Annotated in this window: 46 protein-coding genes and 3 pseudogenes (1 of these 49 running past the window's edge); 23 read left to right on the top strand and 26 right to left on the bottom strand. The window is 73.6% G+C overall.

The features are described from left to right. The 5 genes and pseudogenes from ABTY15_RS17960 to ABTY15_RS17940 form a co-directional block, all read left to right on the top strand. Positions 1-703, top strand: a pseudogene (locus ABTY15_RS17960) (ABC transporter ATP-binding protein) (its annotated part extends 11 nt beyond the left edge of the window); the annotation flags it as partial. Between the two features lie 185 nt (positions 704-888). Beyond that, complete coding sequence (locus tag ABTY15_RS17955) at positions 889-3,201, top strand: ABC transporter permease (protein ID WP_350589845.1); 2,313 nt, start codon at positions 889-891, stop codon at positions 3,199-3,201. Between the two features lie 170 nt (positions 3,202-3,371). Then, a complete protein-coding gene (locus ABTY15_RS17950) occupies positions 3,372-4,688 on the top strand; it encodes a hypothetical protein (RefSeq protein ID WP_350589836.1) in 1,317 nt (438 codons plus the stop codon). A gap of 43 nt (positions 4,689-4,731) precedes the next feature. Then, a complete protein-coding gene (gene hemC, locus ABTY15_RS17945) occupies positions 4,732-5,667 on the top strand; it encodes a hydroxymethylbilane synthase (protein ID WP_350589829.1) in 936 nt (311 codons plus the stop codon). Between the two features lie 312 nt (positions 5,668-5,979). Beyond that, positions 5,980-6,507 carry a hypothetical protein gene (locus ABTY15_RS17940; protein ID WP_350589817.1) on the top strand — a complete coding sequence of 176 codons (528 nt, stop codon included), beginning with the start codon at positions 5,980-5,982 and terminating at the stop codon, positions 6,505-6,507. Between the two features lie 171 nt (positions 6,508-6,678). Here ABTY15_RS17940 and ABTY15_RS17935 read toward each other — a convergent pair whose 3' ends face one another. After that, positions 6,679-7,182 carry a winged helix-turn-helix domain-containing protein gene (locus ABTY15_RS17935; RefSeq protein WP_502893527.1) on the bottom strand — a complete coding sequence of 168 codons (504 nt, stop codon included), beginning with the start codon at positions 7,180-7,182 and terminating at the stop codon, positions 6,679-6,681. Between the two features lie 138 nt (positions 7,183-7,320). Between ABTY15_RS17935 and def the strand changes: the two genes are divergently transcribed. Then, entirely contained in the window at positions 7,321-7,986 is a 666-nt protein-coding gene (gene def, locus ABTY15_RS17930; RefSeq protein WP_350589787.1) for a peptide deformylase, read from the top strand. 342 nt (positions 7,987-8,328) lie between these two features. After that, positions 8,329-8,856 carry a hypothetical protein gene (locus tag ABTY15_RS17920; RefSeq protein WP_350589783.1) on the top strand — a complete coding sequence of 176 codons (528 nt, stop codon included), beginning with the start codon at positions 8,329-8,331 and terminating at the stop codon, positions 8,854-8,856. A gap of 360 nt (positions 8,857-9,216) precedes the next feature. Here ABTY15_RS17920 and ABTY15_RS17910 read toward each other — a convergent pair whose 3' ends face one another. Together ABTY15_RS17910 and ABTY15_RS17905 are read right to left on the bottom strand one after the other, a co-directional pair. Beyond that, complete coding sequence (locus ABTY15_RS17910) at positions 9,217-9,660, bottom strand: DUF6086 family protein (protein ID WP_350589776.1); 444 nt, start codon at positions 9,658-9,660, stop codon at positions 9,217-9,219. A gap of 115 nt (positions 9,661-9,775) precedes the next feature. Beyond that, a pseudogene (locus ABTY15_RS17905) lies at positions 9,776-9,927 on the bottom strand (IS5/IS1182 family transposase); the annotation flags it as partial. A gap of 78 nt (positions 9,928-10,005) precedes the next feature. Between ABTY15_RS17905 and ABTY15_RS17900 the strand changes: the two are divergent. After that, entirely contained in the window at positions 10,006-10,341 is a 336-nt protein-coding gene (locus tag ABTY15_RS17900; protein WP_350590160.1) for a hypothetical protein, read from the top strand. Positions 10,342-10,388: 47 nt separating this feature from the next. On the opposite strand, the gene ABTY15_RS17895 is transcribed toward ABTY15_RS17900, so the two are convergent. Next, positions 10,389-11,060 (bottom strand): hypothetical protein, encoded by a 672-nt coding sequence (locus tag ABTY15_RS17895; RefSeq protein WP_350589764.1) that lies wholly within the window; start codon positions 11,058-11,060, stop codon positions 10,389-10,391. Positions 11,061-11,142: 82 nt separating this feature from the next. Then, positions 11,143-11,745 (bottom strand): TetR/AcrR family transcriptional regulator, encoded by a 603-nt coding sequence (locus ABTY15_RS17890; protein ID WP_350589757.1) that lies wholly within the window; start codon positions 11,743-11,745, stop codon positions 11,143-11,145. 129 nt (positions 11,746-11,874) lie between these two features. On the opposite strand from ABTY15_RS17890, the gene ABTY15_RS17885 reads away from it, so the two are divergent. Continuing rightward, on the top strand, positions 11,875-12,654 hold the full coding sequence (locus ABTY15_RS17885; protein WP_350589751.1) for an SDR family oxidoreductase: 780 nt from the start codon (positions 11,875-11,877) through the stop codon (positions 12,652-12,654). Between the two features lie 324 nt (positions 12,655-12,978). On the opposite strand, the gene ABTY15_RS17880 is transcribed toward ABTY15_RS17885, so the two are convergent. Further along, a complete protein-coding gene (locus tag ABTY15_RS17880; protein WP_350589749.1) occupies positions 12,979-13,611 on the bottom strand; it encodes a GNAT family N-acetyltransferase in 633 nt (210 codons plus the stop codon). 110 nt (positions 13,612-13,721) lie between these two features. Between ABTY15_RS17880 and ABTY15_RS17875 the strand changes: the two genes are divergently transcribed. Next, on the top strand, positions 13,722-15,338 hold the full coding sequence (locus ABTY15_RS17875) for a hypothetical protein (protein WP_350589743.1): 1,617 nt from the start codon (positions 13,722-13,724) through the stop codon (positions 15,336-15,338). On the opposite strand, the gene ABTY15_RS17870 is transcribed toward ABTY15_RS17875, so the two are convergent. Both ABTY15_RS17870 and ABTY15_RS17865 read right to left on the bottom strand, forming a co-directional pair. Beyond that, positions 15,317-16,813, bottom strand: coding sequence for an SDR family oxidoreductase (locus tag ABTY15_RS17870; RefSeq protein ID WP_350589736.1), 1,497 nt, complete (start codon positions 16,811-16,813; stop codon positions 15,317-15,319). The genes ABTY15_RS17875 and ABTY15_RS17870 overlap by 22 nt on opposite strands. Positions 16,814-16,948: 135 nt before the next feature. Next, positions 16,949-18,472 carry a carbohydrate binding domain-containing protein gene (locus tag ABTY15_RS17865; protein ID WP_350589727.1) on the bottom strand — a complete coding sequence of 508 codons (1,524 nt, stop codon included), beginning with the start codon at positions 18,470-18,472 and terminating at the stop codon, positions 16,949-16,951. Between the two features lie 275 nt (positions 18,473-18,747). Here ABTY15_RS17865 and ABTY15_RS17860 point away from each other — a divergent pair, with 275 nt between their 5' ends. From ABTY15_RS17860 to ABTY15_RS17850, 3 genes and pseudogenes are all read left to right on the top strand, one after another. Then, positions 18,748-19,386 (top strand): GDSL-type esterase/lipase family protein, encoded by a 639-nt coding sequence (locus ABTY15_RS17860; protein WP_350589716.1) that lies wholly within the window; start codon positions 18,748-18,750, stop codon positions 19,384-19,386. 127 nt (positions 19,387-19,513) lie between these two features. Beyond that, complete coding sequence (locus ABTY15_RS17855; RefSeq protein WP_350589708.1) at positions 19,514-20,470, top strand: aldo/keto reductase; 957 nt, start codon at positions 19,514-19,516, stop codon at positions 20,468-20,470. Positions 20,471-20,643: 173 nt separating this feature from the next. Continuing rightward, a pseudogene (locus ABTY15_RS17850) lies at positions 20,644-21,167 on the top strand (RNA-guided endonuclease InsQ/TnpB family protein); the annotation flags it as partial. 97 nt (positions 21,168-21,264) lie between these two features. On the opposite strand, the gene ABTY15_RS17845 reads toward ABTY15_RS17850, so the two are convergent. The 4 genes from ABTY15_RS17845 to ABTY15_RS17830 form a co-directional block, all read right to left on the bottom strand. Further along, on the bottom strand, positions 21,265-21,939 hold the full coding sequence (locus ABTY15_RS17845) for a GNAT family N-acetyltransferase (RefSeq protein WP_350589698.1): 675 nt from the start codon (positions 21,937-21,939) through the stop codon (positions 21,265-21,267). Between the two features lie 65 nt (positions 21,940-22,004). After that, positions 22,005-22,688, bottom strand: coding sequence for a nitroreductase family protein (locus ABTY15_RS17840; RefSeq protein WP_350589690.1), 684 nt, complete (start codon positions 22,686-22,688; stop codon positions 22,005-22,007). A 127-nt stretch (positions 22,689-22,815) separates the two neighbouring features. After that, positions 22,816-24,453 (bottom strand): ABC-F family ATP-binding cassette domain-containing protein, encoded by a 1,638-nt coding sequence (locus ABTY15_RS17835; protein ID WP_350589685.1) that lies wholly within the window; start codon positions 24,451-24,453, stop codon positions 22,816-22,818. Between the two features lie 203 nt (positions 24,454-24,656). Next, complete coding sequence (locus ABTY15_RS17830; RefSeq protein WP_350589680.1) at positions 24,657-25,895, bottom strand: trypsin-like serine peptidase; 1,239 nt, start codon at positions 25,893-25,895, stop codon at positions 24,657-24,659. A 520-nt stretch (positions 25,896-26,415) separates the two neighbouring features. On the opposite strand from ABTY15_RS17830, the gene ABTY15_RS17825 reads away from it, so the two are divergent. Next, a complete protein-coding gene (locus ABTY15_RS17825) occupies positions 26,416-28,023 on the top strand; it encodes an ABC-F family ATP-binding cassette domain-containing protein (RefSeq protein WP_350589674.1) in 1,608 nt (535 codons plus the stop codon). 3 nt (positions 28,024-28,026) lie between these two features. Here ABTY15_RS17825 and ABTY15_RS17820 read toward each other — a convergent pair whose 3' ends face one another. The 5 genes from ABTY15_RS17820 to ABTY15_RS17800 all read right to left on the bottom strand — a co-directional run bounded on the left by ABTY15_RS17820 (position 28,027) and on the right by ABTY15_RS17800 (position 33,541). After that, a complete protein-coding gene (locus tag ABTY15_RS17820; RefSeq protein ID WP_350589670.1) occupies positions 28,027-29,508 on the bottom strand; it encodes a S41 family peptidase in 1,482 nt (493 codons plus the stop codon). Positions 29,509-29,791: 283 nt separating this feature from the next. Further along, positions 29,792-30,445, bottom strand: a complete 654-nt coding sequence (locus ABTY15_RS17815) for a Pr6Pr family membrane protein (RefSeq protein ID WP_350589665.1) — start codon at positions 30,443-30,445, stop codon at positions 29,792-29,794. A gap of 131 nt (positions 30,446-30,576) precedes the next feature. Beyond that, positions 30,577-31,245 carry a response regulator gene (locus ABTY15_RS17810; RefSeq protein WP_350589661.1) on the bottom strand — a complete coding sequence of 223 codons (669 nt, stop codon included), beginning with the start codon at positions 31,243-31,245 and terminating at the stop codon, positions 30,577-30,579. After that, positions 31,242-32,510, bottom strand: a complete 1,269-nt coding sequence (locus tag ABTY15_RS17805; protein WP_350589658.1) for a sensor histidine kinase — start codon at positions 32,508-32,510, stop codon at positions 31,242-31,244. Before ABTY15_RS17805 ends, ABTY15_RS17810 begins: the two co-directional genes overlap by 4 nt. Then, a complete protein-coding gene (locus ABTY15_RS17800) occupies positions 32,507-33,541 on the bottom strand; it encodes a hypothetical protein (protein WP_350589653.1) in 1,035 nt (344 codons plus the stop codon). The genes ABTY15_RS17805 and ABTY15_RS17800 overlap by 4 nt, the downstream gene beginning before the upstream one ends. 324 nt (positions 33,542-33,865) lie before the next feature. Here ABTY15_RS17800 and ABTY15_RS17795 point away from each other — a divergent pair, with 324 nt between their 5' ends. From ABTY15_RS17795 to ABTY15_RS17780, 4 genes are all read left to right on the top strand, one after another. Further along, positions 33,866-35,083 carry a CaiB/BaiF CoA transferase family protein gene (locus ABTY15_RS17795; RefSeq protein ID WP_350589649.1) on the top strand — a complete coding sequence of 406 codons (1,218 nt, stop codon included), beginning with the start codon at positions 33,866-33,868 and terminating at the stop codon, positions 35,081-35,083. 2 nt (positions 35,084-35,085) lie between these two features. Beyond that, on the top strand, positions 35,086-36,228 hold the full coding sequence (locus ABTY15_RS17790; protein ID WP_350589646.1) for an acyl-CoA dehydrogenase family protein: 1,143 nt from the start codon (positions 35,086-35,088) through the stop codon (positions 36,226-36,228). 98 nt (positions 36,229-36,326) lie between these two features. Further along, positions 36,327-37,541: an acetyl-CoA C-acetyltransferase gene (locus ABTY15_RS17785; protein WP_350589640.1), complete on the top strand. Its 1,215-nt coding sequence runs from the start codon at positions 36,327-36,329 to the stop codon at positions 37,539-37,541. Positions 37,542-37,570: 29 nt separating this feature from the next. After that, positions 37,571-39,757 (top strand): 3-hydroxyacyl-CoA dehydrogenase NAD-binding domain-containing protein, encoded by a 2,187-nt coding sequence (locus ABTY15_RS17780; RefSeq protein ID WP_350589637.1) that lies wholly within the window; start codon positions 37,571-37,573, stop codon positions 39,755-39,757. Between the two features lie 25 nt (positions 39,758-39,782). Here the strand turns inward: ABTY15_RS17780 and ABTY15_RS17775 are convergent, their stop codons facing one another. Then, the gene (locus tag ABTY15_RS17775; protein WP_350589634.1) at positions 39,783-40,559 is read right to left on the bottom strand and encodes a MerR family transcriptional regulator; all 777 of its coding nucleotides are present in this window, start codon (positions 40,557-40,559) and stop codon (positions 39,783-39,785) included. A gap of 179 nt (positions 40,560-40,738) precedes the next feature. Between ABTY15_RS17775 and ABTY15_RS17770 the strand changes: the two genes are divergently transcribed. Next, entirely contained in the window at positions 40,739-43,018 is a 2,280-nt protein-coding gene (locus tag ABTY15_RS17770) for a tetratricopeptide repeat protein (RefSeq protein ID WP_350589624.1), read from the top strand. On the opposite strand, the gene ABTY15_RS17765 is transcribed toward ABTY15_RS17770, so the two are convergent. From ABTY15_RS17765 to ABTY15_RS17750, 4 genes are all read right to left on the bottom strand, one after another. Continuing rightward, positions 42,998-44,677: a hypothetical protein gene (locus ABTY15_RS17765; protein WP_350589614.1), complete on the bottom strand. Its 1,680-nt coding sequence runs from the start codon at positions 44,675-44,677 to the stop codon at positions 42,998-43,000. The genes ABTY15_RS17770 and ABTY15_RS17765 overlap by 21 nt on opposite strands. 269 nt (positions 44,678-44,946) lie before the next feature. Next, complete coding sequence (locus ABTY15_RS17760; protein ID WP_350589607.1) at positions 44,947-46,032, bottom strand: isopenicillin N synthase family dioxygenase; 1,086 nt, start codon at positions 46,030-46,032, stop codon at positions 44,947-44,949. A gap of 335 nt (positions 46,033-46,367) precedes the next feature. Next, complete coding sequence (locus ABTY15_RS17755; protein WP_350589596.1) at positions 46,368-47,015, bottom strand: response regulator transcription factor; 648 nt, start codon at positions 47,013-47,015, stop codon at positions 46,368-46,370. Beyond that, a complete protein-coding gene (locus tag ABTY15_RS17750; protein WP_350589586.1) occupies positions 46,967-48,412 on the bottom strand; it encodes a sensor histidine kinase in 1,446 nt (481 codons plus the stop codon). Before ABTY15_RS17750 ends, ABTY15_RS17755 begins: the two co-directional genes overlap by 49 nt. Before the next feature lie 275 nt (positions 48,413-48,687). On the opposite strand from ABTY15_RS17750, the gene ABTY15_RS17745 reads away from it, so the two are divergent. Next, a complete protein-coding gene (locus ABTY15_RS17745) occupies positions 48,688-49,401 on the top strand; it encodes an ABC transporter ATP-binding protein (RefSeq protein WP_350589574.1) in 714 nt (237 codons plus the stop codon). Between the two features lie 73 nt (positions 49,402-49,474). Beyond that, entirely contained in the window at positions 49,475-51,925 is a 2,451-nt protein-coding gene (locus tag ABTY15_RS17740) for an ABC transporter permease (RefSeq protein WP_350589564.1), read from the top strand. 32 nt (positions 51,926-51,957) lie between these two features. Here the strand turns inward: ABTY15_RS17740 and ABTY15_RS17735 are convergent, their stop codons facing one another. Both ABTY15_RS17735 and ABTY15_RS17730 read right to left on the bottom strand, forming a co-directional pair. Continuing rightward, the gene (locus tag ABTY15_RS17735; RefSeq protein WP_350589557.1) at positions 51,958-52,719 is read right to left on the bottom strand and encodes a MerR family transcriptional regulator; all 762 of its coding nucleotides are present in this window, start codon (positions 52,717-52,719) and stop codon (positions 51,958-51,960) included. A gap of 160 nt (positions 52,720-52,879) precedes the next feature. Further along, entirely contained in the window at positions 52,880-53,335 is a 456-nt protein-coding gene (locus tag ABTY15_RS17730; protein WP_350590150.1) for a DUF2332 family protein, read from the bottom strand. Between the two features lie 199 nt (positions 53,336-53,534). Here ABTY15_RS17730 and ABTY15_RS17725 point away from each other — a divergent pair, with 199 nt between their 5' ends. Next, a complete protein-coding gene (locus ABTY15_RS17725; protein ID WP_350589553.1) occupies positions 53,535-54,095 on the top strand; it encodes an SgcJ/EcaC family oxidoreductase in 561 nt (186 codons plus the stop codon). On the opposite strand, the gene ABTY15_RS17720 is transcribed toward ABTY15_RS17725, so the two are convergent. Next, entirely contained in the window at positions 54,058-55,503 is a 1,446-nt protein-coding gene (locus ABTY15_RS17720; protein ID WP_350589538.1) for a sensor histidine kinase, read from the bottom strand. The two genes, ABTY15_RS17725 and ABTY15_RS17720, sit on opposite strands and share 38 nt — an antisense overlap. Next, positions 55,500-56,300 (bottom strand): response regulator transcription factor, encoded by an 801-nt coding sequence (locus tag ABTY15_RS17715; RefSeq protein ID WP_350589537.1) that lies wholly within the window; start codon positions 56,298-56,300, stop codon positions 55,500-55,502. Before ABTY15_RS17715 ends, ABTY15_RS17720 begins: the two co-directional genes overlap by 4 nt. A 457-nt stretch (positions 56,301-56,757) precedes the next feature. Between ABTY15_RS17715 and ABTY15_RS17710 the strand changes: the two genes are divergently transcribed. Then, on the top strand, positions 56,758-57,443 hold a 686-nt coding region (locus ABTY15_RS17710), incomplete at its 3' end, for an MFS transporter (RefSeq protein WP_350589534.1).

Genomic DNA, 57,443 nt, shown 5'->3' with positions numbered 1-57,443 from the left:
TCACGGCGGGCACCCCCGGCCGGACGACGCCCAGGTGATCGTCGAACTGTCCGGGGTCCACAAGGAGTTCGGTGACACCCGGGCGCTCGGCGGGGTCGACCTGCGGATCCGGGCGGGCGAGGCGGTCGCCGTGATGGGCCCGTCGGGGTGCGGCAAGTCGACCTTGCTGAACATGGTCGCCGGGCTGGACCGGCCCACCTCCGGCACCGTCCGGGTGCACGGCCAGGACCTCGGGCAGCTGAACGAGACCGGGCTGGCGCTGTTCCGCCGCCGCCACATCGGCATGATCTTCCAGTTCTTCAACCTGATCGACGACCTGCCGGCGCTAGACAACGTCGCCCTGGCCGCCCAGTTGACCGGCACCACGGCCCGCCAGGCCCGCCGCCGCGCCCTGGAACTGCTGGACGAACTCGGCGTCGCCCACCGCCGGGACACCTACCCGGCCGCGCTCAGCGGTGGCGAACGTCAACGGGTGGGGGTGGCACGGGCGTTGATGAACCGCCCGGCGCTGCTGCTGGCGGACGAGCCGACCGGCGCCCTGGACAGCCGCTCCGGCGAGCAGGTGATGGACCTGCTGATCGACCTCAACCAGATCGGGCAGACCCTGCTGATCGTCACCCACGACCCGAACCTCGCCACCCGCTGCGCGAGCCGCCTGGTCGAGGTCGCGGACGGCCGGGTGGCGCGCGAGCGATCCCTCGACGAACCGGACGAGTCGGACGAGCGGGATCAGTCGGCCGAGTCGGATCAGCCGGGGCGGCCGGGGCGGCCGGGGCGGCCGGTTCAGTCTCACCAACCGGGGCGGCCTGACCAGCCGGACCGGCCCGAGCGGCTCGATACGGCGGCCGCCGTACGGTCCGACGAGCCCGCCCGCCTGGAGCCCAGCGCATGACCGGCGCCGTCTGGCGGGCCTCGCGCGCCGCCGTCCGCCGCCGCCGGTTGCAGACCTTCGTGATCGGCCTGGTCGTGTTCTGCTCGACCACGACCGTGCTGATCGCCCTGGCGGTGCTCAGCGCGGCCCGGGCCCCCTTCGACCGCGCCTTCGACGCGCAGCGCGGCGCCCACGTCGTCGCCACCTTCGACGCCGCCAAGGCCTCGCCGCAGCAGCTCGCCGCCACCGCGCACCAGCCGGGCGTCGAGGCGGCGGCCGGACCGTTCGCGCAGGTCGTCGTCCAGATCCCCGGCGACTGGCTGGGCAGTCCAGCCGGACCGCTGACCCTGGTGGGCCGGGCCGATCCGGCCGGCCCGGTGGACCAGGTCCAGCTGCTGGTGGGGCGCTGGGCCGCTGCGCCCGGTGAGGTCGTCATCCAGGAGCCCTTCGGGGGCGCCGCCGAGGAACTGCTGGGCCGGACCATCCCGACCAGCGGTGGCCCGACGCTCACCGTCGTCGGCTTCGCCAGCAGCATGAGCCAGTCCGCCGGCGGCTGGGTCACCCCGGACCAGGCGGCGGCCCTGCACCCCACCGGTGAGCTGATGCTCTACCGCTTCACCGACCCGGGCACCGAGCAGCGGCTCACAGCCGCCCTCGGCCGGGCCACCGACGGCCTCCCGCCGGACGCGCTCGTCAGCACGCAGTCCTACCTCGTCCTCAAGCAGGCCTTCTCCGCCGGCGCCGACGCCTACCTGCCGTTCATGGCGGTCTTCGGCGCGCTCGGCCTGGTCGTCGCCGTGCTGATCGTCGGCAACGTGGTCAGTGGCGCGGTGGTGTCCGGCTACCGGCACATCGGCGTGCTCAAGTCGATCGGCTTCACCCCGCGCCAGGTGGTCGTGGTCTACCTGGCCATGGTGTCCGTACCCGGGTTCGTCGGCAGCCTGCTCGGCACCGTGACCGGCTGGACGCTGGCCGCCCCGATCCTGCGCGTCGCGTTCAGCGGGATCAGGACCGGCGTCGCCGTCATCGAGCCGGCCGCGTGGCTGCCGCAGGTCACCGTGGTCACCGTGCCGCTGCTGGTCGCCCTGGCCGCCTTGGTCCCGGCGCTGCGCGCGTACCGGCTCTCCGCCGCCGAGGCGATCTCGGCGGGCAGCGCGCCGCGCACCGGCCGCGGACTGCGGGTCCAGCGGTGGCTCGCCGGCACCCGGCTGCCGCGCGCGGTCAGCCTCGGCCTCGGCCAGCCGTTCGCCCGCCCGGCGCGCACCGCCCTGACCATGTCCGCGATCGTCCTGGGCGTGGTCACGGTCACCCTGGCCACCGGCCTCAGCAGCACCATGATCGCGACGATGGACCCGGGCGGGGACGGCGGCCGCGGCACGTACGTCCGCGTCCAGACGGCCGCCTTCAGCGGCCGCCACGAGGCGGCGAAACTGACCCCGGACCAGGTCGGCGCCCTGCTGCGCTCCGCCCCCGGCGCCCAGCGGGTCACCTCGCGCGGGCTCGTCCGGGTCGGCCTGGTCGGCTTCACCCAGCCCGTCTTCGGCGACTTCTACGGCGGCGACGAGATCACCACGCCGCTGCGGGCGGTCAAGGGCCGCGCCGCGACCGGACCCAACGAGGTGGTGGCCGGACCGGCCTTCCTCCACCAGCGCGGACTCCGGGTCGGCGACCACCTCACCCTGGAGGTGGAGGGCCGGCGCCAGCCGGTCGTCATCGTTGGCGAGCAGCTCCAGGGCAACGCCGAGGCGCTGGCGTCCAACGCCGCGACCCTGGCCGGGCTCACCCCGGACGCGCACGTGGTCGAGTACGGCGTCCGGCTCGCCGACGGGGCCGATCCGGACGCCTACGTGCGAGCGGTACGGGACGGCGACCCGAGCCTCGACGTCACCGTCAACGAGGTGGACCTCAGCGCCCCCGTCGCGTCCGTCGTCTCCTTCAGCACCATCTTCACCGTGCTGCTGTCGGTGGTCGCCGCGCTCGGCGTCTTCAACACCGTGCTGCTGAACATCCGGGAGCGGCGCCGGGACCTCGGCATGCTGAAGTCCATCGGGATGACCCCGCGCCAGGTCGTCGCGATGACGGTGACGTCGGTGGCCTGGCTGGGCGCGCTCAGCGGGGCGATCGGGATCCCGCTGGGGATCCTCGCGCACCGGCTGATCACCGAGAACGTTGCGATCATCACGTTCCCGGAGGAGATGATCAACGTCTGGCATGCGCCCCAGCTGACCGGGCTCGCCCTCGCGGGCGTCGCGATCGCGGTCATGGGCGCGCTGCTCCCGGCGCGTTCGGCGGCTCGGCTGACGATCGCGGAGGTGCTGCACAACGAGTAGCGGGGGTTGCGTGTGCCTGTGTGCTCGTGCGCTTGTGTGCCTATGCGTCCGTGTGCTCGTGTGCTCGTGCGCTTGTGTGCGGGGCGGGCCCGGGGCGGTTCGGGGCGGTCGGCGGAACCGTTCCGGCCGCCCGTCGCGTCCCAACACCCGCCGACGTCAAGGGAGATGGGGTGGGGACGCTGCAGCTGCTCGGCGAGAACTCCGGGGCCCTGCGAACGCCCGGGGTGCGCCGCCGCCTGGCGGTCACCCTGGGCGCCGTCGTGCTGTTCCGGCTCGGGCAGACCGTGCCGCTGCCGGGAGTCCACCCGGCGGCGACCGGACGGGTCGCGGGCGGGGCGGACCACACCGACCAACTGCGCGGGCTGCTCGACCTGGTCACCGGCGGCGGGCTGTTCCGGCTCGCCTGGCTCCCGTTCGGGGTGCTGCCGGTCCTCCTGGCCCGCATGCTCACCCCCGCCCTTACCCGGCTCCACCCCCGGCTCACCGCCCTGCGGCCCGAACACCTCGACGGCAGCCGGGCCGGGATGATCCTGCTGATGCGCCGCACCGCCCTCGTGCTGGGGGTCCTCGGCGGCGTCGCGCTCGGGATCGTCGCCGAGGGCGGGGCCGGCACGGACGGCGGGGGCGGTTCGGTCGCTGCCGGGGGCGGCGTGCTGCGGATCCACGGCGCGCTCGCCGTCACCGTCGTCGCGGCCTGCGTCGCGGCGGGGACCGCTCTGGTGCTGTGGCTCTCGGAGTGGGCGGGCCGCCGTGGCCTCGGGGACGGCGTCTCCGTCCTGCTGTTCGCCCAGGTGCTCGCGGTGTTGCCCGGACAGCTCTGGGACGTCCGGACGGCCGAGGGGGACGGGCGGTTCGCGCTGGTGCTGGCCGCCGCGCTGGCCGCCCTCGTGGTGACCACGGCCCTGGTCGTCACCGGACGCAGCGCCGAGCGGCGGATCCCGTACCAGTTCGCCAAGCGGATGATCGGGCGCAGGCCCTTCGGCGCGCCCGACCGCGGGTACGTGCCGTTCGTGCTCAGTCACCGGGGCTTCGTTCCGGCGGTGACGGCGGGGCTGCTGCTGGCGCCGCTGTGGCTGTCCCCGCTGGTGTGCGGGGTGGCGCTGTTCGTCCTCGCGGCGGTGGGTGCGTGGGTCGCGGTGTTCGTCGCACGGGAGGTGGGGGCCGCCGCCGACGGCCTCGCCCGGGCCGGGGCCTTCGTCCCGGGCATCCGGCCCGGCGGGCCCACCGCCGACTACCTCGGGTACGTCCGTGGGCGGACGGCCGTCGTCGAGGTGCTCGGCACCGGAACCGTCGCCGTGCTCCCGACGCTCCTGCTGACGGCGGTCGGCACGGCCGACGGGTACGCGTTCGGCGGGACGAGCCTGCTGGTGGTGGCCGGGGCGGCGCTCGGCGCGGTGGGAGGCGTCCTGCGGGACCTCCAGGAGGCGGCGACCCTGCACCGGTACGCGGCGCGGGGCGGCACAACCTCCGCCGGGACCGTCGGCTGACGCAATGTCAAGTCTCGGTGTTCGGAAGGCTTATCATCGCGCCATGGCCACCGCTGAGCTGATCCGCATCGTCTCCCGCTCCTCACCCATGGCGCTCGCCCAGGTGGAGCGGGTCCGCACCGAACTCGCCGCCCTGCACCCCGGACTGCGCACCGAGGTGGTCCCCGTCACCACCTCGGGCGACCGGTGGACCGGCGACCTCGCCAAGCTCGGCGGTAAGGGTGCGTTCACCAAGGAGGTCGACGCCGCGCTGCTCGCCGGCGAGGCCGACGTCGCCGTGCACTGCCTCAAGGACGTGCCCGCCGACCGGCCGCTGCCCGCCGGCACCGTGTTCGCCGCCTACCTGCGACGTGACGACATCCGCGACGCCCTCGTCCACCCCGGCGGCCGCACCCTCGACCAGCTGCCGCCCGGCACCCGGATCGGCACCTCCTCCGTCCGCCGCACCGCCCAACTCGCGGCCTCCCACCCGCACCTGACCTGCGTCCCGATCCGGGGCAACGCCAACAGCCGGCTCGCCAAGCTCGCCGCCGGGGACGTCGACGCGCTGCTGCTCGCCGTCTCGGGCCTGGAGCGGATCGGGGAGGAGGGGTGGATCACCGAGGTGCTGGGCGTCGACGCGATGTGCCCGCCGATCGGCGCGGGGATCCTCGTCCTCCAGTGCCGCGAGGACGACGTCGCGACGATCGGAGCGGTCACCGGGCTCGGCCACCACGACACCTGGCGCGAGGCCGCCGCCGAACGGATGTTCCTGCACGTCCTCCAGGGCCACTGCAACAGCCCGATCGCCGGCTACGCCAAGGCCGAACCGGACGGCCGCCTCTCCATGCGCGGCCGCGTCTTCAGCCCGGACGGCAAGCAGGTGCTCGACGCCCACGAATGGGCCGGCGCTCTCAGCCCCGAGGACCTGGGCACCTCCACCGCCCTCGCCCTCAAGCGCCAGGGCGCCCACGACCTGATCGCCGCCATCCCGCACTGAGGCCCCTCCGGGCGCCCGCGCCGCGCGCATAGGAAGTCGGACAGGCCGACTTCCTGTGCGCTGGGGGCTTCTGTGCTGGTGCAGCGAGCCGGGGACTGGTGCTCGGTACGGTGCAGAGCCCGGGGAAAATTATGACGGTCGGTCTACATATTCGGCCCGCGTGCCCAGGCGCGCACGGCCAGGACGCACGCGGCGAATACGGGCCCGGTGGGGCCCGGGGTGTAGAGCCTCACCCGCCTGGGCGTGCCTCCGGGGCGTGGGCGGCAGAACCAAGCACGTGTTCGAGGCGTCCGTTGAGGAGTGATTAGCGGAGTGCTCGGCGCCATGCCGATGTTCTGGCCCGGCCTGCTGTTCTCGCTGGTGCCGGCGGCGTTGCTGAACCGGCCGGTCGGGCGGCTGCTGCGGGCCCACTGGGTGGTGGGCTTCCTGCTGCTGCTCGGGCTCGGCGGGGTGATCGTGTCGACCCTGCTGCCGGACGCGTTCCGGCTGTCCGCGGACGCCGTCCGGCACTGCAACGTGGCGGGCGGGCGACCGCGTTCGGCACACGAGCTGCTGGCCGTCCGGCATGTGGACCTCAAGCTGGCGACGTACGCCCCCGTCGGCTTCGCCGCCGCACTGGCGGGCACCCGGCGGAGGGCGGTGGTGGCGCTGCTGGGGGCGGCGGCACTGCCCTCCGCGGTGTCGGGGCTCCAGTACGCGCTGCCGGCGATCGGGCAGACCTGCGACGTACAGGACGTCTGGGACGGGATCCAGGGCATCGTGATGGGCGCGACCATCGGGCTGCTGGCCGGACCGGTCGTGCGAGCGCGGGCCCGTTCGCTGCGGGCGACCCGCCGCTGATCCTTCGCGTCTTCGCGGCCGTGTGCCCTGCGCGGCCCCGCGCCTTCGAGGCCCCGCAGCCCTGTGTCTGCGTGCCCCCGCGCCCACACGCCCCGCACCCCCCGCGCCCCCGCGCACGGCCTCGGCGCAGGAAGTCGGACTGGCCGACTTCCTGCGCCGAGGTTCCGCCCGTCAGTGCTCGTCGGGGAGCAGCGGGAAGAGCCTGGTCACGGCGGCGACCGGGCGGGCGTCGGCGGGGCGGGCGGCCGGGTCGCTCTCGCGGTTGCGGAACGGGGCGAGGACCTGGCGGACGGCTTCGCCGACGGCGGCCAGCTCGGCGGGCGTCAGGTAGACGACGGTGCTGAACGCGTCGTCCTGGCGCCAGTCCGCCGGGGCCTGCTCGCGACGGGCGAGCCAGCGTTGGTAGCTCTCGTCCTCCAGGCCTCGGGCCAGTTCGCCGAACTCATCTCCATCGGTGGGTGGTTGGTTCCGCTGCTCGGCGTTCGGCGTCCTTGCCGACCGCTCCGGTTGCGGCAGGCGCCAGGGCCGGGCGCGGCCGTCGACGGGTGGGGCCTCCTCGATCAGGCCGTGGCGGGCGAGCTGGCGCAGGTGGAACGAGCAGAGGCCGGAGCTGTGACCGAGCCGGGCGGCCGCCTCGGTCGAGGTGATGGTGCCGTGTTCGGCGAGCAGCGCCATCAGGGCGGTGCGGACGGCGTGCTCGGGGAGGGCGCCGGTGGCGGTGAGTTCTTCGGTCACTTTGCAAAGTCTGCTACTTTGCAAAGCCAGTGACAAGTCGTCATCATCTTGACTCGACCACGGCAGAGGAGCACCCCCATGCCCGACGTGTCCGTTGCGCCCGTCGCGCCCGAATACCCAACCGTCCTACGGATCACCGAGATCGGGGAGTCGATCTTGCACGGCCCGTGCAGAGCTGCCACCGAACGGGACTTCGGCAGCGCGGAGTTGGCCCGGCTGATCGACTCCATGTTCGTGACCATGTATGTCGCCGAGGGCGCCGGGCTCGCCGCTAACCAGGTGGATGTGGACCTGCGGCTGTTCGTCTACGACTGCCCCGACGACGACGGCGTCCGGCACGTCGGACACCTGCTCAACCCGGTGGTCGAGCCGGAGGCCCCCGGGCGGCGGCGCCTGATCGAGGACACCGAGGGCTGCCTGTCCGTACCGGGCGCCGGCGCCGCGCTCGCCCGCCCGGCCCGGGCGGTGGTGCGCGGGTTCGACCAGCACGGCAACCCGCGCACCATCGAGGCGACCGGCTACTTCGCCCGCTGCCTGCAACACGAAACCGACCACCTGAACGGACAGTTGTACGTCGACCGGCTGTCGAAGCGGGAGCGAAAGGACGTGCTGCGGCAGACCGCCGAGCGCCGGGAGCAGGTGTTCAGGCAGCGCACCGAGGCGACGCAGCGGCTCAACTGGACCGGCCCGGTGGAGGGTTGCGCCCCTTCCTGCCGCTGCCGGCGCGCGGACCCGACGTCGTGACCGGCCCGACTCCCTGGCCGCCGTCCGCGACTCCTGCGACACCGTCGCCGCCGACTACGGGCAACTCGTGGTCCCACCTGAGTAGTTGGGTCCGCTCCCGCGAGGCGCGCCGACGGCCTTCGCCGAGCTCGTCCGCGACTCGGGCAGCGGGCCGGTTGCCGACCTCGGGTGCAGACCGGGCCGCATCACGGCCCACCTCGCGGCGCTCGGACTGTCCCCGGGCGTACGCCTGCCAGCTGGCCCACCGGGTGAGGGCAAGCCAACCGGACTGGCTCGCGCGGGGGAGGGGGTTCGGCTGTGCGGACGAGGCGCGAGGCGTGCGGTGGGGCGGATGGTGGACGCATGCCGATCACACTGTCGCCGGGTGTCACCGAACGCCCCGTACCCCGTTGGGCCTTGCGCCTCGCCAGGGCCCTCCCGTTCGCGCTGCTGCCGCACTGCCTGTGGCGACTGCCGTTCGCGGTCGACTTCCGGATGGGGATGGTCATGCCGGACGCGCCGCCCATGCCGTGGTGGGGCCCGGCGTACGTGGTCGGGCTGAGCGTGCTCACGGAGGCGCTGGCGCTGCTCGTGGGCGGACTGGTCAGCGGGTGGGGCGAGGTGTTCCCGCGCCGGCTACCGGTCATCGGCGGGCGCCGGGTGCCACCCATGGCGGCGGTCGTCCCGGCCGTGCTGGGCGGCCTGGCCCTGGTGGCCCTGTTCGACCTGCCGATCGTCCGGAGCGGCACGTTCGGCTTCGCGGAGGACGGCTTCAGCACCGAGGGGTGGCGTCTGCTCGCCACCGCCTGCGTCACCCCGACGACCCTGTGGGGCCCCATCGTCCTGGCCCTCGCCTGGTCCTACCACCACCGCCGCCGCCCCACCCGCTAGGCACTGGGCCGTCAGCGTTGCAGCTCCAGCGCGGGGACGGCTCTGGCGGCTGAGGTACACCGGTACGGGCTGCCGCGAGAATGGCGAAAGATCCGCCGTCGATAGGGTGTCGCCCGGCCCCGTTCGACGGGGCACCGGAAGCGGCACCCGTCGGCGAGACCAACCGTCATATTTCTCCCGGAGACTCCTTGTTGACCTCTGGAGGAAATCGGACAGGTCGACGTGACTCAGTTGTGAGTTCCGCGAAAGCCGCCCGTGGATCGCACAGTTCGGCAGCCGCGCGTGAGCAACGGATTCGAGTTGCCCTGGATGTAAAACATCGTTTCTTTTGGCTACTGACCGGACCGTGATGTGGCCTCGTCAGCGTGCCATGAATCGGCCCAGCTCCTGCGTCTTCCCGCGAAGTTCCTCACCCCAGACCTGTCGGTCCTCTCCGTCGGCTGCACGTGCGCTCACCAGGATCTGCGCGTCCCGAAGCTCGGCTGCCGGAGCAGCACTGGGCGGTGGCTCCCAATGCACCTCGACGCCCGCCCGCTCGGCGAGGGCCAGCACCGTGATGACGAATCCCTCGGTCAGGGCTCGCACGATGGCATGCTGAGTCTCTCGATGCCGGGCTAGGAGGGAGTTGGCGAAGACTTCGAGCGCTGCCGGGTCGACCTGGCACTCGTCCGACTCCATGGGGCCGATGCCGGACGGGAGACCGAATTCTTCTTCGAAGACCGCCACCTGGCGCAGGAACAACCGTGACGCCCCGTTGGACGGATTCCAAAGGGTCTCTTCACCCACGTCGTAGTACTGGCTCACCCGGCGCCTCCCAGTTTGTCCGACGGGCCAGCCTAGTTCGATCATCTCCAGGGCGCGGAGGGATTACGCCGTGCTCAGGCGGCGATAGCAGATGAGCGCGGAGCTGATGCCTGCGCTGGCGCCAGGTGCTGCCCGAGGTCGCGACGAACACGACGGCCGCCAACACCTCTCGGTCTCCGGCCCTCTGCCGGCCCCACCCTGCGGTCGCTGGACCACCGTTGGCGGTACTGCCCGCCGGAACAACTTCCACAGCTCGTCCGGAACCAGACGCTCAGCAAGGCTCCCCGCAACCGCAGAGCGATGCCGTGAGCCAAAGAATCCGTGTCTAAGCCGTAGGGTTGCCGTGTGACGGATGAGCTGTTGTTCGAGACGGCGCAGGCTGGCGGGGGCGGCGGGGCGGGTTGCCCGCGGTGCGAGGAGACGACAGAGATCACTGTGTTCCGCGAGCGGTACTGGCCCATGGTCCGGGGCCAAGGCATGGTGCGGTTCTTGGTGGCGGCGGTGCTGTTCGCCATGGCTGCCAAACCGCTGCTCACGGGGCATGTTGCAGGCGTGCTGCTGTTCGCCCTCGGTGTGCTGTCCGCCGTGTCGTGTGCGCGGGCCGTGGCACTGGCGCGCTCCGGTGGGCCGGTCGACGTCGTCTACTGCCACCACTGCACTGCCCGGTCCAGAAGAACGTGAGGGTGGCGCCGGCTCGGTTGCGTCCGGGCCGGCCCCGGGGCAGGCCGTCACTCCTGGGCCGGATAGCCGATCTCGGCGAGGTCCTCGGCCAGGTCGGAGACGTCCAGCTCCGGGTTCAGCAGCGACACGACGCGCTGGGTGAGCGGGCGCAAGGCATAGACGTGCCGGACGGCCGCCAGGTCCACCGCTACCTCGTAGTACTCCTCCGCGAACCGCTGATATGCCTCGGGGCGGCCATCCAGCAGCACATCGAACAACCACTCGGCGCTGCCATCGTCCTCCACGCCCTCCGGCAGGGGCTCGACGGCTCCTGTCCGCCACGCGCTGTCGGCTTGTTCGCGCCAGAAGCAGACCGTCGCTCGCGGTGTCCCGTGGTCGCTGAAGGCGGGCTCCGTGACGTGGGGGCGGAGTGCCTCCGGCACCCCGTCGAACAGGCCCGGCCACGGCGCCGGAGGCGTCACTCGGTACGGGGTCATCGGCGACTCGTGATCGAAACCGCGGGCATAAGCGCCTGCCGGTGAGAAGACGATCGAGTACTCGTTGCCGCAGCCGTCGCGCATTGAGGCCATCTCCTCCGTCGGCGACCAGCGGGCGTCGAACGAGAAGTGCCGGCTCTCCCACCCCGGGCTCAGGATGGCGTCCAGCATCGCCATGGCGCGGGAGCGGTCCCGGACGAGGGAGATCTCGGGCAACTGGGCGATCAGGTCAGGGGCGGGCACGGGCACATCTGAGCCGATCCCACTGACAAGGGCCGAAGGGGGGCAGGTCCGCGTGACGGTGCCGCGGTGCCGGGGCGACGGGTCAGGCGTTGCCGGTGATCAGGGTGGTGGCGAGGTGGTCGGCGATGTCTGCGGTCAAGGGGGCGTGGCCGAGTAGGAAGCGGTACCAGAAGAGGCCGTAGACCTGGTCCACGATGAGGTCGAGGTCGGCGTCCTCGGCGAGTTCGCCGCGCTCGCGGCCCCGGGTGAGGAGTTCGCGCAGGGCGGTGCGGCGGGAGGCGGTGAACGTCTGCATCAGCTCGGCGAGGTGCGGGTCGCGGGCGGCCTCGCGGGCGAGGGTGCGCAGGGCGGGGGCGGTGGTGCCGCGCTGGGCGCCGTCGAAGGTGGTGGCGATGAACGTGCGGAGGTCGGCGCGCAGGTCGCCGGTGGAGGGGGCGGGGGCGGCCTGGTCGGCGCGGTCGGCGAGCGCGTCGAGCAGGACGGCGCCCTTGGAGGGCCACCAGCGGTAGACGGTCTGCTTGCCGACGCCGGCGGTGCGGGCGATGGCGTCGATGGTGACCGGGGTGCCGTCGGATTCGGCGAGCAGGCGCAGGGCGGCGTCGAGGATCGCCTGGTGGGCGGCCTCGTTGCGGCGGCGTCCGGTGTGCGGGCGGGTCGTCCCGGGTTGGGGGTCTGTCGCATTCATGGTGGTCCCTCTCTGCTCGCGCGCTGGCTGCTCCAGTGCCGGCCACTTGACAAGACTAACAGTCTCGACAAACATCATTGCCGGAACCAACAGTCTCGACAAGCAGGCAAGTCGGAAGGAAGCACCACCATGAGCACGACGTCAAACCTCTTCACCGGACAGCGCGTTGTCGTGATGGGCGGCAGCTCGGGCATCGGCGAGGCCGCGGCCACCACCTTCGCGGCCGACGGCGCCGAGGTCGTGATCACCGGCCGCGACCGCGAGCGGCTCGACGCCGCCCTCGAACGGATCGGCGGCAGGACCGCGGAGCAGAGCAGGGCCACCGAGCCGGGCAAGGTCGCCGGACACCAGGTCGACGCGGCGGACCCCGCCGCCGTCGCCGCCTTCTTCGCCGAGGTCGGCACCGTCGACCACCTGGTCGTGGCGGTCAGCGGCGCGGCCGGCAGCGGCCCGTTCGCCGGGCTCGACCTGGCCGATCTGGCGGCCGGGTTCGACGCCAAGTTCTGGCCGCAGGTTCGCGTCCTCCAGGCGGCGCTGCCGCACCTGCGGGCGGACGGATCGGTCACGCTGATCACCGCCGCCTCGGCTCGCTCCGCCTTCCCCGGCACCGCCGGACTCGCGGCCATCAACGGCGCGTTGGAGGCGATGGTCCCGCCGCTGGCGGTCGAGCTGGCGCCGTTGCGGATCAACGCGGTCTCGCCCGGCGTCATCGACACCCCCTGGTGGGACCGCGTCCCGGCCGAGCAGCGCGCGGCGCTCTTCGAGGGACTCGCCGCCACCACCCCGGCCGGCCGGGTCGGCCGGGCCGAGGACGTCGCGCAGGCGATCCACCTGCTGGCGGCCAACACCTTCATGACGGGCATGGTCCTCGACTGCACCGGCGGGGCCAACCTCCCCACCGGCCGCTGAACCGGGGAGAGTTGATCGGGCCCGGCCGCTGGCGGCGGCCTCGGGGCGGGATCCGCACGGTGCGCTGACGGCGGCTCTGACGTTCGGCCTCGCACGGCCGGGGCGACGGTCGGTGGTCGGCGGTCCGGCGGCGGCGCCGTGGGACTGCCGGGCCACGGCGGCTGTCGGCCGGGCGTCCTTCGCCTCCCTGCGCCGCATGCCCCCCACGTGGTGGCGTCGAGCGGGGCGGCGGGTTGTCCCGCCGCGCCGGGATCGGCCAACTGGGCTAGAGGAAAAGGGCGTTCGCCGTACCGCCGGGCACACCGGGGCCCCCGCCCCCCGGGCTCAGGTTCGGCGGACGAAGCCGGCCAGTAGACCGCGGAACTCCCAGCCGAGCGCCGCGTAGAGCGCCCGCCCCTCCTCCGTGGCGCCGAGGACGGCGGTCTGCGCGCCCGCCTCCACGGCGGCCGTGGCGAGCAGGCGCATCACCGCGGTGCCGAGGCCGCGGCGCTGGTGGGCGGTGTCGGTTTCGACGCGGTCCACGACGGCGAGGGCGCCGTGGACCGCCGTGAAGCCGGCGGCCGCCACCTCGCCCTCGGCCGTACGGACCTGGACGCGGACCGCGCCCCCGGTGGCCTCCGTCTCCGCCCGGTACCCGTCCGGCAGGGTGCAGTCCTCCCGGCGCAGCGCGGTCGTCATCATCAGTTCGTCGGCCGCCGACTCCCAGCCGGGCCCGAGCCAGTTCAGGGCCTGCTCCGGGTCGACGAAGCCCTTGATCCGTGCGAACGGCCGGTCCGCCGCCGCCCCCGCGGCCCGTACGCTCTCCTCGTCCGTGCGCAGCAGTACGTGCCGCACCGTCTCGCGCCCGCGTCCGACGTCCACCCGCAGCCCCCACGGCACCTCCACCGGCACCGGACTCCGCCGTGCCGCGGCCAGCCCGTACACCCAGGCCTGCGTCAACTCGCTGCTCAGCGCCACGTCGCGCCGCCCCCTCGCCCGTCGATCTTGGTTCCCGTACCCTACCCGCGCGCCAGCAGGACGAGCGCGGTGAGTGCGCTCGCGGCAGGCCGCGCAGCCGCAGTCGGGGGGTGACGGTGCACACCCAGGTGGAGGACGATCTCACCTCCCACGACTACGAGTTGGCGCTCGACCGGGTGGCCTCGGTGGCGGCGGAGATCACCGAACACCTCCAGACGGCCCGGGCCTGCCTCGACGGTTCACAAGGGACGGTCGAGCGACCGATCGAGCGCCCGGTGGAATCCCCGGTCGCGCGCCCGGAGGAGAACCGGATTGTCCCGGGGGAGGTGTTGTCCGCCACGGACAACCCGCTGAGCAGCGGTGAAGCGGCGGTCCAGTACCGGGAACCACTCCCGGCGCCGTCCGCCGGTGACCACCAGAAGGCGCTCGTCGAGCTCATCGACACGCTTCGGACCCTCGCGGCGAGGGGCCAGCGGGGACGGCGGGGCCAGCGGGGACGGCGGGGCCAGCGGGGGCGGAGTGGCCCACGCCCGGGCACCACCCGGCCGCTCAACGCGGCGGTCTCGTACCGGCCCAGCCGCCAGGATCCGCTGGCCGTGAGCGTGAAGGACGACGGCTTCGGCCTGACGGAACTCGACCTGTCGCACCGGCTGCACCAGGGCTTCGGCCGGGCCTTCCACCGGGAGGTGGCGCGGCTTGGTGGCCGGGTCCGGCTCTTCACCGCCAAGGCGGGCGACGTCTGGTGGAACACCGCCGAGTTCGGGGTCTCGGCGCAGAGGCGGGTCGGCGTGGGCACCACCCTGGGCCGGAAGCCGAAACGGGACACGAACGCGCACGGCACCGAGCTGATCATCAGCGACCTCCATCCCCTCGGGGAGATCGACGGCCGGGAGCTGGCGGGGATCCGCACGCACCTCGGCGACGTCTTCAGCCATCCGCTGGCGGCGGGAGAGCTCAGGATCACCGTCAACGGGGTCCCGGTGCAGGCGCGGCGACCGTGCATCTGGTCGGCGGAGCGCTCGGTGCGCCGCGGCGATCTGGAGATCTTCGCGGTGCAGCGGTTCCACCACACCGGAGGCCGGACGAAGGTGTGCCGGGAGTGCGGGAGGGTGTTCTCCTCCCTCGTCTGCCCGGCCTGCGGGCCGTCCCGGGCGACCCCGGTGGTCGGCGAGGTGTGGGGTTGGCTGGGCGTCCAGCGGTTCGCGGACCCCGACGACTACGGCATCGACGTCATCCGGCGGGGGCGGAAGATCCTCCGGCGGAGCAAGCGGCTCTTCCTGCGGTACCCGTGGTCCGAGGACGAACGGGAGCAGGAGTACCCGGGTGCCCTGTCACGCCGGGGCCGGCTGGTGGGAGAGGTCCACTGCGACGCGGTGCCGCTCGTCGGCGCGGGGACGTCCCTCGACTTCCGCAGCGCGGAGTGGCGCGACGTGGTCTCGGTGGTGCGGGGCGCCGGACCGCTCTCCCCGTCGGCGCGGCGGCACCGCGGTCTGCCGGAGAACATCAGCCCGCTGGGGCTGCTGGTCCGGGGCTTCGGCGAGAACGTGCCCGGCCTGAGCCACCTCATGCCCGGTGACGGGTGGGCGGCCCAGCACCAGCTGGACCGCGCCTGGGCGGAGGGCTTCCGTGCCGGCGATCCCGAGTTCCAGACCGACGAGCGCTGGTACGAGGAGGCGCGGCGGCACGACGAGTTGGTCGCCGCACGTCACCAGTTCGCCTCCCGGTAGTCCTTGAGGAACACCCCCGACACCGGGTGGCCGGCCTCGCCCCGGACGATGGGGTCGTAGACCCGGGCGGCGCCGTCGACGATGTCGAGGGGGGTGCGGAAGCCCTGGGCGGCGAGGTGGGTCTTCTTCGGGGCGGGGTTCTCGTCGGTGATCCAGCCGGTGTCGACAGCGCACATGTGGACGCCCCGGGTGGCGAGTCCGGCGGCGCTGGTCCGGGTGAGCATGTTGAGGGCGGCCTTGGCCATGTTGGTGTGCGGGTGGCGGTCGGTCTTGTTGCGAACGGCGAAGCGGCCCTCGACGGCCGTGACGTTGACGATGTAGCGGGCGGGGTGCGGCGAGGCGAGGAGGAGGGGGAGCAGCCGGTCGCAGAGCAGCGCGGGCGCGAGGGCGTTGACGAGCTGGGTCTCCAGCACCTCGGCCGGGTCGAGCTCCCCGAGCCGGGCGGACCACGAGTTGGTGGGCGCGAGGTCGGGCAGCAGCCCGGCCTCGTCAGGCAGAGCGGGGAGGCCGGGCAGGCCAGGGAGGCCGGGCAGGCCGGGGAGACCCGCGAGACCCGCGAGACCGGGCAGGTTGAGCAACGACCCGTCCCCGCCCGCGAGTTGGGCCGGACCGTGGACGGGCCGGAACCCCGGGGCCGGCACGACGACCCGCATCTGCGCGGCGGGCAGGGCGGTGCGCTCGCCCTCGGCGAGCAGGGCGTAGGACTCGGGCGGCCGGCGCAGGGTCTGCGCGGCGTTGTTGACCAGGATGTCGAGCGGGCGCCCGTCCGCGCGCAACTGCTCGGTGAGGCCGAGGACTTGGCGCGGGTCGCGGAGGTCGATGCCGACGACGGTGAGTCGGTCCCACCACTGCGCGCTGCCCTCGGCGGCCCGGAAACGGCGGACGGTGTCGTGCGGGAAGCGGCTGGTGACGGTGAGGTCGACGCCGTCGCGGAGCATCATCAGCGCGAGCTGGAAGCCGATCTTCACCCGGCCGCCGGTGAGCAGCGCGCGGCGGCCGCGCAGGTCGGTGGAGAGCGCGCGCCGGGCGGTGTTGTCGGCGGCGCAGCCGGGGCAGAGCATGTGGTAGAAGCCGTCGACCTGGCGGTAGTGCTGCTTGCAGACGTAGCACTTGCGCGGTGTCCGCAGTTCGCCGACCGGTGGGCCGGCGGGGGCGAGCGGGGCGTCCTCGCGGCGGTCGTGGGCGCCGGTGGCGGTGGCGGCGAGCAGCCGGGCATCGGTCCGGCGGACGGCCTGCTTGGCCTCCTGGCGGCGGCGCTTGCGGCTCTCCGTGACGAAGGAGCGGAGCTGCCGCTCGGCGTGCAGGCGGGTGCGGTCGTGGAAGGGGAGCTCGCGCAGGCGGCCGAGGGTGCGGCTGAACGCGTCGAGTTCCTCGGTCGTGACGGCGCCGTGCGGACCGTCGGTGGTGCGTCCACCGTCGGTGTGTGCGCTGGTGAGGTGCTGGTTCTCGTCGTCCCGGACCGTCGTGTCGGCCATGTCCGCCCCCTTGTGCCGTGCAGGTGGGAGGGACTGTAGTGGACGGTCCGGGACGATGAGATGCCAATTTCTGCGGGCCAGACCGAGCCGGACCAGGCCAGGCCGGCCAGCCCGACGCCCGGCCCGGCCCGGCGGTCAGCCGGCGTACTGGGCGAAGATCTTCGCGAACTCGTACGGCTGCTGCGGGATGTTGGTGCACTTGAACAGCGCGCCGGTGCAGGCGTTGGCGTCGCGGGTGGCGTCCCAGAAGGCGAGCAGGCCGAGGTGGTTCTGCCGGGCGAAGGTCACCAACTGCTGGGCCGCCGCCTGGTTGTAGATCTGGTGGTCGTCGTTCTCGCCGATCATCGGGGTGACCCCGACCATGGCCCACAGCCGGGCGTCCGGCTTCGCCGGGTAGAGCGCCTTGAGCTGGCCGAACAGCGCCTGGGCGGCCTGGACGGCGGCGTTGCCGTAGTCGGTGCCGGTCCGGTAGTAGTCCATCGCCATGATGTTCACCAGGTCGACGTCGACCCCGGCGTCGCGGGCGGACTTGACGATGGCGACGCCCTCGGTGGTCAGGCCCTCGGGCAGGACGGGCAGGGTGAACGAGACCCGGAGTCCGGGGTGGGCCTGCTGGAGCCGGGCGAGCGCGGCGGAGCGGCGGTCGTTGGCGGCGGTGTCGGCGATGGCCGCGCCTTCGATGTCGAAGTCGACGTAGCGCAGGTTGTAGGCCTTGACCACGGCGTCGTACTCGGCGAACAGCGAGTCCACCGTGGTGCAGGCGGCGGCGAGTTCGGTGCCGCTGGCGCCGCCGAAGGAGAGCTTGACGTCGCCGCCGCCCGCCCGCAGCGCGTCGATCTGCTCCTTGGCCCAACCGGTGCGCGGGTCGTAGGCGTTGAACCAGCTGGCCTTGCAGCCGACGCCGGTGACGAAGCCCATGGTGTAGGCCTTGAGGTTGCCGGCCCGGGCCATGTCGGGCAGGGACGGGGTCGGCCAGGCGCCCATGTCGATGTAGGGGGCGACGGGGACGGCGACGTTCGGCGGCGGGGTGGTCGGGCCGCCGGTGGGCGTTCCGGTCGGGGTCGCCGTGGGTGTGGCGGTGGTGGGCGGCGGGGTGGTGGGGGTGCCGCCGGGGCCGCTGAGCGTGATGTCGTCGGCGAGGTAGGCGCCCTGCCCGTACCAGCCGTGCAGGTAGACGGTGACGCTGGTGGTGGTCGGGCCGGTGGTGAAACTCGTGGACAGCTGCTGCCAGTTGGCGCCGCCCGGGGTCCAGGTGGCCGGGTCGCTGACGCCGCTGCCGGTGGCGCCGAGGTAGACGTACTGGCCCTGCACCCAGGCGCTGAGGGTGTACGTGGTGTTGGGCCGCACGGCCACGGTCTGGCCGCACTGCGCGGTGTCGCTCACGCTCGCGGCCCCCTTCAGTGCGTAAGTGCCGCTGTGCACACCGGAATTGACGACGCTTCCGGTGCCGCCCGAACAGCTCCAGGGGCTGAGTGTGCCGCTCTCCAGGCCGGGGTTGGCGAGCAGGTTGCCGTCGGCGGCGCCGGCGTTCCCGGCGAGGGTGGCGAGCCCGCCGGCGGCGAGCGCGGTGGCGGCGGCCAGGCCGAGCAGCTTGGTGCGGGCACCGCCGCGGCGGTGGGCCGGCCGGTGCGTGGGGGCGTGCTGGGGCGCGCTGGGCATGGGGGTGCCTCTCGGGACGGTGGGCCGCCCGCGCCGCGAGGGGGGAGAACACGGAGCGGGCGGCAGCTTGGGGGCTGTCCGGTGCGGGGGAGGAGGAGCGCGGTGCTGAGCATCAAACTGGACTAGACCAGCTGTGCACGTCAAGCACTTCCGCTCACTTGGCAGGCGTCAAAAGACCACCGTGGGCCGGTTTTAGGGGCGGCTTAATGAGGCCGGCGGTCTTGGCTGGCGGACTCCGCGGGCCTGCCCGGCACCTGAGCATCTAAGGTGCGCCGATGAGCAATCACGTGATCGGTGAAACCTTCGGTGGCCCCCGGATCTGCTTCATCGGGGACTCCTTCGTCCAGGGGCTCGGCGACCCCGAGTTCCGCGGCTGGGTCGGTCGGGTGTTGCAGGCCGCCGCGCCCGACAGTACGGCGTTCAACCTGGGTGTCCGGCGCAACAGTTCGGCCGAGGTGCTGCGGCGTTGCTGGGCGGAGGTCGAGAGCCGGACGCTGCCGGGGGCCGACAACCGGCTGGTGGTCTCCGTCGGTGCCAACGACGCGATGACGGAGGGCGGCGCGCCCCGGGTCGGGCCCGCGGAGACCCTGGCGAACCTGGCCGCCCTGCTGGACGGCGCCCGCGAGCGCGGGATCGGCACGTTCGTGGTGGGCCCGCCGCCGGTGGTCTGCGGGGGAGCGGAACACCTGGACCGGCTGCTCGCGCTCGCTCCGGCGATGGCCGCGCTCTGCGCCCGGCGCGGCGTGCCGTTCGTGGACGTGACCCGCGTGCTCGCCGAGGACCGGGTGTGGGTGGCCGAGGCGAACGCGGCGGACGGCGCGCACCCGGGTGCGGGCGGGTACCGGCGGCTGGCCGAACTGGTGCTGGACGGCGGGTTCGGCGGGTGGATCGGGTCGGTTCCGGAACGGGCTTGACCTTGAGTGCACTCCAAGGTGAAAGCTGGTGCACGTTGATCCACCGCACGCGAATCGCCGCACGCGAATCGCCGTCCGCGAATCGCCGCAGAGTAAAGCACAGCACAGCACAGATCGGAGCACCGTCATGCGCAACGCCTCGTTCGGTTCCCACGGGCCGGAGACCAGCGTCATCGGCCTCGGTTGCATGGGGATGACCTGGGCCTACGACGTGCAGAACCGGGACGACGAGAACTCGGTCCGGGTGATCCACCAGGCGCTGGACCTCGGCGTCACCCTGATCGACACCGCCGACATCTACGGCCCGTACAGCAACGAGGAGGTGGTCGGCGCCGCGCTGGCCGGCCCGCACCGGGAGCGCGCGTTCCTGGCCACCAAGGTGGGCCTCGTCCCGGGCACCAAGGGCGAGCGGGTCGACCGCGACGGCCGCCCGGAGCACGTCCGCCGGTCGATCGACGAGAGCCTGCGCCGCCTCGGCACCGACCACGTCGACCTGTACCAGCTGCACCGGGTCGACCCGGAGGTCCCGATCGAGGAGACCTGGGGCGCGCTGGCCGAGGCCGTGACGGCCGGCAAGGCGCGTCGGATCGGCCTGTCCGAGGTGGGGGTCGAGGAGATCAAGCGGGCCCAGGCGGTGCACCCGGTGGCGTCCGTCCAGAACGAGCTGTCGCTCTGGACCCGGGACGCGCTGGCCGAGGTGCTGCCGTACACCGAGGAGCAGGGCATCGCCTTCCTGCCGTTCTCGCCGCTCGGCCGGGGCTTCCTGACCGGCGGGATCTCCTCCTTCGACGAGCTGCCCGCCGACGACTTCCGGCGCGCGCTGCCGCGCTTCCAGCAGGACGCGTTGAAGGCGAACCTGGAGCTGGTCGGCCGGGTGCGGGTGGTGGCCGAGCGGGTGGGCGCGACGCCCGCCCAGGTCGCGCTGGCCTGGGTGCTGGCGCAGGGCGAGTACGTCCGCCCGATCCCGGGCACCCGGACGCCGCGCTACCTGGTGGAGAACGCCGGTGCGGCGGACCTGGTGCTGTCGGCGGCCGACCTCGCCGAGCTGGACGCGCTGCCGGAGGCCACCGGCGGGCGCTACTGAGCCGAACGGGCCGGCCGGTGAGTCCGGGGCTGAACGGAACAGAACAGGCAGCCCGGCAGGCTACCGGATCCAATCGCATTTAGCCCGGTGGTGAAGCGATTCCGGATCCTGCCGTGACGTGAACGTTCGCACCTCCCGCACTGTTGTCAGTGGCGCCGGACAGGTTGATCGACGTGCAGCTCCGGTACTCCTTCCGGCTCTACCCGAACGGGCCTCAGCGTTGCGCGCTGGCCCGCGCGTTCGGGTGCGCGCGGGTGGTGTGCAACGACGCGTTGCGGGCCCGTGAGGACGCCCGTGCGGCGGGGCTGCCGTTCGTGCCGTCGGCCGTGTTGTCGAAGGCGCTGACGGAGGCGAAGAAGACCCCGGAGCGTTCCTGGCTCGGCGAGGTGTCGGCCGTGGTGTTGCAGCAGTCGCTGCGGGATCTTTGGACGCCGCGTACCGGAACTTCTTCGACGGGTTGAAGGGCAAGCGTCCGCGCATGGGCGCGCCCCGGTTCAAGTCCCGTAAGGACCGCCGGCAGGCGATCCGGTTCACTGCGAACGCCCGCTGGTCGATCACCACCGGGGGCGACCTGTCGTTGCCGAAGATCGGCGATGTGCGGGTGAAGTGGTCCCGCGCGCTGCCGTCGGTGCCGTCCACGGTGACCGTGATCAAGGACGCGGCTGGCGGTGTCAGCCTGTCGAGCGCAGGTGAGACCGGGACCTGTTCCGGGGCAGCGCGAAGAAGCAGGAACCCGCCGAGACGGTCAGCCGACCGTGGTAGGAATTCCCGGCCATGAGGCCGGGGAGCGGAAGTCAACGCTCCTTGATCCAGATCAGCCGCCGCCCGGTCTCGGCCGGCGCGTGGACGGCGGTCTCGGCGATCCGGTCCAGCCGGTAGCCGAGCTTGCGCGGGACGGCCGCGCTGGCACCGTTCGCCTGGTCGCAGTGGATCTCCACCCGCGCGATCCCGGGCAGGGCCAGCGCGGCTCCGGTGAGCGCCCCGGCCGTGGCGGTGGCGATGCCGCGGCCGACGTGGCGGGCGCCGACCCAGTAGCCGATCTCCAGCGCGCCGGGGCCGATCCGGCCGTGCAGGGCGGCCGCGCCGACCACACGGCCGGGCGTGTCGTCGAGGACGACCAGGTACATGAAGTCGGTGCCGGCCTTCCAGGCGGCGGTGCCGGCCCTGGTCACCTCGGCGGTCTGCGCGCGGGTGGGGGCCTCGGCCGCCCACTCCATCCAGGGCCGCAGGTGGTCCAGGTTGGTGTGGATGGCCTCGTGCAGGGCCGTCGCGTGGGCGCGGCGGCGGCGGTGCAGGGTGATTCCGCCGGGCAGCCGCAGCAGTTCGGGCGGCCGCCCGGCGGTGGCCTCGCGCAGCCCGCCGCGCCCCGCGAGCGGGCCCGGCCGGTCGGGCCGGTCCGGCCGATCGGGCCGATCGGGCCGGATCGACGCGGGTGGGCGTTCACAGGACCGTCGCTCGGTTGGACTCATGACGGCGATTATGTCCTTGGCCCGGACCTGTCACCACCGACCGCGCGGCGGCGCTCCCCGGCGGGTCAGAGCCGGACCAGCACCTCGTCGAGCTCCTTGCGCCGGAGATCCGGCACGCGCGCCCCTTCCGCCGGGTAGCCGACCGGGATGACGTACGCCGCGCGCTCCTCCGCCGGGCGGTCGCACACCTCGTTGAGGAACTTCATCGGGCTCGGCGTGTGGGTCAGCGTGGCCAGCCCGGCCTGGTGCAGGGAGGCCAGCAGCAGCCCGACCGCGATCCCCACCGACTCCTTGGTGTAGTACGGCCGCGGCGAGTGGGGCCCCTTGTGGACCTCGAACACGACGATCACCGCGGGCGCGTCCTCCAGGAACGGCTTGCGCCAGTCGGTGCCGATCGGCGCCAGCGCGGCCAGCCACTCGGCCGAGGCCCGGTGTGCGTAGAACTCGCGCTCCTCGGCCTCGGCGGCCTCGCGCAGCCGCCGCTTGCGCTCCGGGTCGGTGACCACCACGAACCGCCAGGGCTGGACGTGCGCCCCGCTGGGCGCGGTGTTGGCGGTCCGGACCGCCCACTCGACCACCCCGTCCGGGATCGGGCGGGTCGAGTAGTCGCGGACGGTCCGGCGCTGCGCCATCACGTCGTGGAAGGACCGGCTGCGGGCCTCGGCCTCGTGGGCCGGGACGGTCATCGGGGCGTGCGGGACGGTCGGGTGGGGCGTCCCGGCAACGGTGCTCTCAACGCTGTCAACCATGGCGGACAGCACAGCACATGACGCCCCTTCCCGGAAGGGTCCAGACCAATCCGGAGACCAGGCCGCAGACCGGGCCGCAGGCCGGTCCGGAGACCGGTCCGGAGACCGATCGGCTCCGGCGGCCCGGTCAGCCCTCGTGGACCCGCCCGTCCCGGACCTCGATCCGCCGGTTCACCGCGACGGTGTCCAGCATCCGCCGGTCGTGCGTGACCAGCAGCAGGGTGCCGGTGTACGAGGCGAGCGCGGACTCCAACTGCTCGATCGCGGGCAGGTCCAGGTGGTTGGTGGGCTCGTCCAGGACCAGCAGGTTGACCCCACGGGCCTGGAGCAGCGCGAGCGCGGCCCGGGTGCGCTCGCCGGGGGAGAGGGTGTCCGCCGGGCGCAGCACGTGCACCGCCTTGAGGCCGAACTTGGCCAGCAGGGTGCGCACCTCCTCCGGCGAGAGCTCCGGCACGGCGGCGGCGAAGGCGTCCATCAGCGGCTCGCCACCGAAGAACAGTCCGCGCGCCTGGTCCACCTCGCCGACCACCACGCCGGAGCCCAACGCGGCGCTGCCGCCGTCGAGTTCGAGCCGGCCGAGCAGGGCGGCCAGCAGGGTGGACTTGCCCGCGCCGTTCGCGCCGGTGATGGCGACCCGGTCGGCCCAGTCGATCTGCAGGTCCACCGGGCCGAAGGCGAAGTCGCCGCGCCGGGCGACCGCCCCGCGCAGGGTCGCGACCACCGAACCGGAGCGCGGCGCGGTGGCGATCTCCATCCGCAGCTCCCACTCCTTGCGCGGCTCCTCGACCACGTCCAGCCGCTCGATCATCCGCTGGGTCTGCCGGGCCTTCGAGGCCTGCTTCTCGGTGGACTCGGCGCGCACCGCGCGGCCCATCTTGTCGTTGTCGGAGGACTTGCGGCGGGCGTTGCGCACGCCGTGCTCCATCCAGCCGCGCTGCATCCGGGCCCGCGCCTCCAGGCCCGCCTTGGTGTCGGCGTACTCCTCGTACTCCTCGCGGGCGTGCCGGCGGGCCACCGCGCGCTCCTCCAGGTACGCCTCGTAGCCGCCGCCGTAGAGCTTGACCTGCTGCTGGTGCAGGTCCAGCTCCAGCACCTTGGTGACGGTCCGGGCCAGGAACTCGCGGTCGTGGCTGATCAGCACGGTGCCGACGCGCAGGCCCTTGACGAAGGCCTCCAGCCGCGCCAGGCCGTCCAGGTCGAGGTCGTTGGTGGGCTCGTCGAGCAGGAAGACGTCGTAGCGGGAGAGCAGCAGCGAGGCGAGGCCGGCCCGGGCGGCCTGGCCGCCGGAGAGGGCGGTCATCGGCAGGTCGAGCGAGACCTTCAGGCCGAGCGAGTCGGCGACCTCCTCGGCGCGCTCCTCCAGGTCGGCGCCGCCGAGCTCCAGCCAGCGGTCCAGGCTCTCGGCGTACGCGTCGTCGGCGCCCGGGCGGCCGTCGACCAGGCCTTCGGTGGCCTCGTCCAGGGCGGCCTGCGCGGCGGCCACGCCGGTGCGGCGGGCCAGGAAGGCGCGCACCGACTCGTCGGCGCGCCGCTCCGGCTCCTGCGGCAGGTGGCCGATGTTGGCGCTCGCCGGGCTGAGCCGCAGCGAGCCGCCCTCGGGGGTGTCCAGCCCGGCCAGCAGCCGCAGCAGGGTCGACTTGCCGGCGCCGTTCACGCCGACCAGGCCGATCACGTCGCCGGGGGCGACGACCAGGTCCAGGCCGGAGAAGAGGGTGCGTTCGCCGTGGCCGGCGCTGAGGTCCTTGACTACGAGTGTGGCGCTCATGATGCGCCCGATTGTAGGAGGAGCGGGGCGGTCGGTGGAAAAGACCGGGGTGAGGCCGGGAAGGGCCGGAAGGCCGGAAGGCCGGAAAGGCCCGGGGGCCGCAGCCGTGTCGGCTGCGGCCCCCGGGACCTGTGGTCTGTGACGCGTGGTCTGTGACGCGTGACGCGTGACCTGTGACGCGTGACCCGGAAAAGCTCAGCGGGTCACTTGGTCTTCTTGGAGATGTAGTCCAGCGCCTTGGCCGCGACGTCGTCCAGGTACGGACCGGCCTCCCAGGTGTTGTCGAACCCGCCGATGGAGGTGTCCGAGACCAGCACCTGCTTGCCGTCCTTCATCGCGAACCAGCCGCCGCCGCTGTCGCCGCCGGTGCCGTTGCAGCCGATGGTCAGCATCGCCGGGCGGGACGCGTCGAGGGAGGTGCGGACCGGCTTGGGGGCGTCGCAGTGCTCCAGCTCCATGCCGTCGAAGGGCTTGCCGGCCGGGTAGCCGTAGCTGCTGACCGCGGTGATCTGGTCACGCGGGGCGTTGAACCAGACCGGCACGGAGCCGCCGACGGTCTCCTCCAGCGACTTGTTGCTGCCGTCCGGGTTCGCCACCCGGATGATCCCGAAGTCGTACTGGCTCCAGGGGCCGCCGTTCTCCGGGTCGGCCTCGCCGGCCCAGGTCGGCGACACGATGCCGGCGGTGGCGCCCCACTCGCCGAACGGCTCGGCCTGCGCCAGGGTGGCCTGCTTGCCGCCGCTCAGCGCGCCGTTGCTGTTGAAGCCCGGGGCGAAGACGATGTTGGTGTGCGACTTGCCGCCCTTGCCGCCGTGCAGGCAGTGGCTCGCGGTCCACACCAGGTTGCTCTTGCCCGGGTTGGCCGGGTCGGAGATCACGGTGCCGGAGCAGACGTACTCGTCGTTGCCGTCCATGAAGAACAGCTTCCCGTTGACGTTGAAGTTCTTCGCGAACGGGTGCGGGACCGGCTTCTCCTGGACCAGGGCCGGCTTCGGGTCGTTGCCGCCGTCGGCCGGCGGCTGGGCCGGGGCCTGGGTGGTCGGCTGGGCCGGGGCGGCGCTGGTCGGGGCCGCGGTGGGCTGCGCGGTCGGCGCGGCGGTCGGCTGGCCGGTGGGCTGCTTGCCCGGGCCCGGCTTGGAGGGCTTGGCCTTCAGGATCTTCTGCAGGTCCCAGTAGCCCTTGACGGCCGGGGTGATGACGTTGGTCTTGGCCCAGTTCTCCCAGTCCTCCGGCTTCCACTTCTTCACCTCGTCGAGGGTCGGAAGCTTGATCGGAGCGGCACCGGGCTTGTCGGTGCCGGTCGCGGCCACCGTGGGCGCGGTGGTCTGCGCACCGTTCGCGGGGTCGCTGTTGTCCGGCCCGCACGCCGTGGCGACGACCATCGTCAGCGCGGCGACGGAGGCGCCCAGGACGGCACGGCTCGGCCGGGATATCGGTGACATGAGTTCAATTCCCCCTGTGAATGACCGCCATACGGCCCGTTCCGCGGGTACGGCCCAGCGGAGCCGCAGGTATGGCAGGTGAGGAGTCTGCCATGCGGATAAAGAACTCCTTACCTCCACCCCCGACTGGGACGAGGCTGTCACCGGATCGGCACCGGATCGGCACGTGGCGTCCGTTGCGGCCCGGACGAGCCTCCGGCGAGGTCCGGGTGCGGGCGGAAATTCGGTTGCACACGTCCGGCGGCGGCCGTAGCGTCGAGCACGTCGTCCGTTGGAGATGGCCGCCGTCCGTCGGAACCGGGCGTCGTCCGCCAGAACAGGAGAAGGCCGTTGCTCTACTGAGGTCCCGAGACACCGCCCCGCCACGCAGGCCGTTGCCGCGTGGTGCGCGTGCGAGTGTGCGACCTCGGTGTGAGCCGCCTTCCACCGGCGTGCCCTCCGCCCAACTCGCGTACCCCCTCGCACCCGCGGTGTCTCTCCGTGTTGCTCATCACCACCCCAGCAACCACCGGGAGACCCCATGTCACAACCCACCACCGCCGTCCTCTGCACCGACCTCGCCTTCGAGTGGCCCGACGGCAAACCCGTCCTGACGGACTTCCACCTCGCCGTCGGCCCCGGCCGCACCGGCCTGATCGGGCTCAACGGCGCGGGGAAGTCCACCCTGCTCAGGCTCATCGCCGGCGAACTCACCCCCGGCGGCGGCACCGTCCGGGTCGACGGCGAACTCGGCTACCTGCCGCAGGGCCTGACGCTCGACACGGAGCTCCGGGTCGACGAGGCGCTCGGCATCCGGGCCGCCCGCGAGGCCCTGCACGCCATCGAGTCCGGCTCCACCGACCAGCGCCACTTCGACTCGGTCGGCGACGACTGGGACGTCGAGGAGCGCGCCCGCGCCACCCTCGACCGGCTCGGCCTGCGCCGCCTCGGTCTCGACCGCACCACCGGGGAACTCTCCGGCGGCGAGGCGGTGTTGCTGCGGCTCGCCGCCCTGCTGCTGCGCCGGCCGGACGTCCTGCTGCTCGACGAGCCCACCAACAACCTCGACCGGGCCGCCCGTGAACGGCTCTACGAGGCGGTGGCCGGCTGGCACGGCGTCATGCTGATCGTCAGCCACGACCGCGAACTGCTCCAGCACGTCGACCAGATCGCCGACCTGCGGGACGGCGCGGTCACCTGGTACGGCGGCAACTTCGCCGCGTACGAGCGCACCCTCGCCGCCCAGCAGGAGACGGCCGAGCGGCTGCTGCGCAACGCCGAGGCCGATGTCCAACGCCAGAAAAGGGACTTGATCGACGCCCGGACCAGGCTGGAGCGCAGCGCCAGCTACGGGAAGCAGCGCTCGATCACCCGCAACGACCCGCACATCTTCCGGGGCAAGCTCAAACGCCAGGGCCAGGAGACGGCGGGGCGGCTCCAGGGCATGCACACCGAGCGGCTGGAGGAGGCGAAACAGCGGCTCACCGCTGCCGAGGAGGCGGTCCGCGACGACGCCGAGATCCGGATCGACCTCCCGCGCACCGCCGTCCCGGCCGGGCGTACCGTGCTCACCCTGCAGAAGGTCCGGTTGCCGCACGGCACCACCGCCGACCTCGATCTGCGCGGCCCCGAGCGGATCGCCCTGGTCGGGCGCAACGGTGCGGGCAAGACCACCCTGCTGCGCGTCATCGCGGGCGAACTCGCCCCGCTGGCGGGGGAGATCACCACCCCGGTGCCGGTGCGCCACCTGCCGCAGCGGCTCGACCTGCTGGACGACGGGCTCACCGTGGTGGAGAACGTCAAGCGCTTCGCCCCCGCCGCCGGGGACAACGCGATCCGCGCCCGGCTGGCCCGCTTCCTGTTCCGCGGTGCCCGGGCCGAGCAACGCGCCGCCACGCTCTCCGGCGGCGAGTGCTTCCGGGCGACGCTGGCCGCCCTGTTGCTGGCCGACCCGCCACCGCAGCTGCTGCTGCTCGACGAGCCGACCAACAACCTGGACCTCGCCAGCGTCCGTCAGCTCACCCAGGCGCTGGCCGCCTACCAGGGCGCGCTGATCGTGGCCAGCCACGACCTGCCGTTCCTGCGCGGCCTGGGCCTCACCCGGTGGCTGGAGCTGGACGGCGAGCTGAGGGCGGTGGATCCGATGTAGCGGCTACGGCCGGTCCTCGCGGTGGGCCTCGGCGTGCTCCTCGCCGTGCTCCTCGCTGTGCTCCCCGCGGTGGTCCTCGCCCTGGGCGGCCTCGGCGAGGACGCGGCGGGCGGTGCTCAGGGCGGAGTCCCTGAGCCCGGCCAGCTCGTCGTCGGTGAACACCGGGGTCCGGACGTCCGGCGGGATGCCCGGGCCGTCGAAGGTGCTGCCGTCCGGAGCGAGGAACTCCTCGTTCGGCAGCCCGATCATGAGGTCCGGCGAGATCGTGCGGATCATCACGTCGGAGAAGACACCCTGGGTGTTCTCGCCGATCCGGGTGACGTGCGGGGAGCGGCCCATCAGCGCCTGGGTGAAGGTCTCGGCGGCGCTGGCCGACAGCGAGGAGGTGAGCACGGCCACCGGGCCGGTGAAGCGGTTCGCGTCCGCGGGCCGGACCACGATCGGCTCGGGCCGGGTGAACCTGCTTGCGTCGGCCGGATCGTCGCGGGCCACCTTGCGGTAGGCGACGTACGGGCGGTCGGCCAGCCGGGAGGCGATCTGCAGCCCGAGCACGTCCGAGCCGCCGCCGTTGGTCCGCACGTCGATCACCAGCCCGTTGAGCTGGTCCGGGTCGGCCAGCAGGGCGTCCAGGGCCCGGTCCAGTTCGGCGGTCCAGGTCTGGAAGTCGCCGTCGGCATAGCTCTTGAAGCTGCTCACCCGCAGGTAGCCGATGCCGCCGGGGAGTTGCCCGACGCCCAGGCGGTCGTCGGCGAAGGTCCGCTCCGGGCCGGTCAGCTGGGCGTCGGCGTTCCGGCGCGCCGCGCTCACCAGGGCTTCCGTGCGGGGCAGGGTGCCGGGCCGGTGGCCGCTGTAGACGCCCTTGGGCTCGCCGTCGACGATCCGGGCGATCCCGGTGTGGGCGTCGTGCAGCGGGGTGAGCATCGCGATGAGGACGTCCTGCAACTCGTCGACGGTGGTCGCCGGGCCGATCCGTGGCCGGTAGGTGTCCCGGGCGGCGTGCCAGTCGACGCCCTTGGTGGCAAAGAAGGGGTAGTTCTCCTCGAAGTCCTCCCAGAACCGGTCGAAGACCGCGAGCGGGTCGTTCGGCGCCGGCCGGGTGCACGCGTCCGGCAGGGCGGCGATGCGTTCCAGCGAGCGGGTACCGGCCGCGCCGTCCCCGTGTTCGACGGCCCGCCGTCGCCCGTGCGGGGTGATCACCGCCCCGGCGAGCCCCTGGAGGTACCTGGTGGCGCCGCCCGGTGCGGGCTCGCCGGCCTGGGCGGCCGTCCCGGCGGGCACGCAGCTGTGGCCGGTCACGTCGTACAGGGTCAGCTGCCGCCCGCTGATCACCAGCACCGTGCCGTAGCCGTCCGTCCGCCAGACCCCCGCCAGCGGGTTCCGCCCGTGCTCCCCGGCCGCGGCCACCCCCGGCGCCGCGACCCCGACCGTCGTCGCCAGCGCCACCGCCGTGGTCGCCACCGCCCGGGCGATCCCTGTGAGTCTCATGTTCGGCCTCCGCCGAATCCCGGCCCCCCGCGGAACCGCTCCGCCGCCTCGGATCCGACGCTACGGTCGCGGCCCCCGGCCGGACGTCGGCCGATCCGCCCGCCCCGCCCGCGACTTCCGGGCTACCCGGGCCCCGCCGGACCACTCCCGGGGGGTATCGACGGGATGGCCGGTCGGCGGTGGCGGATGCGCGGTGGCGGATGCCCGGGGCGGGCGTTCCGGACCCGGCTGAGCCGGTGCGCCCGTGCGCCGCTACGCCCGTGCGCCGCTACGCCCGTACGCGCTACGCGTCGGCGGGCGCGGGCCGAAGCTTGCCGCGGACCAGCGTGCCCAGCCGGTCCAGCCCGACGACGACGGCCGCGAGCACGACGAACTCGACGGTGAGCAGCGCGATCTGGCCCCAGACGTAGCCGTAGCCCTTGGTGGTCGGGTCGAAGAAGAAGTAGGGGTACGGCGTCGGGTAGTCGTCGAACAGCGCGTTGCGGGTGAGCACGATGGCCGCGTAGCCGAGCGGGAAGGCCAGCCAGAGCGGGATGTCCTTCCAACCGGCGGCGTTGCGCGGCCGGAGCGTCAGCCAGTCGAGGATCACCATCACCGGCGTCACGTAGTGCAGGAAGAACGACGACCAGTGCGCCAGCTTGTCCGGCCCGCTGACCAGCCCGGGCAGCGGGTTGGCGCCGTGCTGGAGCAGGATGTGCGAGACCAGCCCGGTGATCAGGATGTACAGCGTGGCGGCGCCGCGCAGCCGGGGCGCGGGCGCGTCCACGGTGTCGCGCTTGATCATCCAGTAGGCCGCGCCGATGAAGTAGCCGAGCACGATGACGTTGCTCTGCACGGTGAAGTACACCAGCGGCGCGGTGCCGAGGGTCAGGCCGAGGCCCGCCGAGAGCACGATGCCCATGCGCCACCACAGCGCGGGACGGGTCCGGACTGTCATTCGGCCACCAGTTCGTTCCAGGCGATACGGGAGGTATCGGACGGCTAAGCGGAATGCCGAACTCTACTCGCTGGTAGCAGCCGGGCGGAAGAAACGACGGAACGACGGTAGGACCAGCCCGGGACCCGCCCTCAGCCCGGCAGGACGAAGCCCGACTCGTACGCCGCGATCACCGCCTGGGTCCGGTCCCGGGCGCCGAGCTTGGCGAGCACGCTGCCGACGTGCGTCTTGACCGTCTCCTGGCTCACCACCAACTGCTGGGCGATCTCCCCGTTGTTGAGCCCGGTGGCCATCAGCCGCAGCACCTGCCCCTCCCGCTCGGTCAGCCGGCCGATCGGCCCCCGGTCCGGGCCGGTCGCCCGGCGGTCCTGCGTGCCGTGGCGCAGCGCGAGTTCGCGGACGGCGGCCGGGAAGAGCAGCGAGTCCCCGCGCGCGACCAGCCGGACCGCCTGGACCATCTCCTCCGCCCGGGCCCGTTTGAGCAGGAACCCGGCCGCGCCCGCCCGCAGCGCGTCGTACACGTGGTCGTCGTGCTCGAAGGTGGTGACCACCAGGATCCGCGGCGGCTCCGCCATCCCGCCGACCAGCTGCTCGGTGGCCCGGATGCCGTCGATCCCGGGCATCCGGACGTCCATCAGCACCACGTCCGGGCGCAGTTCGCGCACCAGCGGGACGACCTCGGCGCCGTCGGCGGCCTCGCCGACCACGGTGAGGTCCGGTTCGGCGTCGATCACCACCCGCAGCCCCATCCGGACCAGCCGTTCGTCGTCCGCGATCACCACGCGGATGCTCTCGCTCATCGCGCTCCCTCCACCGGCAGCCAGACGGCCAGCCGCCACGTCGTTCCGTCCTGGTCGGGCCCCGCCGTGCTGCCGCCGCGCAGGGCCGTCGCACGCTCCCCGATCCCGCGCAGCCCGCGCCCGCCGCCGGGTCGGCTCGGGCGGGCCGGGCCCAGCGGGTTGGTCAGTTCGATCTCCAGCCGGTCCCCGGCGAGGCCGACCCGCAGTCCGGCCGGTGCCGGCCCGGCGTGCCGCAGCACGTTGGTCAGGCCCTCCTGGACGATCCGGTACGCCTCGCGGGAGACCGTGACCGGCAGCCGGGCGAGGCCGGGCGCCAGGTCGGCGTCGACCCGGACGCCGGTGCGGGCGAGCTGGCGCAGCAGGTCGTCCAGTCCGGCCAGGGTGGGCCCGGCGGGTCCGGCGTCGGCGTTGTCCTCCTCGCGCAGCAGCCCGAGCACGGTGTCCAGTTCGGCGACGGCCTCCCGGGCGGTCTCCTCGATCGCCCGCAGCGCCTCCTCGGCGAAGTCCGGGTCGCTGCGCAGCACCCGGGCCGCCGCCGAGGCCTGGATGCCGACCGCGCTGAGCGCGTGTCCGACCGAGTCGTGCAGTTCGCGGGCCAGCCGGTTGCGCTGGGCGAGCACGGTGGCCCGGCGTTCGGCGGCGGCCAGCCGTTCGTCCGGGGTCGGGCCGAGCAGCGCGGGCGCCCAGCGGGCCAGCAGCGCGCCGCAGCCGGCGTTGGTGACGACCACCAGCAGCAGGACGGCGACGCCCAGTGCGGGGCCGGTGATCATCCAGCCGGGGAAACGGTTCTCCCAGATCTTGGCGAGGTCCTCGACCCCGCCGAAGGCGAACATCAGCACCACCGCGAACGGCACACCGGCTAGCGTCATCCCGGCGACCACGCCGCCGAAGAACAGGTGCAGCACGTACCAGCCGGCGGTGCGCCGGCGGGCCGCCCAGGAGCGGGACGGGCCGGTGGCCAGCTCCTCGGGCCGCTCCGTCGCGCAGAGCGCCCGCGCGGCCGCCCCCTCCAGCGCCCGGACGGTCGGCAGCAGGGCGGTGACGGCGGCCATCGGCAGCGAGGTGAACAGCGCGGCGAGCTGGAGCAGCAGTTGGCGCAGCTGCCCCTGGTTGGGGTTGAGCGCCCCGAGCAGCACCACCGAGAGCAGCCAGTACGGCATCAGCAGCGCGCCGCCCAGCACCAGGTGCACCCAGCGCAGCCGGGCCCGCCGCCCGACCAACGCCCCCGCCGTACGCCGAATCCGGCCGCCCGCCCCCGTGGTCACCTGGGTGACTCTACGTCAGGGGTCGGGACGGCGGCGGCGGGACCCGGACCAGGGGCGGGGACGGGGACGGTGGTGGTCCGGGCCGCCGCCCGTTCGGTCAGCGCCATCGCGCCCACGATCAGGACCAGCAGCCCGGTGGTCACCTGGGCGAGCTGCACCAGGGACATCAACCCGGGCACCGCGTGCCGCAGATCGGGCACCCGGGTCGTCGTGGCGCCGAACGCCACCACCTGCCAGGCGCCCCAGCCGAACAGCGAGCCGGCCGCCGTCCACGCGACCAGCAGCGGCACGATCAGCCGCCGCCGCGGCCGGACCCGGAACGCCAGCACCGGCAGCGCCACCGCCACGGCCACCGCCATCACCGCGAACACCCCGTCCATCACCGCGATGCCGCGGTTGTACTCCTCCGCCAGGGCGAGCGGCAGCCCGGCCGTGCCGCCGAGCGACCAGTACGCCCGGGCCGCCGCGACACCCAGGGCGAACAGCGCGGCGACGCAGGCGAGGACGCGCTGGACGGTCAGCGTGGGGGAGTCGGGCAGGTCGCCGATCCGCGCCCGGAGCAGACCGGCCCAGCGGCGTCTGGCGTACAGCACGAAGGCGGTGATCAGCGCGAGGCCCTGGACGGTGAAGCCGCCGTACACCACGGCGAAGACCCAGTCGCCGAGCTGGGCGGGTTTCTCCTCGACGGTCCGGTGCTCCGGCCCGAGCACCAGATTGCCCAGCAGGAACAGCGGCAGCGCCACCAGGATCGTGCCGAGCAGCCCGGTCGCCACCCACATCGGGAACACCACCAGCCCGGCCGGCGCCCGCCGCCCCCACGGCCGGACGAACGACAGCGCCAGCACCACCGCGATCGCGTCCATCCCGAAGGTGAGCAGGTTCAGCAGCCACAGCTTGTCCATCTCGGCGCCGTCCCCGGCACCCACCGGATGGCCGGTCAGCCACAGCACCTTGAGCGTCAGGTACGGCACGGTCGCGGCCACCGCGGTGCCGGCCGCGCCGGCCCGCACCACGCGTTCGTTGATCCTCATGCCCCCACGGTGGCGCCGGCCCCCGGTCCGCCGCGTCAATCCCCGGAACGGTCGCCCTCCCCCGCCCGGGGGATCTCGCCGTCGCCGCGTCCTCCCGGCGCGGGGGAGGCCCACGGCCGTGCGGGCGCAGGCTCACGGCCGGCCCGGGCGCAAGCCTGGCGCAACCACCTCCCCGGCGTTGCCGTTCCGGGCGCCCGGGGGATCAGCCGGTCCTCTTGTTACCGGCGGGTCGCTTGCCTATCATCACGAGTGTTACAGCTCTACTGTCAAACCCCTGTTCCCTCCTGTCAGACCCCTGTCCAACCCCGAAGGGTTCAGCAGCCAGTGCGTGACACAGACAGTCCACCGGTCGGCGGGGCCGGCCCGTTGGCGGGCGTGCGGGTGGTCGAGCTCGCGGGGATCGGGCCGGGGCCGTTCGCGGCGATGCTGCTCGCCGACCTCGGGGCGGACGTGGTCCGGGTGGACCGGCCGGAGCCCTCGCCGCTCGGCATCGACCCGGCGTACGACCTCACCAACCGCAACAAGCGCTCGGTGCTGGTCGACCTCAAGTCCCCCGAAGGGCCCGGCCGGGTGCTCGACCTGGTCGAGCGGGCCGACCTGCTGATCGAGGGCTACCGGCCCGGCGTCGCGGAGCGGCTCGGCGTCGGCCCCGAGGCCTGCCTGGCCCGCAACCCCGCGCTGGTGTACGGCCGGATGACCGGCTGGGGCCAGCAGGGCCCGCGCTCCGCCGGGGCCGGGCACGACCTCGGCTACGCGGCGGTGGCCGGGGTGCTCGGCCTGGTGGCCGCGCCCGGCGGGCCGGAGCAGCCGCCCGGCATCCCCGCCAACCTGCTCGGCGACTACGCCGGCGGCTCGCTCTACCTGGTCGTCGGCCTGCTCGCCGGACTGCACCACGCCCGCGCCACCGGTACCGGCCAGGTCGTCGACGCCGCGATCGTGGACGGCGCGGCGCACCTCGGCAGCATGCTGTGGGGCCTGCTCGCGGCCGGCCACTGGCAGGACCGCCGGGGCGTCAACCTGCTGGACGGCGGCGCCCCGTTCTACGCGGTCTACCGGGCGGCGGACGGCGGCCACCTCGCGGTCGGCGCGCTGGAACCGCAGTTCTACGCCGAGTTCGCCCGGCTGCTGGAGCTCGGCCCGGACGCGCCCGGCCAGTACGACCCCGCCCGCTGGCCCGAACTGCGCGCCCTGATCGCCGCCCGCTTCGCCACCCGGACCAGGGCCGAGTGGGAGGCCGTCTTCGCGGGCTCCGACGCCTGCGTGGAGCCGGTGTTGACGATGCGTCAGGCAGCCGCCGACGACCACCTGGTGGCGCGCGGCACCTACGTCCAGGCGGACGGCGTCACCCAACCCGCCCCCGCCCCGCGGTTCTCCGTCACCCCCGGCGCGCTGCGCCGCCCGCCGGCCCGGCCGGGTGCGGACACCGCCGAGGTGGCCCGGGACTGGGCCGTCCCCTCCCTCTCCCTCGAACCCGCGCCGTCGGACCTCACGTCGTCGGACCTCACGTCGTCGGACAACTCCGCAGCAGGACAAGGAGCGTAGCGTTGCAGCGCGAGATCTTCACCGAGCAGCACGAGGACTTCCGGGCCACCGTGCGGGCCTTCCTCGCCAAGGAGGTGCTGCCGCACTACGACCGCTGGGAGCAGGCCGGCATCGTCGACCGCTCCGTCTGGCTCGCGGCCGGACGCCAGGGCCTGCTCGGCCTCGCCGTCCCCACGGAGTACGGCGGCGGCGGGGAGCCGGACTTCCGCTACGCCGCCGTGCTGGCCGAGGAGTTCGCCCGGGCCGGGGCGTCCGGTCTGGCGATCGGCCTGCACAACGACATCATCGGCCCCTACCTCACCTCGCTCGCCACCGAGGAGCAGAAGCACCGCTGGCTGCCCGGCTTCTGCTCCGGCGAGACCATCACCGCGATCGCGATGACCGAGCCCGGCACCGGCTCCGACCTGCAAGGCATCCGCACCCAGGCGGTCGACCAGGGCGACCACTTCCTGCTCAACGGCGCCAAGACCTTCATCTCCAACGGCATCCTCGCCGACCTGGTGGTCGTGGTCGCCCGCACCACCCCCGAGGGCGGCGCGCACGGGCTGAGCCTGCTGGTCGTCGAGCGCGGCATGCCCGGCTTCGAACGCGGCCGCAACCTCGACAAGATCGGCCAGAAGGCCCAGGACACCGCCGAGTTGTTCTTCCAGGACGTCCGGGTGCCGAAGGCGAACCTGCTCGGCGAACTGCACGGCGGCTTCGTCCACCTGATGCAGAACCTCGCCCAGGAGCGGCTCACCATCGCGGCCGCCGCGATCGCCGGCGCCGAGTACCTGGTCGAGATCACCACCGACTACGTCAAGCAGCGCGAGGCCTTCGGGCGCCCGCTGGCCAAGCTCCAGCACGTCCGCTTCGAGATCGCCGAGCTCGCCACCGAGTGCGCGGTCACCCGGGCGTTCGTGGACCGCTGCATCACCGAGCACAACCGGTACGCGCTCACCCCGGCGGACGCCTCGATGGCCAAGTGGTGGGCCACCGAACTGCAGAAGCGCACCGCCGACCGGTGCCTCCAACTGCACGGCGGCTACGGCTACATGAGCGAGTTCCCGGTCGCCCGGGCGTTCACCGACGGCCGCATCCAGACCATCTACGGCGGGACCACCGAGATCATGAAGGAGATCGTCGGGCGCTCGCTCCTCGGCTGAGGCCTCCCTCCTCGGCCGGGACCTCCCGTGGAACCCCCCACCCCTGCCCCGAAACCGTGAAGTCCTGAAACCCTGAAGTCCTGAAAGGCGTTTCCACCGTGACCACCGAAGCGTACGTCTACGACGCGATCCGCACCCCGCGCGGCCGGGGCAAGGCCACCGGCTCCCTGCACGGCACCAAGCCGATCGACCTCGTGGTCGGCCTGATCCACGAACTGCGCCGCCGCTTCCCGGAGCTGGACCCGGCCGCGATCGACGACATCGTGCTCGGCGTGGTCAGCCCGATCGGCGACCAGGGCTCCGACATCGCCCGGATCGCCGCCGTCGCGGCCGGCCTGCCCGACACCGTGGCCGGCGTCCAGGAGAACCGCTTCTGCGCCTCCGGCCTGGAGGCCGTCAACCTGGCCGCCGCCAAGGTCCGTTCGGGCTGGGAGGACCTCATCCTGGCCGGCGGCGTGGAGTCGATGTCCCGGGTGAAGATGGCCTCCGACGGCGGCGCCTGGTTCGCCGACCCGATGACGGCGTACGAGACCAACTTCGTCCCGCAGGGCATCGGCGCCGACCTGATCGCCACCATCGAGGGCCTGTCCCGCACCGACGTGGACGCCTTCGCCGCCGAGTCCCAGGCCCGCGCCGCCAAGGCCCAGGCGGACGGCCTGTTCGACCGCTCGGTCGTCCCGGTCCGCGACCGCAACGGCCTGGTCGTGCTGGAGCGCGACGAGTTCATCCGCCCCGGCACCACCGTCGAGACCCTGGCCGGCCTCAAGCCCTCCTTCGCCGCCATCGGCGAGGCCGGCGGCTTCGACGCCGTCGCCCTGCAGAAGTACCACTGGGTCGAGGCCATCGACCACGTCCACCACGCCGGCAACTCCTCCGGCATCGTCGACGGCGCCGCGCTGGTCGCGATCGGCAACCGCGAGGTCGGCGAGCGGTACGGGCTGCGCCCGCGCGCCCGGATCGTCTCCGCCGCCGTCTCCGGCTCCGAGCCCACCATCATGCTCACCGGCCCCGCCCCCGCCACCCGCAAGGCGCTCGCCAAGGCCGGTCTCACCGCCGCCGACATCGACCTGGTCGAGATCAACGAGGCCTTCGCGGCGGTCGCGCTGCGCTTCATGCGCGAACTCGGCTTCCGCCCCGACCAGGTGAACGTCAACGGCGGCGCGATCGCCCTCGGCCACCCGCTCGGCGCCACCGGCGCGATGCTGATCGGCACCGTCGTCGACGAGCTGGAGCGGCGCGACCTGCGCTACGGCCTCGTGACCCTGTGCGTCGGCGGCGGCATGGGCATCGCCACCATCGTCGAGCGCGTCTGACCCCCTCCCGGCAGATCTGGAGAACCCTGATGAGCAACACCGCCACCATCCGCTGGGAGCAGGACCAGGACGGCGTGGTCACCCTCGTCCTCGACGACCCCACCCAGTCCGTCAACACCATGAACGAGGCCTTCACCGCCGACCTCGACACCGTCGTCGAGCGGCTGGCCGCCCTCGCCGCCGCCGAGGAGCTGCGCGGCGTCGTGATCACCTCCGGGAAGAAGACCTTCTTCGCCGGCGGAGACCTGCGGATGCTCTCCGCCGCCCGCCCCGAGGACGCCGCCGCCGTCTTCGAGAAGTCCATGCGGATCAAGCGCGCGCTGCGGCGGCTGGAGACCCTCGGCAAGCCGGTCGTCGCCGCGATCAACGGCAGCGCCCTCGGCGGCGGCCTGGAGCTCGCCCTCGCCTGCCACCACCGGATCGCGCTCGACACCCCCGCCAGCCGGATCGGCCTGCCCGAGGTCACCCTCGGCCTGCTGCCCGGCGGCGGCGGAGTGGTCCGTACGGTCCGACTGTTCGGCATCACCGACGCGCTGCTGAAGGTGCTGCTCCAGGGCAACCAGTACCGCCCGGCGCAGGCGCTGGAGCACGGCCTGGTGCACGAACTCGTCGACAGCCCGGAGGAGTTGACCGCCCGGGCGAAGGCCTGGATCGAGGCCAACCCGACCGCCGTCCAGCCCTGGGACGTCAAGGGGTACAAGATCCCCGGCGGCACCCCCAGCACCCCCGCGTTCGCCGCCAACCTGCCGGCCTTCCCGGCCAACCTGCGCAAGCAGCTGAACGGCGCCCCCTACCCGGCCCCGCGCAACATCCTGGCGGCCGCCGTCGAGAGCAGCCAGGTCGACGTCGACACCGCGATGACCATCGAGGCCCGGTACTTCACCGAGCTGGCCTGCGGGCAGACCAGCAAGAACATGATCCAGGCGCTGTTCTTCGACATGCAGGCCGTCAACTCCGGCGCCGGCCGCCCCAAGGGCGTCGAGAAGCGGCTGGTCCGCAAGGTCGCCGTGCTCGGCGCCGGCATGATGGGCGCCGGCATCGCGTACGCCTGCGCCAAGGCCGGGATCGAGGTCGTGCTCAAGGACGTCACGGTCGAGGCCGCCGAACGGGGCAAGGCCTACTCCGCCGGGCTGCTCGACAAGGCGGTCGCCCGCGGCCGCTCCACCGAGGCCAAGCGCGACGCCCTGCTCGCCCGGATCACCCCCGCCGCCGACCCGGCCGACCTGGCCGGCTGCGACGCGGTGATCGAGGCCGTCTTCGAGAACACCGAGCTCAAGCACAAGGTGTTCCAGGAGATCGAGGGCGTCGTCGCCCCCGACGCGCTGCTCTGCTCCAACACCTCCACCCTGCCGATCGGCGTGCTCGCCGAAGGCGTCGAGCGCACCGCCGACTTCATCGGCCTGCACTTCTTCTCGCCGGTCGACAAGATGCGCCTGGTCGAGATCATCCGCGGCCCGCAGACCGGCGACGAGGCGCTCGCCCGCGCCTTCGACCTGGTCCGGCAGATCGACAAGACCCCGATCGTGGTCAACGACTCGCGCGGCTTCTTCACCTCGCGGGTCATCGGCCAGTTCCTCAACGAGGGCGTCGCCATGGTCGGCGAGGGCATCCACCCGGCCAGCATCGAGCAGGCCGCCGCCCAGGCCGGCTACCCCGCCAAGGTGCTCTCGCTGATGGACGAGCTCACCCTCACCCTGCCGCGCAAGATCCGCGACGAGTACCGTCGCGCGGCCGAGGCCACCGGCGGCACCTGGACCCCGCACCCGGCGGACGCGGTGGTCGACCGGATGGTCGACGAGTTCGGCCGCCCCGGCCGCAGCGGCGGCGCCGGCTTCTACGAGTACGGCGAGGACGGGCGGCGCGGGCGGCTCTGGCCCGGCCTGCGCGAGCACTTCTCCGGTGGCTCGGCCGGGGACGTCGAGGTGCCGTTCGAGGACCTGAAGGAGCGGATGCTGTTCAGCGAGGCGCTGGACTCGGTGCGCTGCCTGGAGGAGGGCGTGCTCACCTCGGTCGCCGACGCCAACGTGGGCTCCATCCTCGGCATCGGCTTCCCGGCCTGGACGGGTGGCGTGTTCCAGTACATCAACGGCTACCCGGGCGGCCCGGCCGGCTTCGCGGCGCGCGCCCGCGAACTCGCCACCGCCTACGGCGAGCGGTTCGCGCCGCCCGCGCTGCTGGAGCGGATCGCGGCCGAGGGGCGGACCTTCGAGGACTGACCGCCGGTCCGCCGGGCGGGGCCGATCAGGGTGCGGCCCCGCCCGGGGCGTTCGGGGTCGGTCCGTCCTCGGGTGCGACCTGCTGCAACTCCTCCCGCAGCGAGCGCTGGAAGGCCGTCACCAGGGCCTGCGCCACCATCGGCTGGATGTGGTCCGTCAACGCCTTCATCCGCGCCAGCTCCGCCGGCTCCGGCTCGCTCTCCCGGTACGGCCGCCACACCGTCTCCCGGAACAGCCGCTGCAACTCCCGCGCCGTCGCCCGGCTGTGCTCCAGCACCACCGCCCGGGCGGCCCGCAGCGTCTCCAGCGGGATCGGCACGTCCAGGATCCGCACCCCCAGCGGCAGCAGCCCCGGATCCACCCGGAACACCTCCGGATCGTCCGTCCGCTCCAACGCCCCCATCGCGACCAGCCGTTCCAGCTGCTCCTCGGACAGCCCCCGCCCGGCCCGGCGCTCCAACTGGGCCCGGCCCAGCCGCTCCGCCGCCTCCGGCGTCCAGGAGGCCACCAGCGCCCGGTGGATCGCCAGGTCCAGCGGCGTGCTGTCCTCCGGCAGCCGCGCCAGGTAGCGCTCGATCGCCGCCAGCGTCAGCCCCTGCCGCTGCAACTCCTCGATCAGCCCCAGCCGGTCCAGGTGCGCCGCCCCGTACAGCCCGACCCGCCGCGGCCCCAGCTCCGGCGGCGGCAGCAGACCCTTCGTCCCGTAGAACCGCACCGTCCGCACGGTCACCCCGGCGCGCGCCGCCAACTCGTCCACCGTCAGCCGTACGATCTCGCCGCCCACGGCCCCGTGTTCCCCCATCCGCGTCGCCTCCCGCCGCCCTGCATCCGCTGCTGTCGCGCTTCCACCGCTGTCACACTTCCGCTGTGACAGCAGCAGTGTGACAGTGCCCCGCCCCGCCGGTCCACCGGATGCTTGAGCCCGCCCGCCACCACCGCCAGGATGGGGGCGGCAGACGGGGTGACGGAGAGGCGGGGGCAGTGGAAGTACGGAACTCGATCGACGGCGGGCAGTTCCACGGGAACGTCGTCATGGCGAACACCGTCCACCTCGGGGGCCCCGGCACCGCCCCGGCCACCGGGCCGGAGCCGGCCCTGCTGATGGACGCGCCACTGGCCCGGCACTACGTCAACAACCGGGACCTGTTCTCCCGGATGGACGCCGTGCACGCCGAGTGCCGCGCCGAGGGCGTGCCGACCCGGCTGCTGCTGTGCGGCATGCCCGGCATCGGCACCACGGCCGCCGCGGCCCGCTGGGTCCGGACCCGCCGGAGCGAACTGCCCACCATCCAGCTGTACACCCCGCTGACCGGCGGACAGGACGACATCGCGGCCGTGCTGGAGGGCTGGCTCGCCCGCCTCGGCGTCCCGAAGGAGGAGCGGCCGAGCGGACCGGAGGCGCTCTCCGCAGCCTTCCGCGGCCGCACCGCCCACCGGGCGGTGCTGGTCCTGATCGACGGCGCCGCCACCGAGGCCCAGGTGAAGCAGTTGCAGCCCGGGTCCGCCGACAGCGTCGTCCTGATCACCAGCCACCGCAGCCTGCGCGGCCTGGTCGGCTCCCTCGGCGTCGAACAGCTGGTGGTCGGGCCGCTCGACGAGGCCGACAGTGACGACCTGCTCGTCAAGGTCGCGGGCCTCGGCGAGGACACCCGCGCCGCCCGGCTGCCGCTGATCCGCGCCTGTGCCGGGATCCCGCTGGCCCTGCGCATCCTCGCCGCCCAGCTGGTCGCCCTCGGCCCGGCCGCCCTGCCCGAGCTCGGCACCCAACTGTCCGACCGCAGCACGCGTCTGGAGGCCCTGGCCGTGCCCGACGACATCTCCCTGCCCCGGATGCTCGACACGATGTACCGCAGCCTGGACGAACCGAGCGCCCGCGCGTACCGGCTGCTGGGCCTGCACCCCACCCTGCTGCTGGACGAGGACGCGATCCGGGCCCTGCTCGACCTCGCCGGACCGCTCGGGCGCACCCTGGAGGCGCTGCGGATCGCCAACCTGCTGAACCACCGGCCCGACGGCCGCTACCTGCTCAACGGCGTCGTCCACGACCACGCCTGGTCCACCGCCCAGCAGCCCCGGCACGAGGAGGAACGGCGGGCGGCGGTCGAGCGGATCCTCGCCCACTACACCGCCCTCGCCGAGCGGGGCGAGGCGGCGCTCTCCGGGCGCTGGCGCCACGACCCCGCCAGGGGCTACGCGCTCGCGCTCGCCCGGGACCTGGGCCCGGCTGCTGCGCCCGGGCCCGGCGCCGGTCCTGGCGCCGGTCCTGGCCCCGGCGCTGGCCCCGGCGCTGGCCCCGTTGCCGTACGCGACCTCGACCTCGACGGGTACCGGTCCACGCTGGTCGCCGCCGTCGAGGCCGCCAACCGGGCCGGCCTGCACGGCTACGCCTGGCGGATCTGCCAGGGCCTCTGGACCCACTGCCTGCGCGGCGGCCACCACACCGACTGGGTACGGGCGTTGACCACCGGCCTGGCCTCCGCGATGGCGGACGACGACCCGCTCGCGCTCGCCCGGATGCACTTCGAACTCGGCTTCGCCCGCCTCGACCGCCACGACCCGGTCGAACAGGACCCGCGGCTCGCCCGGGAACACCTCGAAACCGCCCTGCTCATCGCCCGCGGCGAACCGGAGTCCGAGGGGCACCGGCGGACGGAGTCCTCCGCCCTGGAGGCACTCGCCCTGCTCGCCCTCCGGGAGGACCGGCCCGCCGACGCACTGGACCTCCTGGAACAGGCCCTCGGCGCGCTCGACGGCATCCCGCACGAACGCGGCCGGACGCTGCTCCGCTACCACCGCGGCCGGGCCCTCAGCGCGCTCGGCCGGCACGACGAGGCGGTGCGCGAACTCCGGCACGCCCGCGAGCGGTTCGACGGCTTCGGGGACGGCTACAACGTGGCCCGCAGCCTGACCAGGCTGGCCGAGGACCGGCTCGCGGCGGGCCTGACCGCCGAGGCGCTGGACCGCTTCGGCGAGGCGGCGACGGTGATGCGCGAGCACGGGACGCCGTACCAGCTCGCCGGCATCCTGGTCCAACGGGGCGACCTGTACCGGCAGTTGGACCGGCGGGAGGAGGCAGCGGCCGACTGGGCGCAGGCCCGCGCGGCGTACGCGGAGGCGGGCAGCCTGCTGGTCGAGGAGGTCGAGCGGCGGCTCGCGGGCGGGGCTTCGTTGGGGGAGGCTGCGTCGGAGGAGCCTGCGGTGGGGGAGCTTGCGTCGGGGGAGCCTGCGTCGGGGGAGTCCTCAGCAGGGACGGAGGAGTAGCAGCCCGGTGGGCTGACCCGGGCCGGCGGCCACCCGCAGTGTCCGGGCGGTGCGGGGCGTGCCGTCGTACAGCTGCTCGCGGACCACGGAGGCGGCCACGGCGAACGTCGCCCACGCCGGCCGCTGCCGCCACTCGGCGGTGAGGCGTCCGCCGTCCGGCAGCAACGCCAGACAACCGCCGTCCGCGCGTTCGACCGCGACCAGCGTGCAGCCGGGGGCGCCCCGGGCCCAGTCCGCCCACCCCGGCAGCGGCGTTTCCACCGCGTCGTCGAGCCGGTCTCCCAATCGGTCGTCGAGCCGATCCGCGGGGACCAGCAGGACGTCCGCCGACCGTCGGACGGCACCGTCCGGCTCGGCGTGGTCGGCCACCAGGTGGGCGTCCGGGCCGGGCCGGACGCCCCCGGAGCGTTGCAGTCGGGCCGGGTAACGGCGAACCCGCAGGCTCCGGCCGGGCTCGGGCTCGGGCTCGTTCTCAGTGACGACCAGTGTCGCGGGGAGCACCGTGGGCCGGACCACCGACAGCTCCGGCACCGGGACGACCCTGGTCACCGCCGGGCCGTCCGGCTCGTCCAGTCCGAGGTGGCGGTAGAACACCGCGCGCAGCCGCGCTGCGGACTCCCCCGGCACGGAGGTCACCTGCCCGCTCAGCCGTGCCAGCTCCGGGTCCGCGGGCTGGGCGCCGCCCGCGCGCAGCAGCTGCGGCAGGACGCCCTCCCAGGCCGAGAGCCGGGGGACCAGCTTCCCGAGCTGCTCCATCGGCGAGCCCGGTGCCACGGTGTCGTCGGAGAAGGCGCCCAACAGGGTCGGAATTCCCAGCGAAACGCCGTAGAGGGTGACCGAGCCGTGATCGCCGACCAGATAGTCGGCGGCCACCAGGGCGGCTTTCCAGGATTCCGTCTCGGGCGCCGGGAGAATCAGCCCGCAATCGATGAGATCAGCCAGCCAGCGATGGACCTGCCATTCCCCGTGCGCGTACCACGCATTCGGATGAACGGCGGCGACCACTCGGAATTCATCGGACGGCAATTCCGCCAGCACGCGCCGGAGGGCATTCGCCTCGGCATTCCCGAGCAGCGAATGCGGCCCCCAGGTCGAGGACGCCACCACCAGCTTCTGGTCCGGCCGGACGCCGAACGCCTTCCGGTACGCCGCCCGCAGCGGCGCGCTCGCGTGCAGCTGATCGACGCAGGGATCGCCCACCACCGCACTCACCGGCACGGCCTCCGGACACCCCGACCGCAGCCGCTCGAGCTGCTCCTGATGGGACAACAGCACACCGGCGGGCACCACGGCCCCCTCGTGCATCAGCCATTCGGCAGTGAGTCCGAAGGCTCCCGGCTCCCGGCTCCCGGCAGCCCCCGCCGCTGCCGGCTGCCTGAGTATTTTATTGTATCCAGCGCCGTGCGGGGCTCCGATCAAGGGGGCTCGCAAGGCGTGCAGATCTCCGCCGCGATTGGTGGCGATTGCGAGGTCGAACGGATATTCCTTCGCGGCTTCCCAGGGTATTTCGACCATTCCGCGGTCCCGCAGGAATTCCGAGGTCCCGCCGTCCAGGGCCGAGGAGCCGGTGCAGCTGAACAGCACCTCCACCCGGCGGTCGGGCCCGAACACCGCGAGCAGGTCCAGCAGCCGGGTCGCCGAGGTGATGTTGTGGACCACCCCGAGGACCCGGCGTTCCGGCGGGACCGTCGCCCAGCGGGCACGGTCGGCGGCGAGTGCCGGGTGGACGCGTCGTGTCGCTGCGGGTCGGATCGCCAACGCCCCTGCCTTTCGCCGAGATCGGGTCATTGTGCCAGGTCGGCCCGGTCGCGCGGCAGGGGCGTTGGAGAGTCCGGAGCACCCGGTGCCCACGTCCCGGACCTCCGGAGCGCCTGGAGCGCCCGGAGCCTCCGGAGTGTGGGCGGGAGGGATCGGAGCGGTGGGCGGGCTCAGCGCCGGGTGGCGTCGATCAGGTCGGCGTGATGGCGGCGGGTGACCTCGGGGTGGGCCCGGGTGTATCCCTTCCACTCGTTCAACCCGAACTCGGCGTACAGCGGGTTCGACGGGTCCTCGGTGGCGCCGGGGGCGTGGTGGGCGAGGGGGAAGTCGAGCGGCTCGACGTGGGCGTCAAGGCGGGGGTTGTAGAAGAACGGCACGGAGAAGCGCTCGCGGGCGCCGGGCGGGCTGACCACGCGGTGGCTGGTGGCCTTGAGGTAGCCGTCCGTGGCGACCTCCAGCAGCTCGCCGAGGTTGACGACGAAGGCGCCCTCCATCGGGGGGACCTCGAGGAAGGTGCCGTCCGCGCGCTCGACCTGGAGCCCGCCGACGGTGTCCTGGAGCAGCAGGGTGATGAAGCCGTAGTCCTTGTGGGCGCCGACGCCCTGGCCGGCGCCGTCCGGCGCGGTGCCCGGGTAGCGGACCAGCTTGAGCCGCAGGTGCGGGTGGCCCGCGAACGCCGCGTCGTAGAAGTCGGGGCGGGCGCCGATCGCGGTGAGGAGTTCGTGCAGCAGTCGCCGGGCGACGCCACCGAGGTGGTCGATCCAGCCCAGGGCGGCGGTGCGCAGTTCGGGGAGCGCCGCGGGCCACTGGTTGGGGCCCTCCAGCCACCAGTACGGGGCCTCGCCGCTGCCGGGGACGTGCGGGGGCAGCTCGGCGCCGATGTCCAACTGGTCGCGCCAGTCCTGGCTGCCGCCGGTGCGTTCGTCGCCGGTGCGGGTGTAGCCGCGGTAGTGGGGGGAGTTGAGGTTGCTCACGGCGAGCCGGTCGGCCTCGGGGAGGGCGAAGAAGGCGCGCATCGCTTCGGTGAGCGCGGCCGTCTCCTCCGGGGTGATGCCGTGGCCGACGAGCTGGAAGAAGCCGACGCCGGTGGCGGCGGCGCGGAGCTCGTCGTGCAGGCGGCGGCGGTCGTCGGGGCCGCCGTCGGCGAGTGAGAGGTCGATCACCGGGAGGGCGTCCACCGGGGCGCCGGCCGGGGCGTCGGGGTTGGTATCGGCCTCGGTGCCGGATCCGGATATGGGCGTGTGCTGCTGCGACATGTGTGACATCCGCTGGGTCTCGTCCCGGCTGGTCCCGGTGATCGACCGGGGGCGGCCGGAGCCGTGCCTGATGCGGCGGGTGCTCCGGGGGCCGGGAAGTGGAGGCAGCCTGGCGGGCTGCCCTTGAGGGTGGGTGGCGCGAGCTTCAGCTGGAGCGTCGACAGGACATGCTGGTCACGCGGAGCAGGTCCACGTGGCGGCGTCGAACAAGGATGAGCACGCCACCAGCCTAAATGACCCTTTCTGCGGTGGGCGAGCCCCCTGCCGCGGAGGGGCGTTTCCCACTTGTCGGTGAACCTTCAGCCAGGTGTCGCCTCCTGTTCGTCGGGGTGCTCTCAGGTGTTGTTGAGGTAGGCCAGGACGGCCAGCACGCGGCGGTTGTCGTCGTCGGAGGGCTGGAGGTCGAGCCGGACGAAGATCGACGCGGTGTGCTTGGCGACCGCCCGCTCGGTGATCACCAGCTGCTGGGCGATCGCCGCGTTGGAGCGGCCCTCGGCCATGAGGGCCAGCACCTGCCGCTCGCGCGGGGAGAGGCTGGCGACCGGGCCGGCCGAGGAGTTGTGGGTGAGCAGTCGGGTGATCACCTCCGGGTCCATCACGGTGCCGCCCTCGGCGACCCGTCGTACCGCGTCGATGAACTGGGCGCCGTCCAACACCCGGTCCTTGAGCAGGTAGCCGATCCCACCGGTGCTGCCGGCCAGCAGCTCGCGCGCGTACAGCTGCTCGACGAACTGTGACAGCACCAGGACGGGCAGGCCGGGATGGGCCTGACGGGCCGCCAGCGCCGCCCGAAGCCCCTCGTCGGTGAAACCGGGCGGCAGCCGGACGTCCACCACCGCGATGTCCGGCCGGTCCTCGGCGACCGCGGCCAGCAGCTGCTCGCCGGACTCGACCGCCGCAGTGACCTTCATCCCGTTGGCCTCCAGCAGCCGGGTCAGGCCGTCCCGGAGGAGGAAGAGGTCTTCGGCGATGACAACGCGCACGGGATCTCCAGGTTCACGATGGTCGGACCACCGGACGGGCTGCTGATCGCGAGCACTCCGTCGAAGGCGGCCAGTCGGCGTTCGGTTCCGCTGAGGCCGGTCCCCCGCGACGGGTCGGCGCCTCCCCGCCCGTCGTCCGTGACCGATATCCGCAACAGCCCGTCACTGTGCCCTATCTCGATCCACACATGCGAGGCCCCAGCGTGTTTCACCACATTCGCCAGCAACTCGCTCACCGCGAAGTAGGCGGCGGACTCGACCGGCGCCGGTGCGCGCCCGGACAGCCCGCCGGCGAAGGTGACCGGCAGCGGCAGGTCCAGCGCGGTCGCCTGCACGGCGTCGGCCAGGCCGCGGTCCGCCAGCACCGGCGGATGGATGCCGCGCACCAGGTCGCGCAGCTCGCTCAGGGCCTTGACCGAGGACGTCCGGGCTTCGGCCAGCAGCGGTCCGAGGGCGTTCGGATCGTGCTTCACCTGCTCGGCGACCGTCAGCAGCATGCCCAGGGCCACCAACCGAGCCTGCGCCCCGTCGTGCAGGTCCCGCTCGATCCGGCGCAGCTCGGCCGCCCCGGCGTCGATGGTGTCCGCCCGCGTCCTGGCCAGGTGGCTGACCTGGCGGGCGAGCTCGGCCCGCCGGGACGGCCCGAGCAACGCGCGGGCGGCCCGGGCGTGCAGCCGCAGGACGGGCGGGCCGGCCCAGAGGGTGGCCAGCGGGAAGACCCAGAGCCCGAGCACGTAGACGATCCCGAGTGGCAGGAAGGGCCCGTTGCGGCCGAGGACCTGGAAGCCGACCGGGGTCAGCAGGACGGCCAGGGCGGTGAGCACGACGGCGAAGCCGGAGAGCAGCGCCCAGGCGACGTCCCGCCAGGTCGCCGGATCGGCCAGCCAGCCGCCCGAGCGCAGCCGCCGCCCCAACCCGGGGGTGCCGGACACCCGCCGGTACGGCACCGGGACCGGCCGGCCGCTCCAGTGGCCGACGAGCCGTCTGGTCTCGGTGGCGGTCCAGCGCGTGCCGAACAGAGCGAGCACCAGGAGCGCCGGCGCCAGCCAGAGCGACACCGCCCGGCCACCGGGGGCCGCGCCCCCGTAGAAGTGCGTGGCCATCACCGCGAGCACGCCCGGGGCGAACAGCGCGGCTCCGGCCGCCCGGCCGCCGCCCCCGGTGGCCCAACTGAGCGCCCAGACGGCCACCGGCAGTGGTGCCAGCAGCAGGCCCATCGGACCGCCGGGCCCGTGCGAGTCCTCCGGCCCGATCAGGGCGGCGGCCGCCAGCACCGGCCCGGCCAGCAGCGCGACCAGGCCCGTCACCGCCAGCGTGGCCACGTAGCAGGCGCGCACCCCGTCCACGCAGGCCCGGCCGACCCGGTCGGCGAACCCCCTCACCACATCCATGCTCATGGCACCCCCTCTCCGTTCCGCGCCTTCGCGGGCCTCGCCGCCCCCACGGGGTCTCGGCAGCCCGCGAGGGCTCGGTCTCGATCTTCCGGTGGTCAGTCTGCCCGGCTCCGGATGGCAGCGCTCTAGGCCTGAACCCCCAATCAGAGGTGTATCTGGATACACCTCTGACATGCCGTCTAGACGGCTGTCGAGCTCAGGCCGCCGGTTCGTAGCGTCGTGTTCCGTCAGCCGGCCCGGGCATCCGCGGCCGGACACCCCGATGCGTGGGAGGGCCTGTGAACGCGCCGATCATCCGGATCCGCGGAGTCAGCAAGACGTACGAGCGGTCCGACGCCGCCCGGCCCGCGCTGACCGGGCTCGACCTGGAGGTGCGGGCCGGCGAGGCGCTGGCCGTGCTCGGCCGCTCCGGAAGTGGCAAGTCCACGCTGCTGAACCTGGTCGCCGGCCTCGACCGCCCGAGCGAGGGCGGCGTGGAGGTGGACGGCGTGGCCGTCCACGAGCTCGGCGAGGCCGCGCTGGCCGAGTACCGGCGCACCCGGATCGGCATGGTGTTCCAGTTCTTCAACCTGCTGGACGACCTGACCGTGGCGGACAACGTGCTGCTGCCGGCCCAGCTCGCCGGGATGCGGCGGGAGCGGGCCCGGGCCCGCGCGGGCGAGCTGCTGGAACGCCTCGGGGTGGCCCGGCACGCCAAGGCCTTCCCCGGCCGGTTGTCCGGCGGCGAGCGCCAACGCGTGGCGGTGGCCCGGGCGTTGATGAACCGTCCACCGCTGCTGCTGGCCGACGAGCCGACCGGTGCGCTGGACACCGCCTCGGCCGCCGACGTCCGCGACCTGCTGCGCGGGCTCCACGCGGAGGGCCAGACGATCCTGCTGGTCACCCACGACACGGCACTCGCGGAGGCCTGCGCCGGGCGGACCATCGAACTGCTCGACGGCCGGCTGGTCCGCGACACGGCGGCCGTGCCGGCTCCGGGCGGTGTCCGATGAGCGAGCGCAGCGAGCGGGTCGTGGAGAGGTGCGCGTGGGCGAATGCCCTCGCCGAGGGAAGCGAGGTGGGCGCATGAGTGCGTTGAGCAAGGTGGTGCGTGCCGGGGTCGGCCGGCGGCGGTTGCAGACCCTGGTCATGGTGCTCACCACGATGACGGCCGTGGCGGCCTGCGTGCTCGCGACCGGGCTGCTGGTCGCCTCGCAGGGGCCGTACCAACGGTCCTTCGACGACCAGCGGGGAGCGCACCTCAACGTGCTGTACGACCCGGGAAGGGCGGGCCCCGCCCAGCTCGCGGCCACCGGGCACACCCCCGGGGTGACGGCCTCGGCCGGGCCATACCCGGCGCTGGCGCTCCAGCCGAGGGCCGGAGCTGGCACCGAGCTCCCGGCGCCCGGCACCGCGCTCCCGCCGCTGACCCTGGTCGGCCGTCAGCAGGACGGCCCGCTGGACGACCTGCGGGTCACCATGGGCCGCTGGTTGGCCGGCCCCGGCGAGGTGGTGCTCGCCGACGGCCGCTCGCCCCTCGCGATCGGCGACACCATGGAGTTCCCGGACCTGCCCGGCCGCCCGGCCCTCAAGGTCGTCGGCCTGGCCGCCTCGGTCTCCCTGAGCTCGGACGGCTGGATCGCCCCCGAGCAGGTCGCCGCGCTCACCGCACCCGGCCGCACGCCCGCCGTCCAGTACCTCTACCGCTTCGACCACGCCGGTACCGATGCCGAGGTGGACGCCGACCGCGCCGCGCTCGCCGCCGCCGTGCCCGACGGCGCGCTCACCCGGGCGACCTCCTACCTGCCCGCCCGCGAGGAGGCCAACCGGACGGCCTCGACCTTCGTCCCGTTCGTGGTGGCCTTCGGCGTCCTCGGGCTTTGCATGTCGGTGCTGATCATCGGGGTCGTGGTGGGCGGCGCGGTCACCGCCGCCACCCGCCGGATCGGCATCCTCAAGGCGCTCGGCTTCACTCCCGCTCAGGTGGCCCGCGCCTACGTCGGCCAGGCGCTGATCCCGGCCGGCGTGGGGACGGCGCTCGGCGTGCTCGGCGGCAACCTGCTGTCCGTCCCGGTCCTCGGGGTGGCCCACAAGGCGCTGAGCGGCGGGCTGTCCGGCATCCCGCTCTGGGTGGACGTCGTGGTTCCGGCCGCGGCACTGGCCGCGGTGACCGGCGCCGCGCTGGCACCCGCCCTGCGGGCCGGGCGGCTGCGCACCGTGGAGGCGCTCGCGGTGGGCCGGACCGGTTCCAGCAGCTCCACCCGCGGCAGCAGCACCGCCGACACCGGCTCCGCCGGCAGCCGTACCGCCCAGCGCGGGACGGGCGGCCGTGCCGCCGCCGGCCGGGCGCGGGTGGCCGATGCGGTGGCGGCCGTTCGGGAGCTGATCGGCCGACTGCCCCTGCCCCGTGCCCTGAGCCTGGGGCTGGCCGGCCCGCTCGCCCGCCCGGCCCGGTCGGCGACGACGGCCGCAGCGGTGGTGCTCGGCACGGCCGGGGTCACCCTCTGCGTCGGGCTCACCCTCTCACTGAGCGCCTTCCAGGGCGGCCTGATGGCCGAGCACTCCGGCAAGGTCGTGGTCCAGATGCCGCTGGAGGGCGACGCGAAGCCCGTCGACCACGTGGACGAGGCCGCCGTGGCCAGGGTGATCACCGCTCGCCCCGGCACCCGGGCCTGGTACAGCACCGTCCCGACGCCGGTCACCGTGGCGGGGCACACCGGGCGGTCGGTGGTCATCGCCTACGCGGGCGACACCTCCTGGAGCGGTTTCCAGATGGTCTCCGGCCGCTGGTTCCACGGTCCCGGTGAGGTGGCGGTCGGCTCGACCTTCCTGCGCTCCAACCAGGCCAAGGTCGGTGACACGGTCACCCTCACCGACCAGGGGCGCACCGTGCCGGTGCGGATCACCGGCGAGGTGCTGGCCGGTGATGACCTGGTATTTGTCGACCGGGCCACGCTGGCCCCGCTCGGGACGGTCGTCCGTTCGGAGGGTGTCGCGTTCCACATCGACCTCAACCCCGGCACCGATCCGGCCGCGTACACCGACGCCCTCGACGACGCGGTCCGCCCGCTGGGGTTGGGCGCCGAGCAGAGCGGGACTCACGTCAGCATCGTCATGCTGGCGATGAACACCCTCGCCGGGATACTCACCCTGCTGCTGGTCGCGGTGGCGGGCCTGGGCGTGCTCAACACGGTGCTGCTGGACACCCGGGACCGGGTCCACGACCTCGGGGTGCTCAAGGCGCTCGGGATGTCGCCCCGGCAGACCATCGGCATGGTGCTCACCTCGGTCGCCGGCACCGGGCTGGTGGCCGGACTGATCGGGGTCCCACTCGGCATCGCCGTGCACCACCGGGTCATGCCGGCGATGGCGGAGGCGGCCGGCGTAGGGGTGCCCGAGGCGGACGTGTCCGTGTTCGACCCTGCGGTGGTGGGGCCGCTGATACTCGGCGGCCTGGTGATCGCCCTGCTCGGTGCCTTGCTCCCCGCCTCCTGGGCGGCGCGCACCCGCACGGTCACGGCGCTGCGCACCGAGTGAGGTCCCTCCCTCTCCCTCCCTCCGGCACCGGCTCAGGACAGCCGCGCCGCCGCGTACACCTCCATGGCCTCCCGCTGGTAGGCGGCCAGGCCCGGGGCGATGGCCTCGTACGCGGCCCGCCACTGCTCGTTCTCGGTGAGGGAGCGGGCGATGGCCCGGTACTCCTCGGGGGAGATCGGCCGCAGCGCGGTGAGGGTCCGGTACTCGGCGTCGATGCCGTCCTGCACGGCCTCGGCATCCACCGGGTGGCCGGCCGCCATCCGCTCGGCCAGCCGGACCATCCGCGCGGTCCGCTCGCGCTGCCCGGCCTCGATCTCGGCCGGGCTCATCGCGGCGGTCACGCGCCGGGCCGCCTCGGCGTGCTCGGGGAAGTCGCGCAGGCTCTCCTCGATGTCGGCGGGCTGGATGCCCTCGAACAGGTTCTCGGGTCGGTTGATGCTGGTCACGGGCGTACCGTCCTTCCTGGAGCGTTCCAGATCGGTGATCGTGCGGGAGACGGTGGCGGCCAGGGCGTCCAGCCGGTCGCGCTCGGCCAACAGCCGGTGGTGGTGGCCGCGCAGGGCCTCCAGCTCGTCCACCTGCTCGCCCAGGATCCGGGCGATCTCGGACAGACCCACGCCCAGCGCCCGCAGTACGAGGATCTGCTGCAGCTGCAACAACTGCCGCTCCTCGTAGTAGCGGTGGCCGTTGGAGCCGATCCAGGCCGGGGGCAACAGCCCGACCTCGTCGTAGTGCCGCAAGGTCCGCGCGGTCACTCCGGACAGCCGGGCCACCTCTGCGATCGGCCATGCCATGGGCCGCCTCCCTCCCATACGTTCACGTGTACCGGGCCGGTTCGTTCCGGCCCTGGTCATGACGGTAGAAGCTGCCGCAGCGGCAGCTTCAAGCCCGGAGCCGGACCGGACCAGACCGGACGAGACCAGACCCCACTCCACTTCACTCCACTGGGAGGACCTACTCGCCGAACAGTCCAAGGACTGTCCGTGCGGCCCGCTGACGGTCACCGGTCGTCCGTCCAGGGCGAGCGCGAACAGCCCGGCCCCGGCGGGTGCCTGACGATTGCCGCGCACCAGCTCCGGCGGCTCGGCCCGGGCGACCTGGACGGCGCCGCGCGGGCGGTTCAGCCGGGCGGGTCTGCTCCGGCCAGACCAGCGCCTCCAGCCAGCGCATGTCGTCCTCGGCGCGGACGTCCACAGGGTTGAGGTCGGTTCCGGCGCGCCAGACCACCTCGGGCATGGGGCCGACCACTTCACTCGCTCGCCGGTAGCGGTACCGGTCCGAGTAGAGGCAGAGCCCTGCCGAGGCCCTCACCTCGATCAGTGCCAACGGCTGCGGCAGCGAGGCCAGCAGTGGCAGCAGGGTGGCCCACCGGCCCGCCTCGTTGGTCTTCTGGGTCCGTCGGGCCAGCATCGTCGTCGAGACCCCGTCCCAGTGCGCCGGCCCGAGCAACCGATCTCCTGAACGCCCAATCCTCCAAGTGCCCGATCCCCCAAGCGATTTTGGCGCAGCCTTGTCCGCGCCTTTGCCGTCCGCTGTACGGGCGCTAACCCGGCCACCGCGAGAGTGAGTTCACCGGAACAGACGATAACTCTCCGCAACAGGAGGCCTGATGCAGCCCACGATCCGTACCGAGCCCGAGGTCAAGGCCAAGACCAAGACGAAGGTTAAGACCCGTACCCGTATCGCGATCGGCACCGCCGCCGTGGTGGCCGCCGTCGGCACCTTCACCGCCGGCGTCGGGGTGGCCCAGGCGGGCGACGAGCAGAGCCGTCGGGGCAAGGTCACCGAGCGTGAGATCGCCGGCCTCTTCGACCAGTGGAACGCGGCCCTGCAGAGCGGCGATCCGGAGAAGGTCGCCGACCGCTACGCTTCGGACGCGGTGCTGCTGCCCACCGCCTCGCCGAAGATCCGTACCGACCGCGCCGAGATCGTCGACTACTTCGAGCACTTCCTGCAGAAGAAGCCGCGCGGCGAGAAGGTCCGCTCGGTCATCAACATCCTGGACGGCAACTCGGCCGTCGACGCCGGTCTCTACCGCTTCTACCTCACGGACCCGAAGACCGGCGTCACCAAGCCGGTCGACGCCCGCTACACCTACGAGTACGAGAAGCGCGGCGGCAAGTGGCTGATCGTCAACCACCACTCCTCGGTGCTTCCGGCCGAGGGCTGAGCCGCGGCCCGGTCCGGTGGTCGGCGCGCGGCGGGGCGCCGGTGCGCAGCGCGATCCGCACGCAGAGCCCGCCGCCGGGTGCGTCCCGCAGGGTCACGGTGCCGCCGTCGTCGGTGACCAGCTGCTTGACGATGGCGAGCCCGAGGCCCGATCCGGACCGGCCGGTGAGGCCCTGGCCTCGCCAGAACCGGTCGAACGCACGGGACTTCTCGGCGTCCGACATCCCGGGCCCCTGGTCCAGCACCTCCAGCACCGCCTCGTCGGCGCCACCGTCGCCGTCCACCCGGACGGTGATGACGGCGCCGTCGGGGGAGACCTCCAGGGCGTTGGAGAGCACGTTGTCCAGCACCTGGTCCAGGCTGCCCGGCCCGGCGAGCACGTGCAGCCGCTCGTCGGCCTCGCCGGTGAGCGCGATCCTCACCCCGCGCTCGTCGGCGGCCGGCCGCCAGACGCTCAGCCGTTCCTCGACCAGCTCGCGCAGCGCCAGCGGCTCCGGGGCGGACACTTTCGCCTCGGCCCGGGCCAGCACCAGCAGTCCGCTGACCAGCCGGCTCATCCGGACCACCTCGGCGGTGGCCTGCTCGACGTCCTCGTGGACGAACTCGTCGTCCACGCCGTCGGCGATGTTGTCCAGGGACAGTCGCAGCGCGGTCAGCGGGGTGCGCAGCTGGTGCGAGGCGTCCGCGACGAAGATCCGCTGCGAGGCGACCAGGGTGTCGAGCCGCTCGGCCCCCTGGTTGAGCGTGCGGGCCAGGGTCCGGGTCTCCTGCGGGCCGGTGACGGGGGAACGGGCGGTCAGGTCGCCGTCGCTGAACCGGCTGGCCATGTCGTTGAGCTGGCGCAGCGGCTTGGTGAGCAGCCGGGCGACGATCGCGCCCAGCCCGGCGGCGACGGCCAGCACCCCGACCGCGAGGACCGCCCGGAAACCCCAGATCCGCCAGAGCCGGGCGCTCAGGTCGGAGGTGGCGTAACGGATCCGCACCGCGCCGACGATCCGCGCCCGGTCGCCCTGGGCGTGCGCGGGCACGGTGACCACCAGTTGCGGGCCCCAGACGAAGCGCGAGCCCCAGTCGGCGGTGCTGCGGCCCTGGGTCAGCGCCTTGGTGAACGCCGCGTCCCCCGGGTGCGCGGGCAGCGGCAGCGGCGGCACCGCCGTCCCGTCGGCGGCCACCACCTCCACCGTCCCGGGCGTCTCGTCCGCGTACGCGCCGGCTACCCGGGCCAGCGCCTGCCGGGCCGGCGCGTCGCCGTCCCCGAGCAGCAGCGCCATCGTGGTCGCCTCGCGCCGCACGGACTCTTCGGTGTCCCCGCGTAGTTGGGCGGTCAATGTGAATGCCACCGGCACGGTGAACGCGGCCAGGGCCACGCCGACCAGCAGCACGTAGCTGACGATCAGCCGCCGGATCACGGCGTGCCGCGCCCGGCCGCCGGTCGGCCCGGCCCGGCCTCGGGCCCCGCCCCCGGCACTCCGCCCCCGACGTGCGCCTGCGGACCCGCGGCCACCTCTGGACCCGCCGACGGGTCCTCCGGCGAGTCCTCCACCACGACGAGCCGGAAGCCGACCCCGCGCACCGCCTCGATCACCACCGCACCCGCGAGCTTGCGCCGCAGCGCCGCCACGTGCACGTCCAGTGTCTTGGTCGGCCCGAACCAGTTGGCGTCCCAGACCGCCTCCATGATCTGCTCGCGCGACATCAGCGCGCCCGGCTCCTCGGTGAGGAACGCCAGCAGGTCGTACTCCTTGGGAGTGAGCGGCAGCTCGGCGCCGTCCAGCCGTACCCGGGCCGCCTTGCGATCCACGGTCAGCCGGGGCCCGTACCGGTCCGGCCCGGCCGCCGTCTGCTGTTCCTTGGGCTGGACCCGCCGCATGACCGCGCGGATCCGGGCGATCACCTCGCGCACGCCGAACGGCTTGGACACGTAGTCGTCGGCGCCGATCTCCAGCCCGACCACCCGGTCCGTCTCGTCGCTGCGCGCGCTGATCACGATGATCGGCACGTCCCCGCGCCTGCGCAGCGCCCGGCACACGTCCAGGCCGTCGGTGTCGGGCAGCCCGAGGTCCAGCAGCACCAGGTCGTACGGATCGGCCGCGGCGAGCGCGGCCGTCCCCGTGGTCACCCACTCGACCGTGAACCCGTACCGCACCAGCCCGCGCCGCAGCGACTCGGCGACCGGCTCATCGTCTTCCACCAGCAATACACGCACGAGGGGCACCCTATTGACCCGCGCCGCCCGCGCGAACACCGCCAGGGTCCCGAGCGCCGGCGCCCTCCCGACCGTCGGTACCGACGCCGCCCCCGTCCACCCCGCCCCCGTCCACCCCGGCCGCGACGAAGCCCTGCGCGGTCGCATGGTCCTCGCCGTCCACCGCGACCGAGGGCCGGAACCCGGCCGCGTCACACCGGTCCGGGTCGTCGACCGGGCGGACCGGCCGCAGACCGGGTCGGAAGGTGCCGGGGGCGGACCGCCGCCGCAAGGTCGGCCCGCCCGTCGGGCACCTCGGTCAGCGGGAATGATCACTGCGCCGGCCGGGTTCTTCTGACCTGACGTCACGACAGCCGAGCGGGAAGAGCACGCCGAAACACCCTGGACGCCCGACACCCCGGACGCCCAACACCCCGACACGCCGAACGCCCCCACCCCCACCCCGAACGAACGGACCATGCGCCCCGACTCCCTCTGGCGAACGGCCGACTTCCGCACCCTCTTCGCCGCCACCGCCCTCACCCAACTCGGCACCAACGTCGGCTACGTGGCCCTCCCGCTGATCGCCGTCTCGGCGCTGGACGCGAGCCCCGGTCAGGTCGGTGCGCTCGCCACCCTGGGAACGCTCGCCTTCCTGCTCATCGGCCTGCCCGCCGGCGCCTGGGTCGACCGGATGCGGCACCGGCGCGTGCTGATCACCGCCGACCTGGTGAAGGCCGCGCTGTACGCGTCCGTCCCGCTCGCCTGGTGGCTGGGCGGGTTGACCCTCTGGCAGCTGTACGCGGTCGCGCTGTTCACCGGCGGCGCCACGGTGTTCTTCGACGTCGCCGCGCAGAGCGTGCTGCCCCGGCTGGTCGGGCGCGGACAGCTGGTGGACGCGAACGCCGCCGTGGTCAGCCTGATGGCGGTCGGCAGCATCGCCGGGCGCGGCGCGGGCGGTGGGCTGGTCCAGCTGCTGACCGCGCCGTTCGCGATCGTCGCCACCGCGCTCAGCCACCTCGGCTCGGCGCTGCGCCTGGTCGGGCTGAGCCGAAGCCCCGCCCCGGCCGCCGCCCCCGCCCCGGCCGCCGCCCCCGCCCCAGGCGGCGATCCCGGCCTTGGCGGCGGTGCCCAGCCCTTCGCCGGCGAGGGCCGCGGCGCTGC

It is taken from the genome of Kitasatospora sp. NPDC097643, from assembly GCF_040302625.1.
Classification (GTDB): Bacteria; Actinomycetota; Actinomycetes; order Streptomycetales; family Streptomycetaceae; genus Kitasatospora.
Note: the sequence above shows the minus strand (reverse complement) of the source record. Positions and strands in the feature narration are given on the sequence as shown.

Excerpts from the sequence above, each read along its gene's own strand:
- ABTY15_RS17955 (WP_350589845.1), top strand. The coding sequence starts at position 889 with ATGACCGGCGCCGTCTGGCGGGCCTCGCGCGCCGCCGTCCGCCGCCGC.
- hemC (WP_350589829.1), top strand. The coding sequence starts at position 4,732 with ATGGCCACCGCTGAGCTGATCCGCATCGTCTCCCGCTCCTCACCCATG.
- ABTY15_RS17935 (WP_502893527.1), bottom strand. The coding sequence starts at position 7,182 with ATGGCGCTGCTCGCCGAACACGGCACCATCACCTCGACCGAGGCGGCC.
- def (WP_350589787.1), top strand. The coding sequence starts at position 7,321 with ATGCCCGACGTGTCCGTTGCGCCCGTCGCGCCCGAATACCCAACCGTC.
- ABTY15_RS17920 (WP_350589783.1), top strand. The coding sequence starts at position 8,329 with ATGCCGATCACACTGTCGCCGGGTGTCACCGAACGCCCCGTACCCCGT.
- ABTY15_RS17890 (WP_350589757.1), bottom strand. The coding sequence starts at position 11,745 with ATGAATGCGACAGACCCCCAACCCGGGACGACCCGCCCGCACACCGGA.
- ABTY15_RS17885 (WP_350589751.1), top strand. The coding sequence starts at position 11,875 with ATGAGCACGACGTCAAACCTCTTCACCGGACAGCGCGTTGTCGTGATG.
- ABTY15_RS17870 (WP_350589736.1), bottom strand. The coding sequence starts at position 16,813 with ATGGCCGACACGACGGTCCGGGACGACGAGAACCAGCACCTCACCAGC.
- ABTY15_RS17865 (WP_350589727.1), bottom strand. The coding sequence starts at position 18,472 with ATGCCCAGCGCGCCCCAGCACGCCCCCACGCACCGGCCGGCCCACCGC.
- ABTY15_RS17860 (WP_350589716.1), top strand. The coding sequence starts at position 18,748 with ATGAGCAATCACGTGATCGGTGAAACCTTCGGTGGCCCCCGGATCTGC.
- ABTY15_RS17855 (WP_350589708.1), top strand. The coding sequence starts at position 19,514 with ATGCGCAACGCCTCGTTCGGTTCCCACGGGCCGGAGACCAGCGTCATC.
- ABTY15_RS17845 (WP_350589698.1), bottom strand. The coding sequence starts at position 21,939 with ATGAGTCCAACCGAGCGACGGTCCTGTGAACGCCCACCCGCGTCGATC.
- ABTY15_RS17840 (WP_350589690.1), bottom strand. The coding sequence starts at position 22,688 with ATGGTTGACAGCGTTGAGAGCACCGTTGCCGGGACGCCCCACCCGACC.
- ABTY15_RS17835 (WP_350589685.1), bottom strand. The coding sequence starts at position 24,453 with ATGAGCGCCACACTCGTAGTCAAGGACCTCAGCGCCGGCCACGGCGAA.
- ABTY15_RS17830 (WP_350589680.1), bottom strand. The coding sequence starts at position 25,895 with ATGTCACCGATATCCCGGCCGAGCCGTGCCGTCCTGGGCGCCTCCGTC.
- ABTY15_RS17825 (WP_350589674.1), top strand. The coding sequence starts at position 26,416 with ATGTCACAACCCACCACCGCCGTCCTCTGCACCGACCTCGCCTTCGAG.
- ABTY15_RS17820 (WP_350589670.1), bottom strand. The coding sequence starts at position 29,508 with ATGAGACTCACAGGGATCGCCCGGGCGGTGGCGACCACGGCGGTGGCG.
- ABTY15_RS17815 (WP_350589665.1), bottom strand. The coding sequence starts at position 30,445 with ATGACAGTCCGGACCCGTCCCGCGCTGTGGTGGCGCATGGGCATCGTG.
- ABTY15_RS17810 (WP_350589661.1), bottom strand. The coding sequence starts at position 31,245 with ATGAGCGAGAGCATCCGCGTGGTGATCGCGGACGACGAACGGCTGGTC.
- ABTY15_RS17800 (WP_350589653.1), bottom strand. The coding sequence starts at position 33,541 with ATGAGGATCAACGAACGCGTGGTGCGGGCCGGCGCGGCCGGCACCGCG.
- ABTY15_RS17780 (WP_350589637.1), top strand. The coding sequence starts at position 37,571 with ATGAGCAACACCGCCACCATCCGCTGGGAGCAGGACCAGGACGGCGTG.
- ABTY15_RS17775 (WP_350589634.1), bottom strand. The coding sequence starts at position 40,559 with ATGGGGGAACACGGGGCCGTGGGCGGCGAGATCGTACGGCTGACGGTG.
- ABTY15_RS17760 (WP_350589607.1), bottom strand. The coding sequence starts at position 46,032 with ATGTCGCAGCAGCACACGCCCATATCCGGATCCGGCACCGAGGCCGAT.
- ABTY15_RS17750 (WP_350589586.1), bottom strand. The coding sequence starts at position 48,412 with ATGAGCATGGATGTGGTGAGGGGGTTCGCCGACCGGGTCGGCCGGGCC.
- ABTY15_RS17740 (WP_350589564.1), top strand. The coding sequence starts at position 49,475 with ATGAGTGCGTTGAGCAAGGTGGTGCGTGCCGGGGTCGGCCGGCGGCGG.
- ABTY15_RS17735 (WP_350589557.1), bottom strand. The coding sequence starts at position 52,719 with ATGGCATGGCCGATCGCAGAGGTGGCCCGGCTGTCCGGAGTGACCGCG.
- ABTY15_RS17730 (WP_350590150.1), bottom strand. The coding sequence starts at position 53,335 with ATGCTGGCCCGACGGACCCAGAAGACCAACGAGGCGGGCCGGTGGGCC.
- ABTY15_RS17725 (WP_350589553.1), top strand. The coding sequence starts at position 53,535 with ATGCAGCCCACGATCCGTACCGAGCCCGAGGTCAAGGCCAAGACCAAG.